Origin of the sequence: Thermomonas sp., assembly GCF_035369645.1 — a bacterium.
Classification (GTDB): Bacteria; Pseudomonadota; Gammaproteobacteria; order Xanthomonadales; family Xanthomonadaceae; genus Thermomonas.
The window spans coordinates 1-48,044 of sequence record NZ_DAOOUM010000016.1 but is presented as its reverse complement, the minus strand read 5'-3'; the positions used below and the strand labels follow the sequence as shown (position 1 = coordinate 48,044).

The 48,044-nt window shown below is 60.6% G+C and carries 53 protein-coding genes, 1 tRNA gene and 2 pseudogenes; 27 read left to right on the top strand and 29 right to left on the bottom strand.

Features of this window, described 5'->3' with window-relative positions:
• From PK789_RS04915 to ccmA, 7 genes are all read right to left on the bottom strand, one after another.
• On the bottom strand, positions 1–998 hold a 998-nt coding region (locus PK789_RS04915; RefSeq protein ID WP_324307420.1), incomplete at its 3' end, for a heme lyase CcmF/NrfE family subunit.
• On the bottom strand, positions 998–1,486 hold the full coding sequence (ccmE, locus tag PK789_RS04910) for a cytochrome c maturation protein CcmE (RefSeq protein WP_324307419.1): 489 nt from the start codon (positions 1,484–1,486) through the stop codon (positions 998–1,000). The genes ccmE and PK789_RS04915, both read right to left, overlap by 1 nt.
• A 9-nt stretch (positions 1,487–1,495) precedes the next feature.
• The gene (gene ccmD, locus PK789_RS04905; protein WP_324307418.1) at positions 1,496–1,672 is read right to left on the bottom strand and encodes a heme exporter protein CcmD; all 177 of its coding nucleotides are present in this window, start codon (positions 1,670–1,672) and stop codon (positions 1,496–1,498) included.
• The gene (locus tag PK789_RS04900; protein ID WP_324307417.1) at positions 1,669–2,421 is read right to left on the bottom strand and encodes a heme ABC transporter permease; all 753 of its coding nucleotides are present in this window, start codon (positions 2,419–2,421) and stop codon (positions 1,669–1,671) included. The genes ccmD and PK789_RS04900 overlap by 4 nt, the downstream gene beginning before the upstream one ends.
• Positions 2,422–2,519: 98 nt before the next feature.
• The gene (gene azu, locus PK789_RS04895; RefSeq protein ID WP_324307416.1) at positions 2,520–3,104 is read right to left on the bottom strand and encodes an azurin; all 585 of its coding nucleotides are present in this window, start codon (positions 3,102–3,104) and stop codon (positions 2,520–2,522) included.
• Between the two features lie 91 nt (positions 3,105–3,195).
• Complete coding sequence (gene ccmB / locus PK789_RS04890) at positions 3,196–3,867, bottom strand: heme exporter protein CcmB (RefSeq protein WP_324307415.1); 672 nt, start codon at positions 3,865–3,867, stop codon at positions 3,196–3,198.
• The gene (gene ccmA, locus PK789_RS04885; RefSeq protein ID WP_324307414.1) at positions 3,864–4,511 is read right to left on the bottom strand and encodes a heme ABC exporter ATP-binding protein CcmA; all 648 of its coding nucleotides are present in this window, start codon (positions 4,509–4,511) and stop codon (positions 3,864–3,866) included. Before ccmA ends, ccmB begins: the two co-directional genes overlap by 4 nt.
• Before the next feature lie 206 nt (positions 4,512–4,717).
• Between ccmA and PK789_RS11660 the strand changes: the two are divergent.
• Positions 4,718–4,948, top strand: a pseudogene (locus tag PK789_RS11660) (IS3 family transposase); the annotation flags it as partial.
• Positions 4,949–4,986: 38 nt separating this feature from the next.
• Positions 4,987–5,259 (top strand): hypothetical protein, encoded by a 273-nt coding sequence (locus PK789_RS04880; protein WP_324307425.1) that lies wholly within the window; start codon positions 4,987–4,989, stop codon positions 5,257–5,259.
• A gap of 328 nt (positions 5,260–5,587) precedes the next feature.
• On the opposite strand, the gene PK789_RS04875 is transcribed toward PK789_RS04880, so the two are convergent.
• Positions 5,588–5,944 carry an XRE family transcriptional regulator gene (locus PK789_RS04875; protein WP_324307412.1) on the bottom strand — a complete coding sequence of 119 codons (357 nt, stop codon included), beginning with the start codon at positions 5,942–5,944 and terminating at the stop codon, positions 5,588–5,590.
• Positions 5,925–6,314 carry a type II toxin-antitoxin system RelE/ParE family toxin gene (locus tag PK789_RS04870; protein WP_324307410.1) on the bottom strand — a complete coding sequence of 130 codons (390 nt, stop codon included), beginning with the start codon at positions 6,312–6,314 and terminating at the stop codon, positions 5,925–5,927. The genes PK789_RS04875 and PK789_RS04870 overlap by 20 nt, the downstream gene beginning before the upstream one ends.
• A 96-nt stretch (positions 6,315–6,410) precedes the next feature.
• On the opposite strand from PK789_RS04870, the gene PK789_RS04865 reads away from it, so the two are divergent.
• Positions 6,411–6,647 carry a hypothetical protein gene (locus tag PK789_RS04865; protein WP_324307408.1) on the top strand — a complete coding sequence of 79 codons (237 nt, stop codon included), beginning with the start codon at positions 6,411–6,413 and terminating at the stop codon, positions 6,645–6,647.
• A complete protein-coding gene (locus PK789_RS04860; protein ID WP_324307407.1) occupies positions 6,616–6,900 on the top strand; it encodes a hypothetical protein in 285 nt (94 codons plus the stop codon). The genes PK789_RS04865 and PK789_RS04860 overlap by 32 nt, the downstream gene beginning before the upstream one ends.
• 289 nt (positions 6,901–7,189) lie before the next feature.
• Here PK789_RS04860 and PK789_RS04855 read toward each other — a convergent pair.
• Positions 7,190–7,265, bottom strand: a tRNA-Ala gene (locus PK789_RS04855).
• A gap of 120 nt (positions 7,266–7,385) precedes the next feature.
• Here PK789_RS04855 and hisS point away from each other — a divergent pair.
• The 11 genes from hisS (at position 7,386) to hisIE (ending at position 18,342) form a co-directional block, all read left to right on the top strand.
• Positions 7,386–8,765, top strand: a complete 1,380-nt coding sequence (gene hisS / locus PK789_RS04850) for a histidine--tRNA ligase (protein ID WP_324307405.1) — start codon at positions 7,386–7,388, stop codon at positions 8,763–8,765.
• A gap of 2 nt (positions 8,766–8,767) precedes the next feature.
• Positions 8,768–10,663 (top strand): HAL/PAL/TAL family ammonia-lyase, encoded by a 1,896-nt coding sequence (locus PK789_RS04845; protein ID WP_503011902.1) that lies wholly within the window; start codon positions 8,768–8,770, stop codon positions 10,661–10,663.
• A 309-nt stretch (positions 10,664–10,972) separates the two neighbouring features.
• Complete coding sequence (locus PK789_RS04840) at positions 10,973–11,272, top strand: YerC/YecD family TrpR-related protein (RefSeq protein ID WP_503011901.1); 300 nt, start codon at positions 10,973–10,975, stop codon at positions 11,270–11,272.
• Positions 11,273–11,281: 9 nt separating this feature from the next.
• The gene (gene hisG, locus PK789_RS04835; protein ID WP_324307400.1) at positions 11,282–12,196 is read left to right on the top strand and encodes an ATP phosphoribosyltransferase; all 915 of its coding nucleotides are present in this window, start codon (positions 11,282–11,284) and stop codon (positions 12,194–12,196) included.
• Complete coding sequence (gene hisD, locus PK789_RS04830; RefSeq protein ID WP_324307398.1) at positions 12,193–13,491, top strand: histidinol dehydrogenase; 1,299 nt, start codon at positions 12,193–12,195, stop codon at positions 13,489–13,491. The genes hisG and hisD overlap by 4 nt, the downstream gene beginning before the upstream one ends.
• On the top strand, positions 13,488–14,573 hold the full coding sequence (hisC, locus tag PK789_RS04825) for a histidinol-phosphate transaminase (protein ID WP_324307397.1): 1,086 nt from the start codon (positions 13,488–13,490) through the stop codon (positions 14,571–14,573). The genes hisD and hisC overlap by 4 nt, the downstream gene beginning before the upstream one ends.
• A 2-nt stretch (positions 14,574–14,575) precedes the next feature.
• The gene (gene hisB, locus PK789_RS04820; RefSeq protein WP_324307423.1) at positions 14,576–15,649 is read left to right on the top strand and encodes a bifunctional histidinol-phosphatase/imidazoleglycerol-phosphate dehydratase HisB; all 1,074 of its coding nucleotides are present in this window, start codon (positions 14,576–14,578) and stop codon (positions 15,647–15,649) included.
• Entirely contained in the window at positions 15,646–16,245 is a 600-nt protein-coding gene (hisH, locus tag PK789_RS04815) for an imidazole glycerol phosphate synthase subunit HisH (protein ID WP_324307395.1), read from the top strand. The genes hisB and hisH overlap by 4 nt, the downstream gene beginning before the upstream one ends.
• Entirely contained in the window at positions 16,242–16,976 is a 735-nt protein-coding gene (hisA, locus tag PK789_RS04810; RefSeq protein ID WP_324307393.1) for a 1-(5-phosphoribosyl)-5-[(5-phosphoribosylamino)methylideneamino]imidazole-4-carboxamide isomerase, read from the top strand. The genes hisH and hisA overlap by 4 nt, the downstream gene beginning before the upstream one ends.
• Positions 16,970–17,740 (top strand): imidazole glycerol phosphate synthase subunit HisF, encoded by a 771-nt coding sequence (gene hisF, locus PK789_RS04805; RefSeq protein ID WP_324307392.1) that lies wholly within the window; start codon positions 16,970–16,972, stop codon positions 17,738–17,740. Before hisA ends, hisF begins: the two co-directional genes overlap by 7 nt.
• Positions 17,737–18,342 carry a bifunctional phosphoribosyl-AMP cyclohydrolase/phosphoribosyl-ATP diphosphatase HisIE gene (hisIE, locus tag PK789_RS04800; protein WP_324307390.1) on the top strand — a complete coding sequence of 202 codons (606 nt, stop codon included), beginning with the start codon at positions 17,737–17,739 and terminating at the stop codon, positions 18,340–18,342. Before hisF ends, hisIE begins: the two co-directional genes overlap by 4 nt.
• 32 nt (positions 18,343–18,374) lie before the next feature.
• On the opposite strand, the gene PK789_RS04795 is transcribed toward hisIE, so the two are convergent.
• On the bottom strand, positions 18,375–20,231 hold the full coding sequence (locus PK789_RS04795; protein WP_324307389.1) for a 7TM diverse intracellular signaling domain-containing protein: 1,857 nt from the start codon (positions 20,229–20,231) through the stop codon (positions 18,375–18,377).
• Between the two features lie 62 nt (positions 20,232–20,293).
• On the opposite strand from PK789_RS04795, the gene PK789_RS04790 reads away from it, so the two are divergent.
• The gene (locus PK789_RS04790) at positions 20,294–21,634 is read left to right on the top strand and encodes a calcineurin-like phosphoesterase C-terminal domain-containing protein (RefSeq protein ID WP_324307388.1); all 1,341 of its coding nucleotides are present in this window, start codon (positions 20,294–20,296) and stop codon (positions 21,632–21,634) included.
• Positions 21,635–21,642: 8 nt separating this feature from the next.
• Here the strand turns inward: PK789_RS04790 and mtnC are convergent, their stop codons facing one another.
• From mtnC to PK789_RS04765, 5 genes are all read right to left on the bottom strand, one after another.
• Entirely contained in the window at positions 21,643–22,335 is a 693-nt protein-coding gene (gene mtnC, locus PK789_RS04785) for an acireductone synthase (protein ID WP_324307387.1), read from the bottom strand.
• A 60-nt stretch (positions 22,336–22,395) separates the two neighbouring features.
• On the bottom strand, positions 22,396–22,938 hold the full coding sequence (locus tag PK789_RS04780) for a 1,2-dihydroxy-3-keto-5-methylthiopentene dioxygenase (RefSeq protein WP_324307386.1): 543 nt from the start codon (positions 22,936–22,938) through the stop codon (positions 22,396–22,398).
• Positions 22,939–22,948: 10 nt separating this feature from the next.
• Positions 22,949–23,587, bottom strand: a complete 639-nt coding sequence (locus PK789_RS04775; RefSeq protein WP_324307385.1) for a methylthioribulose 1-phosphate dehydratase — start codon at positions 23,585–23,587, stop codon at positions 22,949–22,951.
• A 63-nt stretch (positions 23,588–23,650) separates the two neighbouring features.
• Positions 23,651–24,328, bottom strand: a complete 678-nt coding sequence (locus PK789_RS04770) for a class II aldolase/adducin family protein (RefSeq protein ID WP_324307383.1) — start codon at positions 24,326–24,328, stop codon at positions 23,651–23,653.
• A gap of 81 nt (positions 24,329–24,409) precedes the next feature.
• Complete coding sequence (locus PK789_RS04765) at positions 24,410–25,942, bottom strand: amino acid permease (RefSeq protein ID WP_324307382.1); 1,533 nt, start codon at positions 25,940–25,942, stop codon at positions 24,410–24,412.
• Between the two features lie 114 nt (positions 25,943–26,056).
• On the opposite strand from PK789_RS04765, the gene PK789_RS04760 reads away from it, so the two are divergent.
• Positions 26,057–26,638: an NUDIX hydrolase gene (locus PK789_RS04760; protein WP_503011900.1), complete on the top strand. Its 582-nt coding sequence runs from the start codon at positions 26,057–26,059 to the stop codon at positions 26,636–26,638.
• A 3-nt stretch (positions 26,639–26,641) separates the two neighbouring features.
• Here the strand turns inward: PK789_RS04760 and serA are convergent, their stop codons facing one another.
• Complete coding sequence (serA, locus tag PK789_RS04755) at positions 26,642–27,883, bottom strand: phosphoglycerate dehydrogenase (RefSeq protein WP_324307379.1); 1,242 nt, start codon at positions 27,881–27,883, stop codon at positions 26,642–26,644.
• A gap of 123 nt (positions 27,884–28,006) precedes the next feature.
• Between serA and PK789_RS04750 the strand changes: the two genes are divergently transcribed.
• Positions 28,007–29,389, top strand: coding sequence for a D-2-hydroxyglutarate dehydrogenase (locus PK789_RS04750; RefSeq protein ID WP_324307378.1), 1,383 nt, complete (start codon positions 28,007–28,009; stop codon positions 29,387–29,389).
• An 11-nt stretch (positions 29,390–29,400) separates the two neighbouring features.
• Here the strand turns inward: PK789_RS04750 and PK789_RS04745 are convergent, their stop codons facing one another.
• The 7 genes from PK789_RS04745 to PK789_RS04715 all read right to left on the bottom strand — a co-directional run bounded on the left by PK789_RS04745 (position 29,401) and on the right by PK789_RS04715 (position 36,961).
• Positions 29,401–29,997, bottom strand: a complete 597-nt coding sequence (locus PK789_RS04745) for a GNAT family N-acetyltransferase (protein ID WP_324307377.1) — start codon at positions 29,995–29,997, stop codon at positions 29,401–29,403.
• Between the two features lie 67 nt (positions 29,998–30,064).
• Positions 30,065–30,631, bottom strand: coding sequence for an elongation factor P-like protein YeiP (gene yeiP / locus PK789_RS04740; protein WP_324307376.1), 567 nt, complete (start codon positions 30,629–30,631; stop codon positions 30,065–30,067).
• A gap of 26 nt (positions 30,632–30,657) precedes the next feature.
• Entirely contained in the window at positions 30,658–31,428 is a 771-nt protein-coding gene (locus PK789_RS04735; RefSeq protein WP_324307374.1) for an SDR family NAD(P)-dependent oxidoreductase, read from the bottom strand.
• A gap of 64 nt (positions 31,429–31,492) precedes the next feature.
• Positions 31,493–33,271 (bottom strand): putative bifunctional diguanylate cyclase/phosphodiesterase, encoded by a 1,779-nt coding sequence (locus tag PK789_RS04730; RefSeq protein ID WP_324307372.1) that lies wholly within the window; start codon positions 33,269–33,271, stop codon positions 31,493–31,495.
• On the bottom strand, positions 33,268–34,158 hold the full coding sequence (locus PK789_RS04725; RefSeq protein WP_324307421.1) for a hydroxymethylglutaryl-CoA lyase: 891 nt from the start codon (positions 34,156–34,158) through the stop codon (positions 33,268–33,270). The genes PK789_RS04730 and PK789_RS04725 overlap by 4 nt, the downstream gene beginning before the upstream one ends.
• Before the next feature lie 8 nt (positions 34,159–34,166).
• On the bottom strand, positions 34,167–36,161 hold the full coding sequence (locus tag PK789_RS04720) for an acetyl/propionyl/methylcrotonyl-CoA carboxylase subunit alpha (protein ID WP_324307371.1): 1,995 nt from the start codon (positions 36,159–36,161) through the stop codon (positions 34,167–34,169).
• Entirely contained in the window at positions 36,161–36,961 is an 801-nt protein-coding gene (locus PK789_RS04715; protein WP_324307370.1) for an enoyl-CoA hydratase-related protein, read from the bottom strand. The genes PK789_RS04720 and PK789_RS04715 overlap by 1 nt, the downstream gene beginning before the upstream one ends.
• Positions 36,962–37,062: 101 nt before the next feature.
• On the opposite strand from PK789_RS04715, the gene PK789_RS04710 reads away from it, so the two are divergent.
• Genes PK789_RS04710 through PK789_RS04700 form a run of 3 tightly spaced genes read left to right on the top strand, consistent with a single transcriptional unit; the run spans position 37,063 to position 39,409 of the window.
• On the top strand, positions 37,063–37,311 hold the full coding sequence (locus PK789_RS04710; protein ID WP_324307368.1) for a FeoA family protein: 249 nt from the start codon (positions 37,063–37,065) through the stop codon (positions 37,309–37,311).
• Complete coding sequence (feoB, locus tag PK789_RS04705) at positions 37,308–39,176, top strand: ferrous iron transporter B (protein ID WP_324307367.1); 1,869 nt, start codon at positions 37,308–37,310, stop codon at positions 39,174–39,176. The genes PK789_RS04710 and feoB overlap by 4 nt, the downstream gene beginning before the upstream one ends.
• Entirely contained in the window at positions 39,176–39,409 is a 234-nt protein-coding gene (locus PK789_RS04700; RefSeq protein ID WP_324307365.1) for a DUF6587 family protein, read from the top strand. The genes feoB and PK789_RS04700 overlap by 1 nt, the downstream gene beginning before the upstream one ends.
• 96 nt (positions 39,410–39,505) lie before the next feature.
• On the opposite strand, the gene PK789_RS04695 is transcribed toward PK789_RS04700, so the two are convergent.
• From PK789_RS04695 to PK789_RS04675, 5 genes are all read right to left on the bottom strand, one after another.
• Entirely contained in the window at positions 39,506–39,733 is a 228-nt protein-coding gene (locus tag PK789_RS04695; RefSeq protein WP_292005923.1) for a CopG family antitoxin, read from the bottom strand.
• A 5-nt stretch (positions 39,734–39,738) separates the two neighbouring features.
• Positions 39,739–40,017, bottom strand: coding sequence for a BrnT family toxin (locus tag PK789_RS04690; RefSeq protein ID WP_324307363.1), 279 nt, complete (start codon positions 40,015–40,017; stop codon positions 39,739–39,741).
• A gap of 101 nt (positions 40,018–40,118) precedes the next feature.
• Positions 40,119–40,475 carry a hypothetical protein gene (locus tag PK789_RS04685; protein WP_324307362.1) on the bottom strand — a complete coding sequence of 119 codons (357 nt, stop codon included), beginning with the start codon at positions 40,473–40,475 and terminating at the stop codon, positions 40,119–40,121.
• Positions 40,472–40,972 carry a bactofilin family protein gene (locus tag PK789_RS04680; RefSeq protein WP_324307361.1) on the bottom strand — a complete coding sequence of 167 codons (501 nt, stop codon included), beginning with the start codon at positions 40,970–40,972 and terminating at the stop codon, positions 40,472–40,474. The genes PK789_RS04685 and PK789_RS04680 overlap by 4 nt, the downstream gene beginning before the upstream one ends.
• Positions 40,973–41,079: 107 nt before the next feature.
• Positions 41,080–42,690, bottom strand: coding sequence for a carboxyl transferase domain-containing protein (locus tag PK789_RS04675; protein WP_324307360.1), 1,611 nt, complete (start codon positions 42,688–42,690; stop codon positions 41,080–41,082).
• Positions 42,691–42,799: 109 nt separating this feature from the next.
• Between PK789_RS04675 and rlmD the strand changes: the two genes are divergently transcribed.
• The 6 genes and pseudogenes from rlmD to PK789_RS04645 all read left to right on the top strand — a co-directional run.
• Positions 42,800–44,146, top strand: coding sequence for a 23S rRNA (uracil(1939)-C(5))-methyltransferase RlmD (gene rlmD, locus PK789_RS04670; protein ID WP_324307359.1), 1,347 nt, complete (start codon positions 42,800–42,802; stop codon positions 44,144–44,146).
• A 2-nt stretch (positions 44,147–44,148) separates the two neighbouring features.
• Positions 44,149–44,676, top strand: coding sequence for a CYTH domain-containing protein (locus PK789_RS04665; RefSeq protein ID WP_324307357.1), 528 nt, complete (start codon positions 44,149–44,151; stop codon positions 44,674–44,676).
• On the top strand, positions 44,677–45,729 hold the full coding sequence (gene nagZ / locus PK789_RS04660) for a beta-N-acetylhexosaminidase (protein WP_324307355.1): 1,053 nt from the start codon (positions 44,677–44,679) through the stop codon (positions 45,727–45,729).
• On the top strand, positions 45,726–46,283 hold the full coding sequence (locus tag PK789_RS04655) for a hypoxanthine-guanine phosphoribosyltransferase (RefSeq protein WP_324307354.1): 558 nt from the start codon (positions 45,726–45,728) through the stop codon (positions 46,281–46,283). The genes nagZ and PK789_RS04655 overlap by 4 nt, the downstream gene beginning before the upstream one ends.
• 3 nt (positions 46,284–46,286) lie before the next feature.
• Positions 46,287–47,036 (top strand): S-methyl-5'-thioinosine phosphorylase, encoded by a 750-nt coding sequence (locus PK789_RS04650; RefSeq protein ID WP_324307353.1) that lies wholly within the window; start codon positions 46,287–46,289, stop codon positions 47,034–47,036.
• Positions 47,037–47,142: 106 nt separating this feature from the next.
• Positions 47,143–47,373: pseudogene (locus PK789_RS04645) on the top strand (FAD-dependent monooxygenase); the annotation flags it as partial.
• Positions 47,374–48,044 lie beyond the last annotated feature (671 nt).

Here is a 48,044-nt window from a genome sequence, read left to right as displayed (position 1 = left end):
GCGCGCAATGCGTACAGCAGCAGCGAGCCGCCAATCACGATGCCAAGGAAGATCAGCACGAACAGGCCGCGCCCGGGGTCGGCGGCGAAGGCATGTACCGAGGTCAGTACGCCCGAGCGCACCAGAAATGTGCCCAGCAGCGACAGCGAGAACGCGGTGATCGCCAGCAGCAAGGTCCAGCCACCAAAGCTGCCGCGTTTTTCGGTGACCGCTTGCGAATGCAGCAGCGCCGCGCCGGCCAGCCACGGCATGAAGCTGGCGTTTTCCACCGGATCCCAGAACCACCAACCGCCCCAGCCCAGTTCGTAATATGCCCACCACGAACCAATCGCGATACCCAAGGTGAGGAAGGCCCAAGCCGCATTCGTCCACGGCCGCGTCCAACGCAGCCATTGTGCGTCGATGCGGCGCTCCAGCAGCGCGGCTATGGCAAATGCAAACGGCACCGCAAAGCCTACATAGCCGGCATACAACATCGGCGGGTGCAGGATCAGGCCGGGGTCTTGCAGCAAGGGGTTGAGGTCGCGGCCTTCGCCCGCCGCTGGCAGCAAGCGCGCGAACGGGTTGCTGGTGAAAATCAGAAACGCCAAAAAGCCCGTAGCCACAATCCCCATCACGCCCAGTACACGCGCCACGACGGGTTGTGGCAATGCGCTGGAAAAGCGCGCCACCGCCGCCGTCCACAGCGCCAGCACCAGTGCCCACAGCAGCAGCGAGCCTTCATGCGCGCCCCACACCGCGGTGTAGCGGTACAGCACCGGCAGCAGTGAGTTGGAGTTTTCGGCCACGTATTGCACCGAGAAATCACTCACCACAAACGCATGGGTGAGGATGGCAAACGCCAGCGCTACCAGCAGCAATTGCATATACGCCGCCGGCCGCGCAATGGCCATCAGCGGCGCGATACCGCGCTGCGCACCCAGTAGCGGCAGCAACGCCTGCAGCGCCGCAACCAGAAACGCCAAGATCAGGGTGATCTGGCCAAGCTCAGGCAGCATTACGGTGTGCCTGCCGCGGGGGCGGGTTGCGCATCCTGCACCTGATGTTTCTTGTGCGCCTGCGCCATCTTGTCGGCTACTTCCTTGGGCATATAGGTTTCATCGTGCTTGGCCAGCACTTCTTCGGCCACAAACACCTTGCCGCGCATGCGTCCGGTGGCCACCACCGACTGATTTTCACGGAACAAATCAGGCAGGATGCCGGTATAGACCACTGGCAGACGTGCATCGCCATCGTCCACATCAAAATGCGCTTCCATCGAGCCGGCGGCACGCTTGAATGAGCCCTTGGCCACCATCCCGCCCAAGCGGAAACGCGCCTCGCCATTGCTGACATGTTCGCCCGCGCTGCCATTCAAAATTTCATGCGGCGTGTAGAGATACGCCACATTGCGTTGCAGCGCCATGGCGATCAAGGCGGTGGCAATGCCGGCGGCAGCAAGTAGCGCAAGGATAAGAATCAGGCGGTGTTTACGAGTGGGATGCATGATGGGTCGTCAATCCCGCGACAGCGGAAGGTCTGGGGTGTGCGTAGGTGCGGCCTGCTTGCGCGCTTGGCGCAGGCGGGCGGCGCGCAGCGCGGCGTGGATTTGTAATTTGGGGATGAGGATGTCCCACAGCAGCACGATGGCAAACACCGCGTAGGCGGCAATCACATACTCGCGATAACTCATCGTGTGGCCTCGGCGGTCAATTTGGCGACCCAATCCTTGCCGGTTTCGCGGCGCAGATTGTCGGCACGGGCGCGGGCCAGCAGTGAGCCCACAAACCACAATTTGGTGCCGATGATCATCCAGAGCAGTGGCCACATCATGCTGGGGTCCATCTGCGATTTGCCGAACAGGCTGATGGTTTGGCCTTGATGCAGCGAGTTCCACCACACCACCGACCAGCGGATCACCGGCAACAGCGCCACCCCAACGATGGCCAAAAGACCTGCCGCACGCGCGGCATTGCGGCGGTCGTCGATGGCCGCATACAGGCCCATCACGCCCAGATACAAAAACAGCAAAATGAGTTCGGTGGTCAGGCGCGGATCCCAGTCCCACCACGTGCCCCACATCGGCCGGCCCCAGATCGAACCCGTGGCCAAGGTAATGAGGGTGAACGCAGCACCGGTGGGTGCGCACGCCATCGCCAAAATTTCACACAGTTTGATCCGCCAGATCAGCGCGATGGCCGAATACACCGCCATTAGCGCGAAGATCGCCATGCTCATCCATGCGGCGGGGACATGGATGTAGAGAATGCGGAAACTATCGCCTTGCTGGTAGTCGGCAGGCACCTGAAACAACGCGCCATACAGCCCGACCGCCATCATCAACACGCCCAGCGCATAACCCCACGGCGTCCAGCGGGCGGCGAAGCGGTTGAAATACGGCGGTGAGCCGAGTTGATGGAACCAGCGGATCAGTGGGGACATCGTGGCCTGAACAGTAGCGGCGCAATGGTGGCGCGGGCAATCTGGACAAGGATACCAGCCCACTCCGGGGCTGGTAGCCCATTCGCCACGGGGCAGGCTTACTGCACTTGGATGCTGCCCTGCATCAGCGCCAGATGGCCGGGGAAGCTGCAGAAGAACTTGAACGGGCCGCCGTCCTTGATCTTGGCCACATCGAAGCTGACCGAGGTAGCTTCGCCACCGCCAATCACCTTGGAATGCGCAATCACGCGGGTGTCACCGGCTTTGACGTGGGTGGCGGGGTCCGATGTGCCATCGGCGGCGATGCCGGCCATGTCGGCTTCCTTCGCAATCACCACGTTATGCCCCATCACATTGGCGGCCAGCTTGCCGGTGTGCTTGAGGTTGATGGTGAACTGGGTGCAGCTGGCCGGCACGGTGATCGAATCGGCGTTGTACTGCATCATGTCGTTGGATTCGAGGGTGGTGGCGCAGTCGGCCACTGTCGCCGGTTTGCTGCCCGTGGTGGCAGCAGGTGCTGCGGCTGGCGCGGCAGGTGCGGTTTCGGCAGGTGCCGGCGCTGGGGCTTCAGTTGCAGCCGGCGTTGCCGCAGGTGCAGTGGTTTCCGCCGGGGCTTCACTCTTGCCACACGCAGCCAGTGCCAATGCAACGGCACCGGCCAATAAAAGATGACGAGACTTCATGGATGTAACTCCAGTAATGAATGGGGTCGCTGGCCGTGCAGCCAGTGCGGAAATTATCCGCCCGCAGATGTGAAAATTCCCTTGACCCATCTCAAGCATGGGCAATCCGCAGTGCTGCTGCCGCAGTCATAGGGGCGAAGACCAAGGCCAGCATCAGGCCCGCCCCCAAGAGCAGCAATGCACCACTGGCATCCAATCCTTGCGCGTGCGCAGCCACCGCGCCTGCGCCGAACACCAGCACTGGCACATACAGAGGTAAGGCCAATAAGGCCACCAAGATGCCGGCACGGCGCATGCCCACGGTGAGTGCGGCGACCACCGCGCCAAGCAGGCTGAGGATGGGGGTGCCAAGTAAGAGCGAGGCCAGCAATGCCGGCAATTGCGCATGTGGCAGATGCAGCAGCTCGCCCAGCAGCGGCACGGCGAGAATTACCGGCAGTGCGGTGGTCAGCCAATGCATGCCGGTACGCACCAAGATCAACCACCACAACGGTACCGGTGCCAACATCCACTGCTCCAGTGAGCCGTCTTCCGCATCACTGCGAAACAAATTATCCAGTGCCAGTAACCCTGCCAGTAGCACCGCAAGCCATAGCACTGCGGCTGCGACGGGGGCTAATTGCTTAGCGTCACCGCCTAAACTCAGCGCAAAAAGCACCACGGTCAGCAGGGCAAATAGCGCCGGTTGCAAGGCATCGCCACGTCGTGCCCACAGTAATTGCAAGTCACGGCGCATCAGGGCGCGGGCGGCGTGCAGCATCATGCGGCGGCCTTGCCCAGTGCCAACAGGCGGGTGCGCACGGGGGGGGCTGCATACGCACCATGGGTGGTGATCAATGCCGCGCCGCCGGCGTGAAGATGTGCTTGCACCATCTTGTTGACCAGGGTGATGCCATCCAGATCGAGATTGGCGTAGGGCTCATCCAGTAGCCATAGCGGAGCCGGGGATAGCCATTGACGGGCCAAGCCGAGACGTTTTTTCTGTCCGGCAGAGAGCGTGCGCACAGGTGCGTCCTGATATCCCGCTAAACCAACGATGGTCATCGCCGTTTCCGGGGTTTGCCGTGGCCGTTGCCCATGCAAGCCGCACAAATAGTGCAAGTTTTGCAACGCCGATAAATCTGCCTTCAACCCGGGTAAGTGCCCCAGATATGCGATGTGTTGCGCGCGCAAATCGTGTTGTGCCGGCTGACCATGGATCAAGACGCTGCCGGCATCGGCCCGTAACAACCCGGCCAGCACCCGCAATAACGTGGTCTTGCCGGCACCATTGCCGCCTTGCACCAGCAAGGCTTCATTGGCATCCACGGCAAAATCCAATGGCCCAAATACCGGCACGTCATCGCGTGAGAACGCAAGTGCGTGTGCGGCCAACACAGGAGCGGTAGTGGGTCGAGAATCGGGCATGAATACGCGATTTTACCCCCAACCGATAAGGCCTGTGGTCAATGCTGTTCTGTATGCCCGTCATTGCTTGGTTCGGCCGCTTCTGGCCGTCAGTTGGATAATTTCGCACTATCCTGTCGTGCTTTACTCATCTTCCGACTGGCCCCATTTCATGTCCTGCCAGTTTGTCAGCAAGCTAGAAGCCGAGCTGCGTGCGGTGCCGTGGGATGTGGTCGTCATCGACGAAGCGCACAAGCTGCGCAACGCACACCGGGCCAGCAACCGTACCGGGCATGTCCGCCGACACTCATGCTCAGCGCATCCTCGATCTGGCCAGCCAGCAAGGGCTGCTGGCACGTTGGAAGCGTGAAGCCAAAACGTAGGGCAAGACGGCATTCGGTGGTACCGGCACGCCGCATGACGAGGATCTGGCGCGTCTGAAGCGTGAGCTGGCTCGGGCACCTACTTCAGAGGCAAGGGCACCGCATCACCCTTCGTGCTCACGCAGGAAGTCAGATCGGAAAGCGAGTGGACGCCCAAGGTGTTCGAAGCGCTTTGGGCGTTCAAGGGAGCCGAGATGGATGGTGAACGAATCATGCAGCGCACCGGTCAGAAGAGCGAAAAACCCAACGATCTGTTCAAGATCAAGGCGAAGGACAAGGGCAAACCGGGGCCTGCAGCGAGGCTGGCGGCCTACCATGCGCTCGTGATGACTCAGCAGCGCGAAGGGCTGTATGCGATGCCGTGCGCGGCGGGCGCGTTGTCTTGATGGATTGCTGCTCCAAACCCACCGGACAACCCTTGGCAACGACACGCGCGTAAGTCATTGGCACACAAGGCCGCCTGCGTGTGCCACGGCGAAGAAGTTGGCGCAGGTTTCGAGAGAAGAGAGAGCAGAACAGGGGCAAACTGGGTGGGTGATGTCGCCCATGCCCGGAGCGGTTGGCACACGCAGAATGGCCCACAACCCCGCGTGGCGTGCGGAATCCGCAAACGAAAACGCCCAACTGAGAACAGTTGGGCGCTGGATATTGGTGGCCATTCCGAATATGAAGCCACGTCCGCGTCTTGCCGGAAACGTGTTCGCAAGCGTGGCTTTAAACCGCAGCTTGAGCTCTGCGCCCAGCGCCAGCAGGCTTGTGCTCCGGGGTGACATCCGCGCCAAGATGCTCGATCACCACCGGCGGGCGGTTGGGGAACTGCGCCACCAGCTCGAGCTTGCCTCCCATGCTTTCGATGTAGTGGCGCAGCGTCGAGAGCAGCATGTCGCTGCGCTTTTCCAAGCGAGAAATGGTGTCCTGACGCACCCCCAGCGTGGCGGCCAGTTGTTCTTGCGTCTGTTGCACAGCCTGGCGCAGGTCTTTGAGGGTGGCCAGCTCCATGGCGCGTGCTTGCACCCGCTGTTGGCGGGCTTTGGGCAGCGCGGCCATAACGTCATCGAGTTTTCTTGCCATGAGGGTTCTCCTTGCTCTGCTGGGCCAAGCTGCCCACGTGTTCGTCGTAGCGTTCATCAGCGACCTGAATCAGGCGCTTGTAAAACCTGCGTTGATCCGCGCCGCCTTTGTCGCCGCCTACCAGCAAGATGGCTTGCCGCTGCGGGTCGAAGGCAAACGCCACTCGCCAGACCTGACCGCTCCAGGAAAAGCGCAATTCCTTCATGTTGGTGTGGCGCGAGCCCTTGAGCGTATCGACCGTGGGACGCCCCAGGTTTGGCCCGAATTCCGCCAACAAATGTGCGTGCGCCAGCAACTCGTCCTGCAGATCCTCTTTCAGGTCGCTGAACTCTGCGTCAAAGGCGTCATGAAAGAGAACGATCCAAGTCATGTGAGAATTATGGATTCAAAGTCATATGGAGTCAAACCCATATTTCGTGATGACTCTGGCTGCCCACTGCGGCCTCTGGAATGATGCGGCTTATGGATGCTGAGCTCACCGAATCGGCCAAGAACCGTGCGCCGCAAGATCATCACGCCGCTGGATGCGCCGGAAGAATTCACCGGAGAAGCCGCGCAGGAGCGTGAGGTCAGGACGGCGGCACAAGACAGTGCCTTGGTGCGCGCGCTCGGGCTGGCGCACCACTGGCAACGCCTGCTGGACGAAGGCCGGTTCACCTCGATGACCGAAATTGCGCAGGCCGATCCGGCAGCGGCTGCGTGATCCGCACCAGCTACTGGAAAAATTGCTGAGTGAGCACCACGGCGAGCTCGCTTTCGACAGAGACCTCGCCGTGACCGCCATGCAGCGGCTGGATGATGTGTGGGGCATGCTCATCGACAAGACCCAGGCACAACTGGTGCTGTCCCTGGTCGAGCAGGTCACGCTGTATCCCGATCAGATGGGATTCCGGTGGAACCAGAAAGGCTGGGAAACCTTGCTGCACGAACTTTACCGGCCCGCACCGCCGGTGTGAGCGCGCCCATCGCCTGCTGGCTTGCGGACGCGATTTCATATTTTTTATCTGTTCTCCAGGCCAGTTTTTATCTCGAACAAGCGCCTCTCAAGTCGTTGATTTATAAGAATAGTGCCTCTCGCGCGCTCAACAGGCCAACAGAGAAAAACAGAGACAGAGAGGCCGAAAACGCCTGAAAACAGGGGTGACGACAAGGGTGGCGCTCAAGAGGCAAATGCCCGAAACCGCGCCAACACTGGCGCTCCGGGCAAAAAAAATCCCAACCGATAAGGGTTGGGATTTTGGTAAATGGTGGAGCCAGGGAGGATCGAACTCCCGACCTCGTCATTGCGAACGACGCGCTCTCCCAGCTGAGCTATGGCCCCGTAAGGGTGGACAAAGTCTAGTGAGTTGAAAGGGGACTCGCAAGCGTCAGCTGTAGCAACGGCGCAGGGAGGGGTGTGGACGTTAAACTAGGCGTTTTCCGCGCCCCACCGGAGCCCCCTGTGATCAAGCCACGTACCCCGCCAGGGGTGATGGAGTTGTTACCCCGCGATCAAATTGCGTTTCAGCGCATGTTGGACACGATCCGTCAAACCTTTGAGCGCTTTGGTTTTTTGCCGGTAGAGACGCCGGTGATGGAGTTGTCCGAGGTGTTGTTGACCAAGTCGGGCGGTGAAACCGAGCGGCAGGTGTATTTCGTGCAATCCACTGGTGCGCTGGACAAGCAAGCCGAGGGCTTGCCGGAGTTGGCGCTGCGGTTTGATTTGACGGTGCCGCTGGCGCGTTATGTGGCCGAGCACGAGCACGCGCTGGCGTTCCCGTTTCGGCGCTATCAGATGCAGCGGGTGTATCGCGGGGAACGTGCCCAGCGCGGGCGCTTCCGTGAGTTTTATCAATGCGATATCGACGTGATCGGCAAGGATGCGCTGTCGCCGCGTTTCGATGCGGAAATTCCGGCGGTGATCGCGGCGGTGTTCGAGCGTTTGGCAATTGGTGACTTCACCATCCAGCTCAACCATCGCAAATTGTTGCGCGGCTATTTTGAAGGCCTAGGTATTGCCGATGATGCGCAGTTATTGGTGCTGCGCGAGCTCGACAAACTCGACAAGCGGGGTAGCGATGCGGTGCGCGAGACGTTGGCGGGCGAGGGGTTTGCGCTGTCGGCGCAGGTTATCGAAACCTTGATGGCATTCTCGCAGGTGCGCTCGCATGGGCATGCCGATGCGCTGGCCAAACTCGATGCGTTGGGCAATGGCACACCGTTGTTTGAAGAAGGGCGCGCGGAGCTGCGCGGCATCTTCAATCAACTCAAGGCATTGGGGGTGGATGAACGCCGCTATGCCTTGAATTTGTCGATTGCACGCGGCTTGGATTACTACACCGGCGTGGTGTATGAAACCACGCTCAATGCCTACCCGCAGATTGGCTCGATCTGCTCAGGCGGACGTTATGAAAATCTGGCCGGGCATTACAGCAAATCCAAATTGCCGGGGGTGGGGATTTCGATTGGCTTGACCCGGCTGTTTTATCAGCTCACCGAGGCAGGCCTGGTCAGCACCGCCGATAGCTCGGTGGATGTGTTGTTGGCACTGCTGGATGAAACCGGTTTGGAACACGCGTTGGCGCTCTCACAACGTTTGCGCGCCGCAGGTTTGAATGTGGAAACCCAATTGGAAGCGCGCAAATTGGGCAAACAAATGCAATACGCCGACAAGGCCGGTATCCGTTTTGTGGTGATGCGTGGTGAAGACGAGGCCGCGCGAGGGGTGGTGACGGTCAAAGACTTGCGTCGAGGCGAACAATTTGAGGTGGTGGAGGCTGAGTTGGCCTCCGCATTATTGGTGGAACGTGAGCAGCTGCGTGGCGCTGCAGGAGCGGTATGACGATGGATGCTGTGATCAAGCTGGATGGGTGTTCACTGACACGCGCGCAGTTGCTGCAAGTGGCGCACGGTGCGGGCGTGGCTTTGGACGAACACGCGCTGACGCGGGTTGCTAAAGCGGCGGATTTTCTGGCCGCGCAAGTGGCCAAACAAGAACCAATCTATGGTGTTTCTACGGGCTTTGGCAGCAATGCCGACAAGTTATTGGGCGCGCATCGTCTGCGCGATGCATTGCCGGGCGCAGTCAAGACCGGGCAGCCACCGCATATCGAATTGCAGCGCAATTTGATCGTCACCCATGCGGTGTGCGTGGGCGAACCGTTTGCACCTGAGGTGGTACGGGCGATGCTGTGTATCCGCATCAACACCTTGCTGCGTGGGCATTCTGGTATTCGCGTGCAAACCCTGCAGGCATTGGCCGACATGCTCAATGCCGGCATCGTGCCGGTGGTGCCGCAGTTGGGCTCGGTGGGTGCTTCTGGCGATCTGGCCCCGCTGTCGCATCTGGCAATCGTGCTGTTGGGGGGCGGCGAGGCCTTTGTGGATGGGCAGCGTATGCCGGGTGCGGATGCGTTGGCACGCAAACAGTTGAAGCCGGTCGAGTTGTCGTACAAAGAAGGTTTGGCGCTGAACAACGGCACCGCGCAAATGTTGGCCACTGGCGTGCTGGCGGTAGCGCAATTGGAAGCGATGTTGGACACCGCAGACTTAGCTGCGGCGATGACGATTGATGCCTTCGCCGGTCGCTTGGGCGCCTTCGCACCCGAAGTGCATGCGCTGCGCCCACACCCCGGACAAGTGCAGACGGCGGCCAATTTGCTGCGTTTGCTGGACGGCTCCACCTTGTCCGATATCGCCTATCACTTGGTGCCAAAATTTCGCCAATGGCTGCCCAGTAGTTGGGCTACGCCGGCGGCACAGGCGTTGGGTTTCGATATCGGTTGGGATTGGGTGCCGTTCACCCAGCGCCATGGTCGTGAGAAGTTCTATCAGCGTTTCCTGCCGTTCCGTGGCGGCAAAAAGCATCAGCCACAAGACAGCTATTCGCTGCGCTGCATCCCGCAGGTCCACGGTGCCGTGCGTGATGCGCTGGAGCAAGCCAAGCGGGTGCTGGATGTCGAGCTAAATTCTGTCACCGATAACCCATTGGTGTTCCCTGACAAGAGCAATGCCGCCTTTGTGGAAGAGCAGGTCATTTCCGCCGGTCACTTCCACGGGATGCCGATGGCGCTTGCGATGAGCTACCTGAAGGCGGCGATCCCGGTATTGGCGTCGATCAGCGAGCGGCGTCTGAATAAACTTGTCGATCCTGCAACCAATGATGGCCTGCCGCCGTTCTTGATTGGCAACGAAGACGGCACCGAATCGGGCCACATGATCGTGCAATACACCGCCGCGGCCATCGTCAACGATTTGGCCAGCCGCGCGATGCCGGCATCGGTGTATTCCATCCCCACCAGTGCCAATGCCGAAGACCATGTGTCGATGGGTGCCAACGAGGCACGCCACGTGCTGGCGATGGTGGCGGACTTGGGCAAGGTGCTGGGCTTGGAATTGTTCACCGCTGCACAAGCACTGGATTTGCGTCGCGACATGATCAACGCCGCACGCGAGCTGGCGCGGCATGCTGATGTCGAAACCTTTGCCGAAAAAGTAGCGGGCGGTCCATTGCCGGACACGGAAGAGCGTGCGGGGTTTTTGGCCGAGGTGGATGCGCTGCGCACGCAGCTGGCCCATTCCATGGAATACCAGCCGGGCAGGGCCGTCGCGGCAGCGCATGCCGCGATGCGTTCAAAGATCCCATATCTCGATCGTGACCGCGCCTTGGATGGTGAAGTGGCCCTAGCGGTAGCGATGGCGACATCGGGCGAAATCTTGGCGGCGGCACGCGCCAGCTGACCCCCCGCTTTTGCAAGTCAAAATGTGAAAAAGCGCCCCGTTTGGGGCGCTTCGCATGTCTGGGGTGTGCTTTTCGGCGGGGCAATATGCGTTACCGATTTTTGCAGTCTTGCTGATTGCTGACCAAAGGGGCGGAGCTGGGCGATCAGGCCGTTGACAAGGCTTATCTATCACATTAATGTAATAGCGCGCTAATACATTAATGCGTTAACTTGATGTTGCATTTGTACATACACACGCGCCTTGGTTGGCCAGCCATCACACGTTCAGCTGTTGGAGATCCCCGTGAAACAACGCCCAGAACCTTTAATGCCCTATGACGCAGCGGTTGCCGTGGGTGCGCTTGCGCATGTTTTTGCTGCGTTGAAGGGGGCAGACGAAGTGCAGGCATTTTTGGAAGACCTGTGCACCCCAGCCGAATTGGAGGCGATGGGCGACCGTTGGCGGGTGGTGCCGCATCTGCTGAAAGGCGAGCCGTACCGCGAAATCCACGAACACACCAAGGTCAGCGTCACCACCATTGGCCGGGTGGCGCGTTGCATCGAACGTGGCGCGGGCGGTTATGGCGCGGCTGCGCAGCGAATGCAGTTGATCTCCGAAACCCTTTGAGGCCGTGCCATGAGTCCTGCTGTCAATCCTGCCGTGCGCGACCGTCTGCGTATCGCTATCCAAAAATCCGGCCGCCTGAGTGAGCCGGCGCGTGCACTGCTGGCTTCGGCGGGGTTGAGTTGGCGCGAGAGTCGCGACAAATTATTTTGCTATGGCGAGTCGCTACCCGTGGACTTGCTGTTGGTGCGTGATGACGACATCCCCGGTCTGATTGCCGACGGCGTGTGTGACCTAGGATTTGTGGGCCGCAATGTGCTGCTGGAGCAAGCCGGCGAACGCGCAGAGACCGGCAAGCCGGAGATGTTTCGTGAGTGGCGCGCGCTGGGGTTTGGCGGTTGCCGGCTTTCCATCGCCGTGCCAGAGGGCTGGCAATGGCAAGGTCCGGCGCAGCTGGCGGGCAGGCGCATTGCCACCACCTACCCCAATCAGCTGCGGGCATGGCTGCGGGCACAGCACGTGCAAGCCGATATCGTGGTGCTCAACGGCTCGGTAGAAATTGCGCCGCGCCTGGGCCAGGCCGATGTCATCTGCGATTTGGTATCCAGCGGGGCCACTTTGGCGGCCAATCAGCTCAAGCCGGTGTGTGACATTTTGCAAAGCGAGGCGGTATTGGCCGGCCCAGTGCAGCCATTTGGTGATGCCCGCGCCGAGCTTGCGGCATTGCTGCTGCGACGTATGGATGGAGTGTTGCGGATTCGCGACAGCAAATTGTTGATGTTCCAAGCGCCGCGCGATGCGATCGATGAGGTGATGCAACTGCTACCCGATGCCGAGCCACCCACGGTGTGTGCATTGGATGGCAGCGATGCCTTGGCCTTGCAAACCTTGTGTCATGGCGCAATGACATGGCAACGCTTGGAAGACCTCAAGCGTGCCGGCGCGCGTGGGCTCATGGTTTTGCCAGTGGAAAGGATGCTGGCATGAACCGGGTGGATTGGAATGCACTCGATGAGGCCGCGCGCAACGCATTGCTGCAACGGCCCACGCAGGCGATTGCCGAGCGCGTGCGGCTGGGCGTGGCGCAGATATTTGCAGGTGTTGCGCGTGATGGCGATGCGGCGTTACAGGATTACACGCGGCAATTCGATGGCGTCAATATTGCAAATTTTGAAGTCAGCGCCGACGAGTTTGCGCAAGCGCGCGCGCAAGTGCACGCCAGCGTGCAAGCCGCCATCATCGAAGCCGCAGGCCGCATCGAGGCCTTTCATCGTGCCGGCATCAGCAAACCCTATGCACTGGAAACTGCGCCGGGCATGGTGTGCGAGCGCATCACGCGGCCTATTGAGCGGGTCGGTTTGTATGTGCCTGCGGGCAGTGCACCGCTGCCATCCACGGCCTTGATGCTGGCAATCCCCGCGCGTTTGGCCGGCTGCAAAGACATCATCTTGTGTACGCCGCCACGTCAAGACGGCAGCGCCGACCCGGCGGTGTTGCTTGCGGCGCAACAAGCGCCGGGACTGCGGGTGTTCAAATTAGGGGGCGCACAAGCCATTGCCGCAATGGCATTAGGAACTGCCCGCGTGCCGCGCTGTGACAAATTATTTGGCCCCGGCAGTGCGTGGGTGGATGAAGCCAAGCGGCAGGCTGCGCAGGTGCCGGGTGGTATCGCCATCGACATGCCCGCGGGCCCGTCCGAAGTTTTGGTGATCGCCGATAGCGGTGCCAATCCCGCGTTTGTGGCGGCCGATCTGCTTTCACAAGCCGAACACGGCCCGGATTCGCAAGTGTTGCTGCTTAGCGATAGCACTGAAGTATTGGACGCGGTTGCGGTGCAGATCGAGGCGCAATTGCAGCTGTTGCCGCGTGCAGAAATTGCACAACAAGCCTTGCAGCGTTCACGCTTGATCTTGGTTGCCGATACTTTGCAGGCCCTCGATGTCAGCAATCGCTATGCGCCGGAGCACCTGATTTTGGCGGTGCGTGAGCCGCGCGCGTGGCTCACGCGCATCCACAATGCCGGCAGTATTTTTTTAGGCGATTACACACCGGAAGCCTTGGGCGATTACTGCTCCGGCAGCAACCATGTCTTACCTACCGGTGGTGCGGCCCGGGCGTGGAGCGGCTTGTCGGTGGCCAGTTTCCAAAAATCCATCAGCGTGCAAGACGCCAGCCGTTCTGGCATTGCCGCCGTAGGCCCATGCGCGGCAACGCTGGCGCATGCGGAAGGCCTGCAAGGGCATGCGCGCGCCGTGGAGTTACGCTTGGAGTCGTTGGCATGAGCACCATCAACACATTGCTGCGCGAAGATTTGCGTGCCTTTGCCGGTTATCAGTCAGCCCGCAGCACGGCTTTAGCGGGGGATGTCTGGCTGAATGCCAATGAATCCGCGTGGGCCAATGCGGCTGACATCGGCGCGCAACTGCGCCGCTATCCGCAGCCGCAACCGCCGGCATTGCGTGATGCATTGGCGCAGTTGTATGCGGTTGCACCTGAGCAAGTATTGATCGGGCGCGGCAGCGACGAGGCCATTGATTTATTGGTGCGCGCATTTTGTGCGCCAGGCCAAGGCCGCGTGGTGATCGCCGCGCCGGTGTTCGGGATGTATGCGGTCTGTGCGAAATTGCACGGCGCGCAAGTGATCGACGTGCCCTTGCACGATAGCGATACCGGCTTGAGCGCGGACCTCGGCGCGATTGGCGATGCCGCGCTGGCACAGCATGCGACGCTGGTATTTTTGTGTTCACCGGGCAATCCCTCCGGTGAACTGTTGCCATTGGATGCCATTGCCGACTTGGCCGGGCGCTTGCGTGGGCGTTGCATGGTGGTGGTAGACGAGGCCTATCTGGACTACGTCGATGCGCCATCCGCCACACAATTGCTGCCGATGTTGGACAACATCGCGGTGCTACGCACCTTGTCCAAAGCACACGCCTTGGCCGGTGCGCGCGTTGGTTGCGTGCTGGGCTCGCGCGTCTTGATCGAGGCATTGCGGCGTTGTCAGGCACCATATCCGGTGCCACAGCCGGTGGCGGTGGAGGCACTGGCTGCACTTGCGCCGCAAGTGTTGGCATTGACCCGCAGTCGCGTCGAGGTTGTGCGTGAAGCGCGCGCGCGTTTGCAAGCAGGCCTGACGCGCCTATCTTGCGTGCAGCGTGTCTATGCCTCGGCGGGTAATTTTTTGCTAGTACGCTTTGTTGATGCGGATGCGGCATTCACTGCGTTGTTGTCCGCGGGCGTGGTGGTGCGTGATATGCGAGCCATGCCGCAATTGCAGAATGCCTTGCGGATCACGGTAGGCACACAGGACGAATGCCGGCGTGTACTGGCGGCATTGGAACCTGTGTCGGAGGTGCGCGTATGAGTCTGCGCCCGATTCTGTTTGTGGATCGCGATGGCACCTTGATCGAGGAGCCGGAAGATTTCCAAATTGATGCCTATGAAAAATTGCGCTTCGTGACAGGCGTGATCCCAGCCATGTTGAAGCTGCGCGATGCGGGCTATGCGTTCGTCATCGTCAGCAATCAAGATGGCTTGGGCAGCGCGTCCTACCCGCAAGCCAGCTTTGACGGCCCACATCAGTTGATGCGCCAAATCTTTGCCAGCCAAGGCATCGTTTTCCGCGATGAATACATCGACAGCAGTGTTCCACAAGACAACAGCCCCAACCGTAAGCCGGGCATTGGCATGATGCTGAGCTATTTGCAAGATCGCAGTATCGACTGGGCGCGCAGTGCGATGGTCGGCGATCGCATCACCGATGTGCAATTTGCCGACAATATGAACATTCGCGGCTTCCAGCTCAAAACCGCGCAGTTTGGTGGAGACTGGGACTGGGCCGGTATTGCGCATGCCTTGGCCGATGCGCCGCGCCGTGCGCGGGTGCTGCGCAACACCAAGGAAACCCAAATTTGTGTGGAACTGGATTTGGACCACACGGCCGAACCGCAGATTGCCACCGGCCTCGCATTTTTTGATCACATGCTGGAACAAATCGGCAAGCATGGCGGCGTTGCACTCCGGATTCAGTGCCAGGGCGATTTGCATATCGATGAGCATCACACGGTAGAGGACACCGGGCTGGCGCTGGGGCAGGCATTACGCGAAGCCTTGGGTGACAAACGCGGCATCGGTCGCTATGGCTTCACCTTGCCGATGGATGAGTGTTTGGCGCAGGCGGCACTGGATTTTTCCGGACGGCCGTATTGCGTGTTCGATGGGCAGTTTAAACGCGAACGTGTGGGCGATTTGCCTACCGAATTAGTGCCCCATTTTTTTCGTTCGCTGTGTGATGCGGCAGGTTTGAATTTGAATCTGCAAGTACACGGCGACAACGACCATCACCAAATTGAAGCTTGCTTCAAAGCCTTGGCGCGCGCGCTGCGACAGGCGATCAAACGTGACGGCGCCGAGTTGCCTTCCACCAAGGGCGTGTTGTGACTGCGGTTGCCGTCATCGATGCCGGTGGGGCCAATTTTGGCTCGGTGTGCTATGCCTTGCAGCGACTGGGTGTGCAGCCGCATATCGCACGGGATGCCGAGAGTTTGGCTGGCGCGCAGCGCGTGATCTTGCCCGGCGTGGGCGTCGCAGCGCAGGCCATGCGCCTGCTGCATGAGCGCGGCTTTGCGGAGGTGCTGCCCACACTCGATGTGCCAGTGCTGGGGATTTGCCTGGGGATGCAAGTGCTGTTTGCCTCTTCAGCGGAAGGCGATGTGGTGTGTTTGAAGATGTTGCCGGGTCGGGTGAGTAAATTTCACGCAGAGGATGGCTTGCGCGTGCCGCATATGGGGTGGAATACCTTGCAAAGCCTGCGCGCGTCGCCGCTCATGGCAGGTGTTGATCAGGCCTCGGTGTATTTCGTGCACAGTTATGCCGCGCCGGTGACCGCCGATTGCTTAGCCAGTTGCCACTATGGGCAAACGTTTTCGGCGGTGGTGCAGCGAGACAATGTTGTGGGGATGCAGTTTCATCCCGAGCGTTCCGGCGCTGCGGGTGCGCGCTTGTTATCGAATTTTTTGCACTGGAGTGGGGTATGAGTTTTACCGTGTATCCCGCAATCGATGTGCGCGCTGGCCGTGTGGTGCGTCTGCGCCAAGGCGACTATGCAGAAGAAACCCGCTATGTCGATGACCCGCTGACCTTGGCGCAGCGCTATGCCAAAGACGGTGCCACATGGCTGCATTTGGTGGATCTGGATGCGGCAAAATCCGGCGGCTATACCTTGTTGCCGCTGCTCCAAGCGATCTATCAAACCACGGGACTGCGCATCCAAACCGGCGGCGGTGTGCGTTGTCGTGAAGATGTGCAACAGCTCTTGAGCGCCGGCGCGCAGCGTGTGGTGGTGGGCTCCTTGGCCGCGCGCGAGCCCGCACTGCTGCTGGATTGGTTGTCTGCATTTGGTGGCGATGCGCTCACGATTGCATTGGACACAAGGCAAGAGGGCGATGGCACATGGTGCTTGCCGGTACACGGTTGGACACAGCTGGCAGAACACAATTTGGATGCCTTGGCCGCGCGTTATGCCAATGCCGGGTTGCGGCATTTGTTGTGTACCGATATCGCCCGTGATGGCATGTTGACGGGCCCGAATATCGCTTTGTATGAAGGTTTGCGGCAACGTCATCCCGCGCTGCATATTCAAGCCAGTGGCGGTGCACGCGATGTGGCCGATGTGGTTGCAGCACGCGCCGCCGGTTGCGCGGGCATCGTTTTGGGCAAGGCCTTGTTGGAAGGGCAGTTGTCACTGCGCGAGGCATTGGCATGTTGAGCCGTCGCATCATTCCTTGTTTGGATGTGCGCGATGGCCGCGTGGTCAAGGGCGTGCGTTTTCGTGACCATGTGGACATGGGCGATATCGCCGCATTGGCTACCAGCTACCGCGATGCCGGTGCTGACGAGTTGGTGTTTTACGACATCAGTGCAAGCCCACAAGGGCGCAGTGTTGACCGTGGCTGGGTCGAGCGCATCGCGCGCATTTTGGATATCCCGTTTTGTGTCGCCGGCGGTATTCGCAGTGTTGAAGATGCACGCGCAGTGCTGTTTGCCGGGGCCGACAAAGTGTCGATCAATACCCCCGCCCTGGAGCGTCCCGCCTTGATTGCCGAATTGGCCGATGCCTTTGGTGTGCAGTGCGTGGTGGTGGGCGTGGATTCGGTGCGCGATGCCGATGGCCAGTGGCGTGTGCGCAGCCACACCGGTAACCCCGATGGCATGCGTGCACCGGGGAAAACAACATTGGAATGGGTAATGGAGGCGCAGCATTTGGGGGCGGGTGAAATCGTGCTCAATTGCATGGGCAGCGATGGCGTGCGCAGTGGTTATGACCTCGAACAGCTGTGCGCGGTACGCGCCATTTGCACAGTGCCGTTGGTGGCATCGGGCGGGGCGGGTACGCCACAGCATTTTGCCGATGTGTTCTTGCAGGCCGATGTAGATGCGGCGCTGGCGGCCAGCGTGTTTCATTCCGGCGCAGTTGCCATCCCCGAACTCAAACAAACCCTGCGTGGGCAGGGCATCGAGGTACGTTTATGACAGGCACGATCGATAGCGAGGCCTTGGCATGGGACAAGCAAAATGGCTTGCTGCCCGTGATCGTGCAAGACGCACACACGCTGCGGGTATTGATGTTGGGCTATATGAACCGTGACGCACTGGCGGCCACTCTAGCCAGTGGCAAGGTGACGTTTTATAGCCGCAGCAAACAGCGCTTATGGATGAAGGGCGAAAGCTCCGGGCATGTGTTGGACTTGGTGGGCATTGCCACCGATTGCGATGCCGACACGTTACTGGTGCAGGTGCATCCGCACGGCGCGACCTGCCATTTGCAGCGCGCCAGTTGCTTTGAAACTGCACCCGGTGATGACTTGATGGCATTGGATGCACTGGTCGCGCAGCGCGCCAGCACGCGCCCGCAAGGCAGCTATACCACCCGATTATTGGAATCAGGCATCCGCCGTATCGCGCAAAAAGTGGGCGAAGAGGGCGTGGAAACCGCGCTGGCGGCGGTGGCGCAAGACGATGCCGCTTTGCTGGGTGAAGCGGCGGATTTGTTGTACCACCTGACCGTGTTGCTACGCGCGCGTGGATTGTCTTTGCAAGATGCCAAGCAAGTGTTGGCAGATCGGCGCGGCTAAGCCCATTGCGGCTAAACCCAGTGTGGGGCTGATCACACCACAACCATCGAATGTCGCACGCAATTACGGCCATCGTGTTTGGCGCGATACAGCGCTTCATCGGCCAAGCGGATGGCTTCTTCCGGAAGAATCTCCTGCTCGGCGCCGATGGTATGCACACCAATACTGGTACTGAGTTGAATCACGTGCCCGTGGCTGTGGATGATGGTTTGCTGAATCCGCAAACGCACGGTTTCTGCGGTTTGCAAGGCCATGCGGGCATCGGTGCCGGGAAGAATCAAGACGAATTCTTCGCCGCCGTAGCGGGCAGCCATGCCATTCAAGGTTTGCGCGATGTCATGAATGCAGCGCGAGACCGCTTTCAGGCAATCATCGCCCACCAGATGCCCGTACTGGTCATTGATGCGTTTGAAATGGTCGATATCCAACAACAAGAGCGCTTGCGATTTGCGCTTGCTGCTGGTGGCTTCAAGTGCCTTGCTCAACGTTTCGTGGAAATGCCGGCGATTGTAGGCACCCGTCAGCGGGTCACGGCGGCTGAACTCTTGCAGCTTGACGTTGGCTTCGCCCAATTGCGCCAAGGTGGTACGCAGCTCCCGCGTGCGATCCACCAAGCCGCGCTCCAACCGTTCATTGGCGTCATGCACCAATCGGATATTGGCATTGCGCAGCCCGGCATAACGGTGCCCAAGCGCCAGCGAGAGCAACAGCAACTCCAGCGCCGAGCCAATTTGCACGCCGTATTGCGTCCAGAAGCTTTGCGGTACCACGGCGAAGGCCAGCAGAGTAAATGCCGTGGTGCCGATCAAAAACAGTGCCCACGCCAGCAAGAACAGCCGGGCAGGTTTGAAGCCACGCAACAGCATGACCACCGAGGCGGTGAGGATCCACGCAATGCCCAGCAATACCGCGCGTGATACCAACGGCGTGGCGGTGCTGTAGGGCAGCCAGATCGAGGCGATGCCCATCGCCCCAAATACCCCCACCATGACCAAGCAGGCGATATTGCCCGCCGACCAACGCGCGGCCAAATCCAAAAAACTGCGCGAAAACATTTGCATGCCCATCAAGGCCAGACAAATGGAGAGTGGCACCGCAGCATCGGCCATCCACGCCGAGGTGGGCCACAGGTACTCAAAGCCATACCCGTTGAGGGTAAACAGCACCAACCCAAAAGCCAGCGTATGCAGCAAGTACCAGAAATAGCCGCTATCGCGCAACATCAACCACAACACCAAGTTGTAGCAAAGCAGGGCCAGCACGATCCCGTAATACAGTCCGTTGGCAAATTGGGTGTCGCGCATCAGCTCGGCAAATGCTTGTGGCGTGTACAACACCAGAGGGACCTGCATCGAGCTTTCGCTTTGCACCCGCAACAGCAATTCCACCCGCGTTCCTGCCGGCAGGTCGAGCCGGAAATTGGGGTGACGGAAGCGCACAAAGCGGTTGTAGAACGGCACATGATCACCGCCTTGCTGGTGCTCGATATGCCCATCCGGGTAGCGCAGATACAAATCAAGGTTGTCGCTCAGTGCATATTCTTGCACCAGCAACCAACGCGGATCGTCGCGTTGCATGTTTTCGATGGGCAGGTAAAACCAGTAAGCCCCGGTCTGGAACCCGAAGGCAGGGTTGCCATTGGGCAGCGGCGCAAATGCACCATCCTGCGTGTGCGCAAAGGCTTGCTCGACGCTGGCATGACCCGGTTGGTCATGCCAGTACTGCAAGACGGGCGACAGTGAAAACTTAGTTTCCCCGGCATCCAGCCGCAAGGTAGGGCTTGCTATCGCAGGCAGTGCTGCACACAGCGCCAGTGCCAGCGTCAGCAACCACGCCGTCAGTGTGCACCCGTGTGCTTTTTGCCCCATTGCATTTAGACCCATCCCCATTGGCGCATTCTAGTGCAGGCCTGCAGGTTTGCGCATAATTGGGGATGCGAAAAATTCTGATAATGGCATTGCTATTACCGCTGGCGTGGTCTGTTCATGCGCAGACGCCCAGCTGTGTTCCAGTGGATGTGGAAGCGCCGTTGGCATTACCGCGTGCCGATAACTGGCGTGGCGCGGGTTGTATCGACTACCACCGCGTGCCCATGGGCGAACCTGGCAACACCGCGCAGGTGTTGGTGTTTGGCGACCCGCAGGTCAAGTCAGAGACGGACGTGGATTATTTTCGTCGCGACATCGTGCAGCCCATCCATGGGCGCTACACGGCCAGCTTAGGCTTGACCTTGGGCGATCTAGTCGATGACGTGCCAGCACTGCTGCCGGCCGTCAAAACCGTGACCGAAACCTTGGGCGTGCCGTGGATGTATGCCCCCGGTAATCACGATATCGACGCGGGTGCTACGCACGATGATACGGCGCTGGCGACGTTCCATCGTGTCTATGGTGCCGACACCCGCGCACGGCAAACGCCGCTGGCTAATTTCGTGGTGCTGGACGATATCATCACCCTACCGGGGCAGAAGCCGGCGTATATCGGCGGTTTCCGTGAAGACCAATACGCTTTCTTGCAGCGCTACTTGCCTACCTTGGACAAAGACAAGCTATTGGTCTTGGCCATGCACATCCCACTGTTTGATGAAGTGGATAAAAAGAATTTCGATGCCGGCCATCGCGCCCGCTTGTTTGCGCTGCTAGCACCGTTTCCGCATGTGCTGGTCTTGAGCGCGCATAGCCACAACCAGCGGAATTATTTCCACACGGACGCCGATGGCTGGCTGGGTGCCAATCCATTGCATGAATTCAATTTGGGCGCAGCCTGCGGTTCGTATTGGTCGGGAGTGAAAGATGCCGATGGCATTCCCGATGCGCGCATGGACGACGGCACACCCAATGGCTATGCGGTGTTGACGGTCAAGCCGGCGGGCGCGTATGCCTTGGCGTGGCATGCCGCACGTGACTCGGCGGATACGCAAATTGGGCTGCATGTCCCCAAAGTCTTGCGGCGTGGCGCGTACCCGGCGTGGGGCGTGTTTGCCAATTACTACATGGGCGATGCCGCGTCCAAGTTGGAGTTTCGCGTGGATGGCGGCGCATGGATGCCAATGAAGAAAGTGCAGCTGCCCGACCCCAACTTGAGCGAAGAAAACATGCGCGACGATATGACCACCACCTTGCGCGGGTTTGACCGTTCGCCGGAGGCTGCGATTTCGCCGCACCTGTGGCGTGGCGCGTTGCCCACCAAATTGGCGGCAGGTGAACACAGAGTGGACGTGCGCGCGTTTGACCGCTGGCGGGGGGAAGTCAGCGCCAGCACCACGTATGAATTATTGGAAGCACAGCCCTGAAGTGTGTGTCAGGGGGTGATCTGTGCAAACGACTCCACCCGCGTGTGGCCGTGGGCGGCATCCCCAGAACGCGGCTGCGGGTAGTCTTCGCGGCGATCTAGCAAGACGGTACGCATGCCGGCGTCGCGGGCGGCGTCGAGCTCTTGCACCACATCCGATAAAAATAGAATGTCGCTAGGCGCTTGCTGCAAACGCACGGCAATCGCGGTGTAGCTGGTCACATCGCGTTTGCCGCCGACTTCGGTATCAAAAAAAGCACAAAACAGCGGCACCAGATCGCCCGAATCGGTGTGCGCAAACAATAATTTTTGCGCCGGCACCGAGCCGGAGGAGTACACCGCCAGCGGGTGCCCGGCCGCGTGCCAAGCGCGCAGGGCAGGGGCCACGTCGGGGTATAGCGGCGCGGTGAAATCACCATCGCGATAACCGGCTTCCCACACCATGCCTTGCAAAGCCTTCAGCGCGGTGTGCTTGCGGTCGGCATCGATCCAGCCTTGCAGGGTTTCCACAATCACGCTGTCCTGGCAAGCGCTGGCGGAAATTTCGATGGCCACTTGATCCAGCCAGCGGCGCACCTCGGCCGCATGCCCATGCTCGCGCACAAAGCCCGGCAACTTGGCGCGTGCATACGGAAACAGCACGTCCTTGACGAAGGAAATGGACGACGTGGTGCCTTCGATGTCGGTGAGAATGGTGGTCATGCGCTTCCCCCTCTCCCGCAAGCGGGAGAGGGCCGGGGAGAGGGGCTCTGAGTCATCGTGTTACGCATACCGTGGAAACCGCAACGCGATATCGCTGCCAGTGAAATATCCCACCCAGCCATCCGGTTCGGTGAAAAAACGAATCGCCACGAAACTGGGCTGCGGGCCCATATCAAACCAATGCGTTGCACCATCGGGAACGGAAATCAGATCACCGGCTTCGCACAGCACTTCATAGACCTTATCGCCCACGTGCAAATTGAACTGGCCGCTGCCGGCCACGAAGAAGCGCACTTCGTCTTCCTTGTGCGCATGTTCGTCCAGGAACTTGGCGCGCATCGCTTCGCGGTTGGGGTTGTCGGGTGCGATGCTGACCACATCCACACTCTTGAAGCCGCGTGCGGCTACCAGTCGGTCGATATCGGACTGGTAGGCGGCCATGATGGCCTCTGCAGGATCACCGGGAGTCACCGGATGCGCGGGTTGCCATTGCTCGAACGCCACCCCGATATGCTTCAGGGCATCGGCGATGTCGGCGTGTGCATGCAGAGTGTGCGTTGGGGCGTGCGGGTCGTTGTCGTGAAAGACGCGAAGACGGCTCATCAGGATTCCTTTAGCGCGCGCCCAAGCGGCGCATTTCCAGCTCGCAACCGAGCATGAATTCAAACGCATCCAGATGCCGACGCGCTTCGCTGATGTCGCGGCCCCAGGCGTACAGCCCGTGCCCGGCGATCAGATAGCCCCACTGGTTGGGCTGGGTGAGGACCGCGTCCACGCTGGCAGTCAGCGTGTCCATGTCTTGCGAATTGGGCACCACCGGCAAGTCCACCGCGGTTTCGTGGGTGGTGTGACCGCGCAATGCCTTGAACAATTCGTAATCACGCAGCCGCACGCGCCCAGCCTCGGCATACAGCAAGCCGGCAATCGTTTGCGTGGGTGAATGCGTATGTAGCACCGCCCCTACATCCGGATAACGGCGATACAAATGGGTATGCAGGGCGGCTTCGGCCGACGGCCGATGGTGGGTGGCGACCGGATTGTTGGCCATGTCCACCACCATGATGTCGGCCTCGGTCAGGCGGCCTTTGTCCTTGCCGGAAATGGTGATGGCGGCGTGCTCGGGCCCCATGCGGATGGAAAAATTACCGGCAGTGGCAGGGGTGAAGCCCTTGGCAGCCAGCTCGCGGGTATGCACGATGATTTGTGCGGCGCAGCCGGCGTAAAGATTGTGGTCGAAGGCGGGTGTGTTCATCGGCCTAGTTTAGCGAGTGTGGGCGCAATTCCTGCATGCCATTTGGATGGACGGGCATGCCATTTATTCCGGTTTGTGCTGTTGCCCGTAAGTTTTGAATTTTTCTAGCACCATCGCCATTTCTTCGTGCGGCAGGTTGCGGGTGGGCCCGAGTGAGCGTGCCAGCAGGTATTGACGGGCCAGATTTTCCACTTCTTCGGCTAAGGCATAGGCTGCCGACAGGCTTTCACTGGTGGTCACTTGGCCGTGGTTGCCCATCAAACAGGCACGCAGGCCGCCTTGCAGGGCGTGCATGATGCTGTCGGACAAGGCGGGCGTGCCAAAGGTGGCATAGTCCGCACACGGAATGCGATCGCCACCGGCCACCGCCACCATGTAATGGAAGGCCGGGATTTCTTCGCCCAAACAGGCCAGCGCGGTGGCGTGGGTGGAATGCACGTGCACCACCGCATTCATTGCCGGGAAGGCGTTGAGAATATCGCAGTGGAAGCGCCATTCGCTGGACGGCAACAACTGCCCCGGCGGGCAGTGGCCATCGCTGTGCAGGTACACGATGTCTTCGGGCAGCAAACGGTCGTAGCTGCGCCCAGTGGGGGTAATGAGTAAGCCATCGCGCCAGCGGATGCTGGCATTGCCGGATTTGTTCAGCGACAAGCCGCTGGCATTCATCGCCCGGCAGTGGTCGATCAGCGACTGGCGGGCGGCGCGTTCGTGGTCGTGCATGACATGAAGATTAGGCATCCGTAAAGCATAACGGGAAGGCATAACAAAAAACCCGGCCGGAGCCGGGTTTTTTGTAAAACTAGAGGGTGCCTTCAAGCCTTATTCGGAGGCATTGCCCGGAGCCAACTGACTCTTGCGGTAGCCGTACATGAAGTACAGCAGCAAGCCGATACCACCCCAAATGGGCAGCACGATCATGGCATCAAACGGCAGGTTGAAGTACAGGAACACCGTGCCCAAGATCGCCAGCGGCGAAACCACCCACACCAAGGGGGTGCGGAACGGACGCGGACGGTTCGGATCTTTCACGCGCAAGATCAGCACGGCCAGCGCTACCATGAAGAAGGCGAACAATGTGCCGGAGTTGGAGATGTCGGCAAGTTGACCCACCGGGAACAGCGCAGCAGCGATGGCCACGAAAATACCAGTGATGAGGGTCACCTTGTGCGGTGTTTTCCACTTCGGATGCACATCAGCCAGCGACTCAGGCAGCAGACCGTCACGCGCCATTACAAAGAAAATGCGGGTTTGCCCGTAGAGCATCATCAAAATCACCGAAGGCAGGGCCAAGTTGGCGGCCAAGCCCACTAAATCGCCCACGCGCTCGTGATGAATCATGCGCAGCACATGCGCCAGTGCTTCGTTGGAGCACACCAACGGTTGCTGGCCTTGCGCGGCAAGGGCTTTGCACTGCGCCACAAATTCCGCGGAGCCCGGCTGAACACCCAAGCCGGTGGGTTGTGCGCCAATCGCGCCAATCGCACCCGCAGCCACCAGCAGATAGAACACGGTGCATAGCGCCAAGCTGCCAATTAGGCCGATTGGCACGTTGCGTTGCGGGTTTTTGGTTTCTTCTGCCGCGGTAGAAACCGCATCAAAACCCACATAGGCGAAGAAGATCGAAGCGGCCGCACCCACGATGCCAAGGCCGGAACCGCCACCATTGCCAAACCAGCCATTGGGAGCCAGCGGCTCAAAATGTGCGCCATTGAGCACGGGCAGCGTTAAGACGATGAAGGCAATCAGCGCCACAATCTTGACCGCCACCAGCGCCGCATTGACGCGTGCACTTTCGGTGGTGCCGATCATCAGCAAGCCGGTGACCGCCAATGCAATGACCACGGCCGGCAGGTTGAACACACCGTGGCTGAAGTCCACGCTGGGAATGCCGCCGGCAAACGACCACGTCGGGCCAGCCGAAAGCAGCGCCGGAAGTTCAAACCCGGTGGCACTTTTAACCAAGCCCATAAAATACCCGGACCAGCCCACCGACACTGCCGATGCGGCTACCGCGTACTCAAGGATCAGTGCCCAACCCACCATCCATGCCAAGACTTCGCCCATCACCGCGTAGGTGTAGGTATAGGCGGAACCGGACACCGGCACCATCGAGGCGATTTCCGAATAGCACAGAGCGGCCACTGCACAAACCAAGCCCGCGATCACAAAGCTCCACATCATGCCTGGACCGGCCTTTTGTGCAGCGGCAGCTGTTAGCACGAAAATACCGGTGCCGATGATCGCACCCACACCCAGTAGCGTGAGCTGCAGTGCGCCTAGCTGGCGATGGAGTGATTTTTTTTCTGCATTTTCAAGAATCTTGTCAAGCGGCTTGACGCGATGAAACAGCATCAGAGAACTCCCCGTGAATAAAGCGTGGGCAGCAAGCCCCAGCTCGCCGCAAGCCGCCGACCTTATACGGTCATGGCCATTCAGCACAAGCGCTAGCGGTCATGGCAGGCGATAATGAGCGCATTCAGTCATCGGAACCTGTGTTGCATGGACGCCGAACTTGCCAGCGCCTTGACCACCTATGCCGCACGCTGGCCGCAGGAGGCCGCTACTGTGGCGCTGTTCCACATGCTGCTGGGCGATGCCGAAAACCCGTTCCTACGCGAACGCCTGGCTGGGCACTTCACCGCCTCGTGCTGGCTAGTCAGCGCAGACGGCGCGCGCGTGCTGTTGACCCACCATCGCAAGTTAGGGCTGTGGCTGCAATTGGGTGGGCATGCCGATGGCCAACGCGACTTGAGCGCGGCGGCACTGCGTGAGGCCGAAGAAGAATCCGGGCTGACCGGGTTGCGTGTTGAGCCCGCCATTTTCGATCTGGACCGGCACCGCATCCCGATGCATAAAGCGGTGCCGGAGCACTGGCATTACGACGTGCGGTTTATCGTGTGCGCAGGCACCGATGAGGCTTATACGATCAGCGAAGAGTCGCTGGATTTGGCGTGGCGCAACATTGCCGAGCTGGCCGTGGATGCCGATGCTGACCCGTCGGTGCGGCGCATGGCGGGCAAGTGGTTAGCCCGCCAAGCCGAGGCCTGAATATCAATACAGCACGCGCGTGCGTAGGGTTCCCGCAATCGCCGCCAGCTCGTCCTTGATGGCGGCGGCTTGCGCTGCATCGGCGGTGATATCAATCACCACATAGCCCAGTTTGGGATCGGTGCGCAAAAACTGGCCGTCGATATTGACCGCGTGGCGGCTGAAGATGTCGTTGATCTTCGACAACACACCCGGCACGTTGCGATGGATATGCAAAAGACGCAGGCTGCCGGCGTGCTCGGGGAGCGTCACTTCGGGGAAGTTGACCGCCGACAGGGTGCTGCCGTTATCGCTATAACGGATCAGTTTTGCCGCCACTTCCACGCCGATATTGTCCTGCGCTTCCAACGTGCTGCCGCCGATATGCGGGGTCAAAATCACGTTGTCCAGACCGCGCAATGGCGACTGGAATGCATCCCCATTGGCCTTGGGCTCGACCGGGAACACATCCACTGCCGCACCCCCAAGGTGCCCCGATTGGAGCGCTGCGGCCAGCGCGTCAATCACCACCACAGTGCCGCGTGCGGCATTGATCAGATGCGCGCCGCGCTTCATTTTCGCAATCTGTTCTGCGCCGATCATCCATTGCGTGGACGGCGTTTCCGGCACATGCAGCGTGACGATATCGGCGCGTGCCAGCAGATCATCAAGGCTCGCCGCCGGCTGTGCATTGCCCAGTGCGAGTTTGGTTTCGATATCGTGAAAAATCACCCGCATGCCCAGCGCCTCGGCCAGCACGCCCACCTGAGTACCGATATGGCCGTAGCCCACGATACCAAGGGTCTTGCCGCGCACCTCGTGGCTGCCGGTGGCGGCTTTCGACCACCCGCCGCGATGGCATTCGGCGTTTTTTTGCGGGATGCCGCGTGCCAGCAACACGGCTTGCGCCACCACCAATTCGGCCACGCTGCGGGTATTGGAGTAGGGCGCATTGAATACCGGAATGCCGGCTTGTTCGGCAGCCTCCAAATCCACTTGATTGGTGCCGATGCAGAAGCAGCCAATCGCCAGCAGGCGCTTGGCATCGGCCAAGACCTCGGCGCTGAGCTGGGTGCGCGAACGCAGGCCCACGATATGCGCCTCACTGATGCGCGCCTTCAGCTCGTCTTCCGGCAGTGCCTTGCTGTGATATTCGATCTGGCTGTAGCCGGCCGCTTTGAAGGCATCGACCGACGTTTGACTGACACCCTCCAGCAACAGCACGCGGATGTCCTGTTTGGGGAAGGAGGTCTTCTTGCTGGCCATGCGGGCGGATATCCGGTTGCAATAGGAAGATTTGACTATGCCAGAATTTGGGCGCATTTGTTGCGCTGCATCATGTTATTTTCCCATCACATCATGCCCAACCGCATACTCGAAAATCCGCCCATGACCGCTGTCCGCCTTGCTTCACTGAACGCTGCGCTGCCTACACTGCGCCTGTTGACTGATCCGGCCAATCTGGAGCATTACGGCCGCGACTGGACGCGACGTTGGACGCCTGCGCCGCTGGCCATTGCGCTGCCGGCCAGCGTGGACGAGGTGCAGGCGGTGGTGCGTTGGGCGTATGCCGAAGGCGTGGCGGTGGTGCCGTCGGGCGGGCGCACGGGGCTGTCGGGTGGCGCGGTGGCCGCGAAGGGTGAATTGGTTATCAGCCTAGAACGTATGAATAAGGTGCTGGGCTTTGATGCGGTGGACCGCACCCTGACCGTGCAGGCCGGCGTTCCGCTGCAATTGGCGCAAGAGACTGCCCGCGAACACGGTCTGCAATACCCGGTGGACTTTGCCGCGCGCGGCTCGTGCAGCATCGGCGGCAATATCGCCACCAATGCCGGCGGTATCCGGGTGGTGCGCTATGGCAATACCCGTGAGTGGATTGCCGGGTTGAAGTTGGTGACCGGCACTGGCGAGCTGTTGGATGTGGGGCGCGCGCTGGTGAAAAATTCCAGTGGCTATGACCTGCGGCATCTGGCCATTGCCTCGGAAGGCACCTTGGGCATCATCGTTGAGGCCACGCTCAAACTCACCGACCCGCCGCCACCCAGCAATGTGATGTTGCTGGCACTGCCTTCGTTTGATGCGCTGATGCAGGTGTTTGCCGTCTTTCGTGCGCGCTTGCAATTGCAGGCGTTCGAATTTCTGACCGATGTGGCGCTCAAGCACGTCCTTGCGCACGGTGCGCAGCCGCCCTTCGCGGAAATGCATCCGTATTACGTCGTCACCGAATTTGCCAGCGATGAAGCGAATGAAAGCGAGGCGCTGGCCGCGTTCGAGCAGTGCATGGAACAGGGACTGGTCAGTGATGGCGTGATCAGCGCCAGCGACACACAAGCCGCGCAGCTCTGGCGCTTGCGCGAGGGCATCACCGAAAGTCTGGCCAGCTATGTGCCATACAAAAACGATGTGTCGGTGCGCATTTCCGCGATGCCGGCGTTTTTGCAGACCACGCAAGCCTTGCTTGGCAAGGAATACCCGCAGTTTGAAGTGGTGTGGTTTGGCCATATCGGCGATGGCAACCTGCACATCAATATTCTGAAGCCCCCTGCCATGGCGCAAGCCGACTTCGTGGCCGATTGCGAACGGGTGACCAAACTGCTGGCGCAAGTCTTGGAAGCACACGGCGGCAGCATCTCCGCCGAACACGGCATTGGCTTGGTGAAGAAACCCTATTTGGAATGCACCCGCAGTAGCGAAGAAATCGCGCTGATGCGTGGCATCAAGGCAGTGCTGGATCCGAAGGGCATTCTGAATCCGGGCAAAGTGTTCGATTGATCAACCGGTGATCAACCGGTGGCCAGCCGCGCATCCAGTCGCTTGCGCAGTTCAGGCCATTCTGTATCGAGGATGGAATAGCAGACGGTATCGCGCAGACTGCCGTCCTTGTGGCGTTTGTGTTGGCGCAGTACGCCATCCTTGTGCGCGCCCAAACGCTCGATTGCGGCCTGCGAGCGCAGGTTGGCGTGGCTGGTGTGTAGGTACACCGTGCGCATGCTCAAGACTTCGAAAGCGTGGCCCAGCAACAGGCGCTTGCAGGTGGTGTTGACGTGGCTACGCTGCACGCTGGCGCGGTACCAGGTGTAGCCGATGGCCAACGTGGGCACGCTGTGGTCGATGTCGTAATAGCGGGTGCTGCCCAGCACTCGGCCACCGATGTCCACCACTGCAAACGGCAGCATCGTGCCAGCGTGTTGCCCGGCCAGTGCTGCTTCGATATAGGCACGGACGTCGGCAGGATTGGCTGCGGGCACGCTGGTGAAATTCAGCGTGGCCAGTGCGCCATCGGCGCTGGCGTCGATCAGGCCATCGACATGCGCCAGCGCCAGCGGTTCAAGCCGGACCCCGTGGGCTTTGAGGACGATGGGGGTGAGGACTGCGTGCATGTGCGGAAGGCGGCAGGATCGGCGGGTGTTCGCGTAGCGAATACCCACCGGGCCCGACACGCTGGGATCAGTCGGCGCGCCCGCCAAATTCACCGGTGGTGGTGTTGACCCACACTTTTTCACCACTGCCGATGTACTCGGGCACCATGATTTCAATGCCGGTGGACAGCTTGGCCGGTTTCGGGCGTTTGGTGGCGGTGCCGCCCTTGAGTTCCGGCGGGGTTTCGATGACTTCCATGGCCACGCTCTGCGGCAATTGGATGGCCACCGGCACATCGTCGATCAGCTGCACGTAGATGCCGGTCAGGTCATCCACGATGTAGCCGGCGGCTTCGCCAATCGCATCGGGATCCAGCGTGTACGGGGTGTAGTCCTCGTCATCGAGGAACACGAACGCATCGCCATCCTTGTACGAATAGGTGCACTGGCGGCGGCTCATGTCCACTTCGCGCAGGTCATCATCACCATCAAAACTGGAGTCCAGTTTGGTGCCGCCGGGGATGGAATACATCACGAAGCGAAAGCGCACATTGCCGCCGCGGCCTTGCGGGCTGCTGCGTTCGATATCGCGGATTTGATACACGCCGTTATTGAATTCAACAACGTTGCCTTTCTTGATGTCGCAAGCTTTCATAAATTTCTCGTGGGTACGTTCGTGAATTACTTGGGGGCAAGGCGGGTTGCGCCATCCAAGCGGATGGTTTCGCCGTTGAGGTAGGTATTGGTGAGGATGTAGGCGACTAGGTCAGCGTATTCCTGCGGTTGCCCCAGCCGTGCCGGAAACGGAATAGTGGCCGCCAGCGACTTCTGCACATCGTCGGGCATGCCGTCCACCATCGGGGTCCAGAACACACCGGGGGCCACGGTCATCACGCGGATGCCAAACCGCGCTAATTCGCGCGCCATCGGCAGGGTCATGCCGACCACGCCGCCTTTGGAGGCCGAGTAGGCGGCTTGGCCGATCTGACCTTCGTACGCGGCGACGGAGGCGGTGTTGATGATCACGCCGCGCTCACCGTCAGTGCCGGCGTCGTTGTGCTGCATCCGCTCGGCGCAGGTCTTGGCCACGTTGAAGCTGCCCACCAAATTCACCATCACCGTGGTTTGAAATTGCGAAAGCTTCATCGCCCCATCGCGGCCCAATACGCGCCCAGCACCCAAAATACCGGCGCAGTTGATGCAGGCATTCAGCCCGCCAAGGAACGTGTTGGCGGCGCTGACATTGGCAACCACCGAGGCTTCATCGGTGACATCGGTTTTGAAAAACTGCGCGTTGTCGGCACCCAGCTCGGTCACGGCGGCCGTGCCTTTTTCTGCATTGACATCAAACAGAGCCACCTTGCCGCCGGCGGCAACAAGGTGTTGGGCCACGGCAAAACCGAGACCAGAAACGCCGCCGGTAATCACGGCGCGAACATTGGAAAGCTGCATGGGAGTTCCTGCGGGCGGAAAACCGCCATTTTATCGAAGTGGCGTGTCTGCGGCGGAATGTGGCTTAGCTGCGCTGTGCGGCCAATCGCTTGCCCAGCTCGCCGGGCAGTAAGCCGGGGGCGAATAAGAAGCCCTGCCCGATGGTGACACCGAGCCGTAACAAGTGGTCACGTTGGGCTTCGGTTTCGATGCCTTCGGCAATCATGCCCAAGCCCAGACTGCGCGCGATCCCGACCACGGTTTGGCAGATTGCCTCGTCGGATTTGTTGCCGGGGATACCTTGCAAAAACCCGTGACTCAGTTTGAGTGCGTGGATGGGCAAGCGCCGCAAATAATTCAGCGCGCTATAGCCTTCGCCAAAATCGTCGATGGAAAGCCGGACGCCTAATTTGCACAATTCGTCGAACACCACACTGGTATCGGCGACGTCTTCCACCAGTACGCGCTCGGTTAGTTCCAGCTCCAGCGCGTGGCCGGGCAGGTCGGCTTCATGCAGCATTTGCTGCACGCTGCCCGTCAGATTTTCGCCCACGAATTGGCGATACGACACATTGACCGATACCCGCTCGATCGGCAGATCCTGTTCCTTCCAGCGGCGCATCTGATGGCAGGCCTCCTGCAAGACCCAGCGCCCGATACGGACGATTTCACCGGTGGATTCGGCTAGGTCGATGAAACGATCCGGTGGCATTGGCCCAAGTTCGGGGTTGTGCCAACGCAACAGCGCTTCGGCTGCGAAAATGCGGCCACTGCGCAAATCCACCTGCGGCTGATAGACCAAATGGAACTCGTTGTTGTCAATCGCGCGGCGCAGGCGGGTTTCAGTTTGCAAACGCTCTTGCTGGCGTTTGGCCAACGCCGGTGAAAAGGTATGAAATCCATTGCGGCGGCGACGCTTGCTTTCGTACATCGCCACGTCGGCATTTTGGATCAGTTGCTTGGGGGTATTGCCCTCAAGACTGCCGCGGGAGATGCCAATGCTAGTGGTAACGCTGAAGTCGTCCTTGCCTAGGCGAAAGGGCACCAGGAAGGCACTTTGGATTATGCGTGCCAAACGTTCTGGATGTTCGGCATCGTGCAGGGTGCTGGTGGCGACCAAGAACTCATCGCCACCAAACCTGGCGATCTGGCCTTCGTTGCCCACCGCGTCGCGAATACGCTGCGCGGCTTCGACCAGTAATTGATCGCCGGCATCATGACCTAACAAGTCATTGACGATTTTGAAGCGATCCAAGTCGATATACAGCAGGGCCAAGTGCGCGCTTGCCCCGGTATGCAGTTGGGTGGCGATGTGGTCAAGAATTGCATCGCGGTTGAGCAAGCCGGTCAAGGCATCGGTATGTGCTTGATGCCGCAATAGCGCTTCTGCGTGCTTGCGCTCGGTGATGTCTTGCAAGGTGCCACTGAAGCGGTCGTTGGCGGGGTCTTGCGGGTCGGGCTCGCCAATCACACTGACCCAAAACACACTGCCATCGGCCTGCATGCCCTGCAATTGCAGATCAAAGCCGGTGCCTTCGGAAATACGGGTCAAAGTGTTGTGTAGAAGCCGGCGATCGTCTGGGAGCAGACAGGCCAGCAGTGCGTGCATCGTGGTTGGCGGCGTGCTTGCACCAAGAATGTGGATGGCTTCGCTGGTCAAATACAGCGCATCGCTGGCCCGGTTCCATTGCCAGCCACCAATCAACGCCAGCTCCTGCACACGTTTGAATAACAACTTGTCGCGCTGCACCTCATCAAGCAGGGCACGGTAATTGGCATGTTCGGCGGCAAGTGCAGCGCGGGACTGTTGTAATGCCAAGCGTAACGCCGCTGGATCGTCTCCGGTGCCGGCGGTTGTGTTCATGCGCTCATGGCCTTGCCCGCCTTGCTGCCGGTTTCACGGCCCAGCAGGCCGGCCAGCCAACGACCTGTGTCGGCCAGTTTGGGTAAATCAATGCCGGTGTGGATGCCTAGGCCGTGCAGCATGTACACCACGTCTTCGCTGGCCACGTTGCCGCTGGCACCCTTGGCATACGGGCAGCCGCCGGCACCTGACACGGCGGCATCCACCACCGCCACACCTTCTTCCAAGCACGCCAAAACATTGGCCAGTGCTTGGCCCCAGGTGTCGTGGAAATGGATCGCCAGCGCCGCCATGGGGACTTCACTGGCCACGGCATGCAGCATCGCCCGCGCCTTGGCCGGCGTGCCAATGCCGATGGTGTCGCCGAGTGAAATTTCATAGCAGCCGAGTGCGTGCAGCGCTGTGGCCACGCGCACCACATCGCGCAGCGGCACATCGCCTTGATAGGGGCAGCCGAGGACGGTGGACACATAGCCGCGCACACGCACGCCATCGGCTTGGGCGCGCGCAAGGATGGGTTTGAAGCGTTCCAACGAGGCGTCGATGCCGGCATTGGTGTTTTTCAGATTGAAGGCTTCCGATGCCGCAGTGAACACTGCCACCTCGGTGGCACCAGCAGCCAATGCGCGTGCATAACCGGCTTCGTTGGGCACCAAGACCGGATAGGCAATGCCGGGAACGCGGGTAATCCCGGTCATCACATCACTGGCATCGGCCATCTGCGGCACCCATTTGGGGCTGACAAAGGCGGTGGCTTCGATACTGCGCAGACCGGTGCCCGACAAGCGATTAATCAGTTCGATTTTGTGCGCGGTACCGATGTCGATTTTTTCGTTTTGCAGGCCATCACGCGGGCCCACTTCCACGATGCGTACTGCTGCCGGCATTCCCATCGTCATTGCTCCAAGGTGGCCAACACAGCATCGGCTTCGACAAAGTCACCGGCCTGTGCGCGCAGCTCGGCCACCACACCATCGCGTGGGGCTTTCAGCGCCAATTCCATCTTCATCGCTTCCAGTACCAACAACACATCCCCGGCATGCACGGCATCGCCGGGCTTGGCCTGCACCAACACCACGCGCCCGGGCATCGGTGCGCGGATGCGGTGTTCGGATGCGGCATCGTTGGTGGCCAAGCGCTGATACGCGGCATCTACCTGCAAGCGCAGCCGGCGCTCACCGTTGTGCACCAGAACGCGCCGATCATCGGCAAGCGCATGCACGTGGCGCATCACGCCGTCGATACGGGTGGTCAGCTGCGTGGCCTGCATACGCGCACCGGTGATGTCATGCACAGCGTCGCCCCAGTGGATGCGGTAGGCACCGTCATGACCGTGTGCGCGCAATTCGATACGGGTTTCGGCATGGGTAAAGCAGAGCTTGCGCGTGCCGGCGTGGCCCAGCCGCCAGCCGTCGCTGCCAGCCCATGGCGAGGTGGGGTCAGCGCTGCTGGCGGCGGCAGTGCGCGCGGCGTGTTCTTGCTGCAACAGGTGTGCGGTGGCGGCGGCCAACAGCAAGTGGGTGTCGGTGTCAGCAGGGCTCAAAAATTCATCGAGGTGGCGGTCCAGATAGCCGGTGTCGATGCGGCCTTCGGTGACGGCGGGGTGGCGGATCAGGCGTTCAAGGAAGGCGATGTTCGATTTTGGCCCGGCAATTTCGCAGGCCGCCAATGCTTCACGCATACGCGCCAAGGCGCGTGGGCGGTCTGTATCCCAAACAATGAGTTTGGCGATCATCGGGTCATAGAAGATGGTGACTGTATCGCCTTCGATCACGCCCGAGTCGATGCGCACATGGCGCGATGTTGGGGGGAGCTGCAAGGTCTGCAAAGTGCCGGAGCCGGGCAGGAAGCCGGCATCCGGGTCTTCGGCATACAACCGCACTTCCATCGCGTGGCCGTGTTGCTGTACCTGTGTTTGCGAAAGCGGCAACGCATCGCCGGCGGCAATGCGCAATTGCCATTCCACCAGATCTAGCCCGGTCACTTCTTCGGTGACGGGGTGCTCCACTTGCAGGCGGGTATTGATTTCCATGAAATAGAAACCGCCATCTTGGGCGACGATAAATTCCACCGTGCCGGCGTTGGCGTAATCAATTGCGTGCGCGGCTTGCACCGCGGCAGCGCCCATCGCGGCGCGCAGTTCGGGCGTCAAGAACGGGGAGGGCGACTCTTCCAACACCTTTTGGTAGCGGCGCTGCGCGGAGCATTCACGCTCGCCCAAATGGATCGCGTGGCCGTGGTGGTCGCCAAAGATCTGGATTTCGATATGCCGGGGGTGCTCGATATAGCGCTCCAGCAACACACGGTCGCGGCCAAAGGCATTTTTGGCCTCGCGCTGGCAGCTTTCTAGATTAGGCAAAAATTCTTCGGCACTGCGCACGATGCGCATGCCCTTGCCGCCGCCGCCGTGCGCGGCCTTGATCATCAGCGGGTAGCCAATGCGGTCGGCTTCACGTTGCAGTAATTCTGGTGATTGGTCTTCGCCGGTATAGCCCGGCACCACCGGCACACCCGCTGCCGCCATCAAATCCTTGGCCCCGGCCTTGCTGCCCATCTTGCGCATCGACGTACCGGACGGGCCGATAAACGCAATCCCGGCGGCGTGTACCGCGTCGGCAAAGTCGGCGTTCTCGGACAAAAAGCCATAACCGGGATGGATCGCCTGCGCGCCGGTTTTTTTCGCAACATCCAAAATGGCGTCGCCCAACAGATAGCTGTCCTGCGGGCGTGGCCCGCCGATGCAATGCGCTTCATCGGCCAGCCGCACATGCTGGGCATCGGCATCGGCTTCGGAAAACACCGCCACGGTGCGGATACCCAACTTGCGTGCGGTGCGGATCACGCGGCAGGCGATTTCGCCACGGTTGGCGATCAGGATGGTGTGGAACATCAGGGTGTGTTCTCTTGGGGGTGTGCCCAGCTGGGCTTGCGCTTGTCGAGAAAGGCAGACAGGCCTTCCTGGCCTTCGGGCGAGACCCGCAGGCGGGCGATCAGGGCGGCGTTGTCGGTGTCGTGGCGGCTGCCGTCGGTGTGGGCGCAGACGTCGCGAACGAGGGTTTTAGCACTGGCGGCGGCCACCGGACCGGCTTTGAGAAGGAGATCGATTTGGCGTTGCACGGCGGCGTCGAGCGCGTCGGCTTCCACCACTTGGTGCAGCAGGCCGATGCGCAGGGCTTCGGCGGCGTCAACTATTTCTGCGGTGGCGAAATAGCGGCGCGCTTGACGTGCGCCGATGGCCTGAATCACATAGGGTGAAATCACCGCCGGCAGCAGGCCTAACTTGCTTTCGGTCAGGCCGAATTTGGCTTCCGGCACACCTATGGCGATATCGCAACAGGCCACCAAGCCCACACCGCCGCCAAAGGCTGCGCCTTGCACACGGGCGATGGTGGGTTTGGGTAATTCATCCAGTGTGCGCATCAGCCGTGCCAAGGCGAGCGAGTCTTGCCGGTTGGCGTCCTCGCTGGCGGCGGCCATGCCGCGCATCCAGTTGAGGTCGGCACCGGCGGAAAACGAGGCACCCTCGGCTTCCAGCACCAGCACGCGCACGCTGGCATCGTCGGCAACCTGCGCCAGCGCCGCCGTCAAATCGGCAATCAGGCCATCGTCGAAGGCGTTGTGCACCTGCGCACGGGTCAGGCGCAGGCGGGCAACGGGGCCAGCGCGGTGCAATTGCATGGCGAAGGACATGCCGGTATCCAAGTTTCGAAAAATTGATCTGACACATGATAGCGGTTGGCGAAACTGCTATAGTTGAGAACAATTCCTATTTAGATTGTGGTGCGGCGGTAATGCACTTGAGCGAACTCCCCAAACGTCAGCCTGCCGTGGTCGAAGCAGTGGAAGACCGTGGCCCCAATGACCCGGTGGCGCGCCGCCTGCGCGAGCTGGGTTTTGTATACGGGGAGGATGTCGAAGTGGTGGCCGCCGGCCCACTGGGGGCGGAGCCGTTGTTGGTGCAAGTGGGCTTCACCCGGTTTGCGCTGCGGCGAGTGGAAGCCGCACGGGTGCGGCTATGCAACGCCAAGGCGGTCGCATGACCCCCGCCGCGACCTTGCCCAGTCTGCCGCAGGCCCGCATTGCCTTGGTGGGCAACCCCAATTGCGGCAAGACGGCGTTGTTCAACCTGTTGACCGGCAGCCGTCAGAAGGTGGCCAATTACGCCGGTGTCACTGTAGAACGCAAAGAAGGGCGGTTGATTGCGCCGTCGGGGCGGAGCTATTCGATTTTGGATTTGCCGGGTGCGTACAGCCTGCAAGCCGCCAGTTTGGATGAAGCCGTGACTCGCGATTTGATTCGCGGGTTTTATCCAGGCGAAGCCGCGCCGGATTTGCTGGTGTGTGTGGTCGATGCCACCAACCTGCGCTTGCACCTGCGTTTTGCATTGGAGCTGCGCGCACTGGGCCGGCCCATGCTGATCGCGCTGAACATGATGGATGCCGCCCACAAGCGCGGCATCACGATAGATGTGGCGGCCTTGCAGCAGGCATTGGGCGTGCCGGTGGTGGAAACCGTGGCGGTGCGTCGCGACGGTGCCCGCGCATTGCTGCAACAACTGGAACAGGTGCATTTGGTCGATCAAGGCACGCATGCGGCCATGGCGGATGACGCCCTGCATGCAGAGGTACGCCGGGTGCTGGCCTTGACCGTGACCATGCCGCGCCGCACCGCTGAAATCGACGATGCGCTGGATCGCTGGTTGCTGCACCCGGTGTTCGGGTTGCTGGCATTGGCGGTGGTGATGTTTTTGATCTTCCAAGCGGTGTATGCCTGGGCCACGCCGATGATGGATGGCATTGAGGCTGCCACCGCATGGTTGGGCAGCACCGTGTCCACAGGGATGCCGGAGGGCCCGCTGCGCAGTTTGGTGGTGGATGGCATCATCGCCGGCACTGGCGGGGTGGTGGTGTTTTTGCCGCAAATCTTGGTCCTGTTCGCGTTTATTCTGGCGCTGGAAGAATCCGGCTACCTGCCGCGTGCGGCCTTCCTGCTGGATCGCAGCATGGCGGCGGCGGGCTTGTCGGGGCGCAGTTTCATTCCCTTGCTTTCAAGTTTTGCCTGTGCGGTGCCGGGCATCATGTCCACCCGTTCCATCCAAGATCCGCGCGACCGCTTGGCCACAATTTTGGTAGCACCACTGATGACGTGTTCGGCGCGTCTGCCGGTGTACACCTTGCTGATTGGTGCGTTTGTGCCGAAAAAAGCCATTGCCGGCTTCAACCAACAAGGCTTGGTGCTGTTTGGCTTGTATCTGGCCGGGATTGTCAGCGCCCTGGCCGTGGCGTGGACAATGAAGCTGTGGCGGCGCGATAAAAGCGAGCACCCGCTGCTGATGGAACTGCCGTCCTACCGCATTCCGCATGTGCGCGACGTGGCTATCGGGCTGTGGGAACGCGCGATGATTTTCTTGAAGCGGGTGGGGGGGATTATCTTGGCGATGACCATCCTGCTGTGGTTTTTGCTGAGTTTCCCGGGCGCACCGGCGGGTGCCACCGGCCCGGCGATTGATTACAGTTTTGCCGGCCGCATCGGCGCGGCAATGGTCACGATTTTTGCGCCGATTGGCTTCAACTGGCAGATCTGCATTGCGCTGATTCCCGGGATGGCCGCACGCGAAGTGGTGGTGTCGTCGCTGGCCACGGTGTACGCGCTGTCGGCGGGCAGCGACGACGCGGCGCTGCAAGCCCTGTCCCCGGTGATTCAATCGCAATGGTCACTGGCCACGGCGTTGTCGCTGCTGGTGTGGTATATCTACGCGCCGCAATGCGTGTCCACCTTGGCCACGATCAAGCGCGAAACCCATTCGTGGAAGCAAACCGCATTTGCCGCCGGGTATTTGTTTGGCCTGGCCTATCTGGCCGCACTCGTCACCTATCACGTCGCCGTGGCGCTGGGAGGCGGTTGATGTCGGCATCGCTGCTCTTGCAATACAGCATCGTGGCACTGGCGGTGTTGGTGAGTGCCGGGGTGGTGATGCACAAGCAATTCCCCAATGCCGCGCGGCGGTTGCGGGTGGCGTTGGCACTGCCGCTGCTGCGCGCCGGCCGTCCTACTTGGATGCGCACGCTGGCAAAAAAAATCGCTCCACCGGGGCAGGGTGGCGGCAACGATTGCGGCGGTTGTAACGGCTGCGGGTGAGATGTGTTGCAAGTCTTGCCGGGGAGCGGCGTTGGCTTGTTTGGTTGTTCGAAAGTGGCTGCGCTGGGTGTGTAATAGCCCGGGATTACCGATCCGTTAGGCCTTGCCGCTTGGCCATGCAATCTGAACCTTGCGATGCTTCATGACACAATCACGCAGGTACAGGTTGATCAAGCTTTGGTATGGGACACCCGCTTCATTGGCCATGCCTTTGAAGTAGTCCACTACGTCCTCCGAGAGGCGCATAGAGACCGGCTTCTTGAGCTTGGCCGCATACGGGTTGCGACGGGACTTCATTTTTGAGAGATCGTATTCGGCTTTCATGGCGGTCACTGGCTGTAGAAGGAGCTTTCTTGCTTCGTGGCTTTGCGCGCTGAAATGATGCGAATGACGCCGCCACCGTCGCGCTCGCAGTGGCAGACTAGGAGAAGGTGAGCTCCGCTGCTCATGCCGAGCATGAGAAAGCGCTCATCATTTGAGGAGTGGGGTTCGTCGTAGAACTGGACGGCGAAATCGTCATAGAAGACGGACTGGGCTTCCTCAAAGGAAACGCCATGCTTCCTGAGGTTTGAGGCGGCTTTGGCTGGATCCCAGTCAAACTTAATCATCTGTACATTGTATGGATGATTAGTGCCTTTGCAAAGCCTAACGATTGATGATTACTTCATTCTTGCCAGAAGAATTACAGGGTCAGTTCCATTTACTTTCTCTAATGCTTCAACCGCCGCTTGCCGGCGGCTACCGGCACCGCTTCCACGGTCACGTTGAAGCTGCGTGCCTCACCCGGATGCACCGCGCCGACGCCGGCCACATGGCGGGCGACTTCTTCGCCGCGTTCATTGCGGATCACCACCACCATCGTGTATTCAAAACTGCCGGTGTCATTGCCGTGGATGGTGCCTTCCACTTGCAGCGGCACAAATCGCTGCGCTGCATCGGTGGCCGGGGCATCAAAACGCAAATGCCCGCGGCAGGCCGGGCAGACCGCCGAGCTTTCCAGAATGGTGGCCTTGCAGTGCGGGCAGGCGCGGGTCGCGCCGGCCGCACCTGGGCGAACGGCGCTCATGTGGCGCTGCCGGTCTCCGCTTTCGGGATCGGCTTGGCATCGCCCCAACCGCATTCCACATGGCCACGAATCCGCGAGCCTGCCGCAACGGTCAGACTGCCGGCCTTGAGGTCGCCATTGATGGCACCGCTGGGCAGCAGTTCCACCTGTTTGGCCGAGGTGATATTGCCCTCCAGCTCGCCGGCCAAGGTGACTTTGTTGGCACTGACGCCACCGGACACTTTGGCCCCTTGGTCGATGCTGAGGTTGCCCTGCACCTTGATGTCGCCCTTGAACTTACCGGCGATGCGGACATGGCCTGCGCCTTCGATCTTGCCCTCGATGGCCAAATCAGCGGCGATGACCGATTCGCGGGCCGCCGGTTCAGCGGCGCGTATCGGTGCCGGGTGCGGGATGGCCGGCTCCGCTGGCATTGGCGCGGGCGCAGGCGCTGGTGGATCGAAACGTACAGGCTCGGCGGCTTTCGGGGCCGGCGTCGGGTCTTTCCAAATAGCCATGCGGCACTACTCCTCGGGGGCGGACTGTCGAGGCTAGCACCACTTTGCACAAATTTCCTGCATGAATACGGCAACTTTGCAGCACAAGTGGCTGTTTTCGATCGAACTTACATCCTGAATACGCCAAACCGCGTGCGGTCTTCGATCGGTGCATTGAGTGATGCCGACAACCCCAGCCCGAGTACGCGGCGGGTATCGGCGGGGTCGATGATGCCGTCATCCCACAGCCGTGCGGTGGCGTAGTAGGGGTTGCCTTGGTCTTCGTACTGCTGGCGAATGGGGGCTTTGAAGGCATCTTCTTCCGCCGGCGTCCACACGCCGCCCTTGGCTTCGATGCCGTCGCGCTTGACCGTGGCCAGCACACTGGCGGCTTGTTCACCGCCCATCACGCTGATCCGCGCATTCGGCCACATCCACAAAAAACGCGCGCCATACGCACGTCCGCACATGGCGTAATTGCCGGCACCAAAACTGCCGCCAATCACCACGGTGAATTTCGGCACGTGCGAGCACGCAACGGCAGTCACCATCTTCGCGCCGTCTTTGGCGATGCCGGCTTGTTCGTATTTCTTGCCGACCATGAAGCCGGTGATGTTCTGCAAAAACACCAGCGGAATGCCGCGCTGGTTGCATAGCTCGATGAAGTGCGCGCCCTTCAATGCGCTTTCGGCAAACAGGATGCCGTTATTAGCGATGATGCCCACCGGGTAGCCATGTAGGTGCGCAAAGCCAGTGACTAGGGTTTTGCCGTAGCGCGCCTTGAACTCTTGCAACTCGCTGCCATCGGTAATCCGGGCGATGACCTCGCGAATGTCGAACGGCCGGCGCGCGTCCTTCGGCACGATGCCGTACAACTCTTCGCTGGCGTATAACGGCTCGCGCACGGGCAGCGTGGCCACCGGCAGAATTTTTTTGCGGTTGAGGCTGGACACGATCCCGCGCGCGATCTCCAGCGCGTGGCGGTCGTCCTCGGCAAAGTGATCGGCCACACCCGAAATGCTGGTATGCACATCGGCGCCGCCCAAGGTTTCGGCATCCACCACTTCGCCGGTGGCGGCCTTCACCAGTGGTGGGCCGCCCAGAAAAATGGTGCCTTGTTCTTTGACGATGATGGATTCATCGCACATCGCCGGCACATACGCGCCGCCGGCGGTGCAGCTGCCCATCACCACCGCGATTTGCGGGATGTTCTCCGCGCTCAAACGCGCTTGGTTGTAGAAAATGCGACCGAAGTGTTCTTTATCGGGAAATACCTCGTCTTGCAGCGGCAAAAACGCGCCGCCAGAATCCACCAGATACACGCAAGGCAGGTTGTTTTCGCGGGCGATTTCCTGCGCACGCAGATGCTTTTTCACCGTCATCGGGAAATAGGTGCCGCCCTTGACGGTGGCGTCGTTGGCCACGATCACCACTTCTTGCCCGCACACACGGCCGATGCCGCAGACCATGCCGGCAGCGGGCGCGGCATCGTCGTACATGCCTTCGGCGGCCAGCGGCGCGATTTCCAGAAACGGCGAGCCGGGGTCCAGCAACGCATTGATGCGCTCGCGTGGCAGCAGCTTGCCGCGTTCGGTGTGCTTGTTGCGCGCTTTTTCACCGCCGCCATCGGCGGCCCGTGCCAAGCGGCGATCCAGTTCGGCCACCAGTGCGCGGTGGTAGGCAGCGTTGTCTTGGAAGTCTTGCGAGCGTGGGTCAAGCTGGCTGGTCAACGCGGGCATGGTGGCAATCCGGTGCGGCAAAACGCTAAGGATACCCGTTGCGGCCAAATTCCCGGAGCGGCGCTGCGAGTCTGCGACAATAGGCGGCCATTCGTTTGCACTTTTTGCCGTGGCCCGCCTCGACCAAACTCCCAAGACACTTTCCATCACCGACCTGATCCACGATGGCCGTGGTGTGGCCCGCTGGCCAGACGACCATGCGCAGCCCGGTAAAGCGGTATTCGTCACCGGCGCACTGCCGGGCGAAACCGTGCGCGTACAGCAAACCGCACGTTCCAAACAGTTTGATGAAGCCAAAACGCTGGAGGTGCTGGAAGCCTCACCAGACCGGGTTGCACCGCGCTGCCCGCATTTTGGCGTGTGCGCCGGTTGCGTGTTGCAGCACTTGGCCGAAGACAAGCAGATCGAGGCCAAGCAGCGCGTGTTGTTGGAAAACTTGCAGCGCATCGGCCATGTGGCCCCCGGCACGGTGCTGCCACCGCTGCGTGGCGATGCTTGGGGCTATCGCCGCAAGGGCCGGTTGTCGGTGCGTCGGGTGGAAAAAAAGGACAAGACGCTGGTGGGGTTCCGCGAGCTGGATCCGCGTTTTGTGGCCGATCTGCGCGAATGCCATACGCTGGTGCCGCAGATTGGATTCAAGCTGGAGGCATTGGGCGCGTTGGTGGATGGCTTGGACGCGCGTCGCGACATTCCACAAATCGAATTCATTGCCGGCGATGCCGCCACTGTGCTGGTATTTCGCCATTTGCAGGCACTCAGTGATGCCGACAAAACCCGCTTGGCCACCTTCGGCGCAACGCACGGCTTCAGCATGTTCTTGCAGCCCGGTGGCATCGACTCGGTGCATCCGCTCAATGGGCAAGCGCCGCAGCTGTCGTTCCAATTGCCGCAGTGGCAGATCGAACTCAATTTTCGCCCGCTGGATTTCATCCAGGTCAACGCCAAACTCAACGAGGCAATGATTGCGCGTGCGCTGGACTTGCTGGATGTGCAGCCGGGTGAGCGCGTGCTGGATCTGTTCTGCGGGCTGGGCAATTTCACCCTGCCGTTGGCGCGGGTGGCGGGCGAGGGCAGCGTGGTGGGTGTGGAAGGCGATGCCGGCTTGGTGGCGCGGGCACGCGCGAATGCGCAGCACAATGGGCTGAGCAATGTGCAGTTTCATGCCGCTGATCTGACGCAGAATTTGGCTGGGCAGGCGTGGTTGAAGCAAGGCTTCGACAAACTGTTGTTGGATCCTGCCCGTGCGGGGGCGTTGGAAGTGCTCAAGCAATTGCCGCTGAAAGGGCTCAAGCGCATCGTGTATGTCAGCTGCCACCCCGGTTCATTGGCGCGGGATGCGGGCTATCTGGTGAATGAAGCCGGCTGGACACTGCGCGAAGCGGGGGTGATGGACATGTTCCCGCACACTGCGCATGTGGAGTCGATTGCGGTGTTCGATCCACCTAAAAAGGCATGAGCATGGGGATTGAAATCGAACGCAAATTTTTGCCGAGCAGTGATGCATGGCGCGCCGCTGCGCACAAGACGGTGGCGATGGCGCAGGGCTACCTCAACGACATCGCAATGGTCGATAGCGGCGCGATGCAGGCCTCGGTGCGAGTGCGCATCGAGGGCGATGCGGCATTTCTCAATATCAAATCCCGCGAACTCGGCGCACGCCGGCAAGAATTTGAATACCCCATTCCGGTGGCTGACGCGCAGGCGCTGCTGGCTTTATGCGTGGGCGGAAAAATCGAGAAGATCCGGCATTACGTGCAACACCAACACCATCTGTGGGAAGTCGATGAGTTTTTTGGCGACAACGCGGGGTTAGTGGTGGCCGAAATCGAGCTGAGCAGCGTGGATGAAACCTTCGCCAAACCCGACTGGGCAGGCGCAGAGGCAACCCACGCACAGCGCTACTACAATCTGGCGCTGGCCTCGCGCGCGTATTCGCAATGGTGCGACGACGAGCGGCAGGCGCGCGATCTCAACCAAGGACACTAAATGCTGCAAATTGGCGTTTCTGGGCACCAACTGACGGCGCGTGAGCGCGATTGGCTGCAACACGATGCCTGTGCCGGCGTGGTGTTGTTTGCCCGCAATTTTGCCTCGCAGGCGCAGGTACGTGAGTTGTGCCAAGCCATCCGTGAGGCTGCCGCGCGCCCGCAGCTGATTTGCGTGGATCAAGAAGGCGGCCGCGTGCAGCGCTTTCGTGATGGCTATAGCAAGCTGCCGGCGTTGCAAGGGTTTGAGGCGCTGTATCAGGCCGATGCCAAGACCGCGCTGGCGTTGGCGCGCGAACATGCATGGCTGATGGCCAGTGAAGTGCGCGCCAGCGGTGTGGACCTGAGTTTTGCCCCGGTGGTGGATTTGGCGCGCGGCAACCGCGCGATTGGCGACCGTGCATTTGCCGCAGACCCACACGTGGTGGCCGCGTTCACCCGTGCCTATGTGGAAGGCATGCACGAGGCCGGCATGGCCGCGACGCTCAAACATTTTCCAGGTCACGGTTCGGTGTTGGAAGACACCCATCACGATGCCGCCATCGACCCGCGCACACTCGATGACATGCGCGCGCAGGACCTGCTGCCGTTCAGCGCCGGGGTCGACGCTGGTGCCGACGCAGTGATGATGGCGCACGTCACCTATCCGCAGATTGCACCGGAGCCGGCGGGGTATTCGCCGCGTTGGATTGGTGACATTTTGCGCACGCAAATGGGCTTTCGTGGCGTGGTGTTTTCCGATGATATCGGCATGGCTGCGGCGCTTTCGGTGGGCGGCGTCAAGGCCCGCATCGACGCCCATCTGGATGCAGGCTGCGATGTGGTGTTGGTCTGTCATCCGCAGCAAGTGGACGAAGCCTTGGTCGCCATCGAAGGACGCACACTTAACACCATGGCATTGATCAATCTGATCGGGCGCGGCCCGATGGCGTGGGATGGGCTGTTGGCCGATGCCCGCCGCGAAGCGGCACAGGCACAACTTGCAACCTTGCGCACACCGCAATTGAACACCGACGTGCTGTCGGGCGCGATCCACGTGGGAGATACCGCATGAGCATTCCAAAACTGGCCGACGCACTGGCAACTGCGCATGTGCTGTTCAACCGCGCAACACTGGAGGCCCATATCGACCGCATGGCCACCGACATCCGCGCCTGTTATGCCGAGGGCGAAGTGCCGGTGTTTTTGACGGTGATGAACGGCGGCCTGCCGTTTGCCGCGCAACTGGCATTTGCCTTGGGTGAGCGCGGTTTGGATCTGGAATTTGATTACCTGCACGCCACCCGCTATCGCGGCCAAACCAGCGGCTCCGGGCTGGCGTGGTTGCATCGTCCCGCCACCGCGCTGCATGGCCGCAAAGTGCTGCTGGCCGATGACATCCTCGATGAAGGGCATACCTTGCTGGCGGTCAAACATTGGTGCGAAGACCAAGGTGCCGCCGAGGTGCGCATCGCGGTCTTGGCGGTCAAGCGGCACCAGCGCTGCGTGGACGGTATCGCTGCCGACCATGTGGGCGTGGACGTGCCTGATGCCTATGTGTTTGGCTACGGCATGGATTACCACGAACAGGGCCGCAACTTGCCGGCGATTTATGCGCTGGGGGATTAGGTGATGAGGATTGATCTTGCCGTCATCGGTGGCACCGGCGTGTACGCGTTGGGTGAATTGACCGATGTCGAAACCTTGCAGCCAGACACCGCCTACGGTGCGCCGTCCGGGCCAATTCGCGTTGGCCGTTTGGCCGGTCAACGGGTGGCATTTTTGGCGCGGCATGGCGAAGGGCATTCGCTGCCGCCGCACAAGATCAACTACCGCGCCAATCTGGCCGCACTGAAAGCCATGGGCGCGCAGCGTGTGCTGGCGTTGAACACCGTTGGCGGTATCAGCGAACACTTCGGCCCGCGCGTTCTGGCCTGCCCGGATCAGCTGATTGATTACACCTGGGGCCGCATCAGTACCTTGTGCGAAGAACCCGGCAGCGACGTGTTGCATGTGGATTTTGGTGACCCGTACACCCCCGCACTGCGGCGGCAAGTGATCGCTGCCGCCGAACACGCAGGCGTGGCACTGGTGAATGCCGGCTGTTACGGGGCAACCCAAGGGCCACGGCTAGAAACCAAGGCCGAAATCGCGCGGATGCGCCGTGATGGCTGCGACTTGGTCGGCATGACCGGGATGCCTGAAGCCGGCTTGGCGCGCGAACTCGGGCTGGACTACGCCTGTTTGGCCATCATCGCCAACTGGGCCGCAGGTGCAGGGCCCGATGTCGATGAAGTGATCACCCTGGACGATGTATTGGCCAATGTCGCGGTGGCCATGGCCGGCGTGCCGAAGATTTTGCAGCGACTGCTGACCGCATGACGCGGCGTTTGCATGTCGCCGTTGTCGGCTATGGCAGCGGTGGGCAGGCAGCGGCGCTGGCGGGCACGGCAAATGGCAGGGACGTTGCCGGTAGGGCGCATGCCGGGCGAAACCACGCGCGGCTTACCGTGATGCCATCCCGCAGCGTTGGTGGCGCGGACGTGCGGCGCTATTGGGCGATGCCGCGCATGCGATGAGCCCGCAGTTGGGGCAGGGCGTCAATATGGCGCTGGTGGATGCTTTGGCATTGGCCGCGCGGCTGCGCGATGCGGCAACGACCGAGGCTGCATTTGCCGCCTACGCGCACGAACGCCGGGCGCATATGTCGGCTTATCACCCGAATTAAGCCGACCCGCGAAGCGGGCTCGGCTTGAATAAATGGTTAGGGCGCAAAAAAGAAACGGGCCACGAAAGCGGCCCGTTGGTACTCACAAGTTCAAGAAAGCTATGCGCCGGATCGTGAGCAGGATGTTGTACGCACGAAACTGTAACTCATCAACACCCAGCCTCCACCTGCCCCGCCAGCCCACACATAGCTCCATGTTTGGGAGGCGCCACCGCCACATGATGACACACTAATGGTGTCTCCATTCTGTCCATTGGTAGGTAGCGGCACGGGTGGACCATTCCCAGAATCAAAAGCTGCCGATCGGAAATGCGACATAACTTTGACCGTAATTTTCCCAAGCGCAGAAAAATCTCCCAGCAGCGATCCATTTCGATACTCGGCATGGTCATAGAGCCATTGTTTGAGGTACGCTGCCTGAGACGAGCTCGCTGGATAGACTATTTCCGAGGATACGCTGGTCTTTATCTGCTGCGCAGAAGCAGGATTCGCAACAGAGAGCAGGGTCAGAAGTAGTGATGAGAAAACGGCAAATGACATGCGGTTACGCATTGACATCTCCTATGTGCCGAAGTCGCAATTGTTACGCTAAGCGAGAAGATGCCTAGCGTCAACATGCCTCGCGTCAACATGCGCCCTAACATCGTTTAGCCGTTGGTTGA

What these genes read in the sequence shown, in the direction of transcription:
- PK789_RS04750 (WP_324307378.1), top strand. Translation starts at nt 28,007, where the DNA reads ATGACCGCTGTCCGCCTTGCTTCACTGAACGCTGCGCTGCCTACACTG.
- PK789_RS04675 (WP_324307360.1), bottom strand. Translation starts at nt 42,690, where the DNA reads ATGCCCGCGTTGACCAGCCAGCTTGACCCACGCTCGCAAGACTTCCAA.
- PK789_RS04715 (WP_324307370.1), bottom strand. Translation starts at nt 36,961, where the DNA reads ATGTCCTTCGCCATGCAATTGCACCGCGCTGGCCCCGTTGCCCGCCTG.
- PK789_RS04695 (WP_292005923.1), bottom strand. Translation starts at nt 39,733, where the DNA reads ATGAAAGCCGAATACGATCTCTCAAAAATGAAGTCCCGTCGCAACCCG.
- PK789_RS04685 (WP_324307362.1), bottom strand. Translation starts at nt 40,475, where the DNA reads ATGAGCGCCGTTCGCCCAGGTGCGGCCGGCGCGACCCGCGCCTGCCCG.
- PK789_RS04665 (WP_324307357.1), top strand. Translation starts at nt 44,149, where the DNA reads ATGGGGATTGAAATCGAACGCAAATTTTTGCCGAGCAGTGATGCATGG.
- PK789_RS04690 (WP_324307363.1), bottom strand. Translation starts at nt 40,017, where the DNA reads ATGATTAAGTTTGACTGGGATCCAGCCAAAGCCGCCTCAAACCTCAGG.
- PK789_RS04735 (WP_324307374.1), bottom strand. Translation starts at nt 31,428, where the DNA reads ATGCAGCTTTCCAATGTTCGCGCCGTGATTACCGGCGGCGTTTCTGGT.
- PK789_RS04700 (WP_324307365.1), top strand. Translation starts at nt 39,176, where the DNA reads ATGTCGGCATCGCTGCTCTTGCAATACAGCATCGTGGCACTGGCGGTG.
- PK789_RS04650 (WP_324307353.1), top strand. Translation starts at nt 46,287, where the DNA reads ATGAGGATTGATCTTGCCGTCATCGGTGGCACCGGCGTGTACGCGTTG.
- mtnC (WP_324307387.1), bottom strand. Translation starts at nt 22,335, where the DNA reads ATGACCACCATTCTCACCGACATCGAAGGCACCACGTCGTCCATTTCC.
- ccmE (WP_324307419.1), bottom strand. Translation starts at nt 1,486, where the DNA reads ATGCATCCCACTCGTAAACACCGCCTGATTCTTATCCTTGCGCTACTT.
- hisF (WP_324307392.1), top strand. Translation starts at nt 16,970, where the DNA reads ATGTTGAGCCGTCGCATCATTCCTTGTTTGGATGTGCGCGATGGCCGC.
- PK789_RS04790 (WP_324307388.1), top strand. Translation starts at nt 20,294, where the DNA reads ATGGCATTGCTATTACCGCTGGCGTGGTCTGTTCATGCGCAGACGCCC.
- hisC (WP_324307397.1), top strand. Translation starts at nt 13,488, where the DNA reads ATGAGCACCATCAACACATTGCTGCGCGAAGATTTGCGTGCCTTTGCC.
- PK789_RS04720 (WP_324307371.1), bottom strand. Translation starts at nt 36,161, where the DNA reads ATGTTCCACACCATCCTGATCGCCAACCGTGGCGAAATCGCCTGCCGC.
- azu (WP_324307416.1), bottom strand. Translation starts at nt 3,104, where the DNA reads ATGAAGTCTCGTCATCTTTTATTGGCCGGTGCCGTTGCATTGGCACTG.
- PK789_RS04900 (WP_324307417.1), bottom strand. Translation starts at nt 2,421, where the DNA reads ATGTCCCCACTGATCCGCTGGTTCCATCAACTCGGCTCACCGCCGTAT.
- yeiP (WP_324307376.1), bottom strand. Translation starts at nt 30,631, where the DNA reads ATGAAAGCTTGCGACATCAAGAAAGGCAACGTTGTTGAATTCAATAAC.
- hisA (WP_324307393.1), top strand. Translation starts at nt 16,242, where the DNA reads ATGAGTTTTACCGTGTATCCCGCAATCGATGTGCGCGCTGGCCGTGTG.
- hisD (WP_324307398.1), top strand. Translation starts at nt 12,193, where the DNA reads ATGAACCGGGTGGATTGGAATGCACTCGATGAGGCCGCGCGCAACGCA.
- PK789_RS04725 (WP_324307421.1), bottom strand. Translation starts at nt 34,158, where the DNA reads ATGCCGGCAGCAGTACGCATCGTGGAAGTGGGCCCGCGTGATGGCCTG.
- PK789_RS04680 (WP_324307361.1), bottom strand. Translation starts at nt 40,972, where the DNA reads ATGGCTATTTGGAAAGACCCGACGCCGGCCCCGAAAGCCGCCGAGCCT.
- feoB (WP_324307367.1), top strand. Translation starts at nt 37,308, where the DNA reads ATGACCCCCGCCGCGACCTTGCCCAGTCTGCCGCAGGCCCGCATTGCC.
- PK789_RS04840 (WP_503011901.1), top strand. Translation starts at nt 10,973, where the DNA reads ATGCCCTATGACGCAGCGGTTGCCGTGGGTGCGCTTGCGCATGTTTTT.
- PK789_RS04745 (WP_324307377.1), bottom strand. Translation starts at nt 29,997, where the DNA reads ATGCACGCAGTCCTCACCCCCATCGTCCTCAAAGCCCACGGGGTCCGG.
- PK789_RS04780 (WP_324307386.1), bottom strand. Translation starts at nt 22,938, where the DNA reads ATGAGCCGTCTTCGCGTCTTTCACGACAACGACCCGCACGCCCCAACG.
- ccmA (WP_324307414.1), bottom strand. Translation starts at nt 4,511, where the DNA reads ATGCCCGATTCTCGACCCACTACCGCTCCTGTGTTGGCCGCACACGCA.
- ccmD (WP_324307418.1), bottom strand. Translation starts at nt 1,672, where the DNA reads ATGAGTTATCGCGAGTATGTGATTGCCGCCTACGCGGTGTTTGCCATC.
- PK789_RS04875 (WP_324307412.1), bottom strand. Translation starts at nt 5,944, where the DNA reads ATGGCAAGAAAACTCGATGACGTTATGGCCGCGCTGCCCAAAGCCCGC.
- hisIE (WP_324307390.1), top strand. Translation starts at nt 17,737, where the DNA reads ATGACAGGCACGATCGATAGCGAGGCCTTGGCATGGGACAAGCAAAAT.
- PK789_RS04845 (WP_503011902.1), top strand. Translation starts at nt 8,768, where the DNA reads ATGGATGCTGTGATCAAGCTGGATGGGTGTTCACTGACACGCGCGCAG.
- PK789_RS04870 (WP_324307410.1), bottom strand. Translation starts at nt 6,314, where the DNA reads ATGACTTGGATCGTTCTCTTTCATGACGCCTTTGACGCAGAGTTCAGC.
- PK789_RS04655 (WP_324307354.1), top strand. Translation starts at nt 45,726, where the DNA reads ATGAGCATTCCAAAACTGGCCGACGCACTGGCAACTGCGCATGTGCTG.
- PK789_RS04775 (WP_324307385.1), bottom strand. Translation starts at nt 23,587, where the DNA reads ATGAACACACCCGCCTTCGACCACAATCTTTACGCCGGCTGCGCCGCA.
- PK789_RS04710 (WP_324307368.1), top strand. Translation starts at nt 37,063, where the DNA reads ATGCACTTGAGCGAACTCCCCAAACGTCAGCCTGCCGTGGTCGAAGCA.
- hisG (WP_324307400.1), top strand. Translation starts at nt 11,282, where the DNA reads ATGAGTCCTGCTGTCAATCCTGCCGTGCGCGACCGTCTGCGTATCGCT.
- PK789_RS04765 (WP_324307382.1), bottom strand. Translation starts at nt 25,942, where the DNA reads ATGCTGTTTCATCGCGTCAAGCCGCTTGACAAGATTCTTGAAAATGCA.
- PK789_RS04770 (WP_324307383.1), bottom strand. Translation starts at nt 24,328, where the DNA reads ATGCCTAATCTTCATGTCATGCACGACCACGAACGCGCCGCCCGCCAG.
- serA (WP_324307379.1), bottom strand. Translation starts at nt 27,883, where the DNA reads ATGGCCAGCAAGAAGACCTCCTTCCCCAAACAGGACATCCGCGTGCTG.
- PK789_RS04730 (WP_324307372.1), bottom strand. Translation starts at nt 33,271, where the DNA reads ATGAACACAACCGCCGGCACCGGAGACGATCCAGCGGCGTTACGCTTG.
- PK789_RS04865 (WP_324307408.1), top strand. Translation starts at nt 6,411, where the DNA reads ATGCTGAGCTCACCGAATCGGCCAAGAACCGTGCGCCGCAAGATCATC.
- PK789_RS04760 (WP_503011900.1), top strand. Translation starts at nt 26,057, where the DNA reads ATGAGCGCATTCAGTCATCGGAACCTGTGTTGCATGGACGCCGAACTT.
- ccmB (WP_324307415.1), bottom strand. Translation starts at nt 3,867, where the DNA reads ATGATGCTGCACGCCGCCCGCGCCCTGATGCGCCGTGACTTGCAATTA.
- PK789_RS04795 (WP_324307389.1), bottom strand. Translation starts at nt 20,231, where the DNA reads ATGGGGATGGGTCTAAATGCAATGGGGCAAAAAGCACACGGGTGCACA.
- nagZ (WP_324307355.1), top strand. Translation starts at nt 44,677, where the DNA reads ATGCTGCAAATTGGCGTTTCTGGGCACCAACTGACGGCGCGTGAGCGC.